This window comes from Rugosimonospora africana, from assembly GCF_016862975.1.
GTDB lineage: Bacteria > Actinomycetota > Actinomycetes > Mycobacteriales > Micromonosporaceae > Rugosimonospora > Rugosimonospora africana.
In genome coordinates this window covers 1-57671 of record NZ_BONZ01000015.1, presented here as the reverse complement: position 1 = coordinate 57671, position 57671 = coordinate 1, and the positions used below count along the sequence as shown (strand labels likewise).

51 protein-coding genes and 1 pseudogene (1 of these 52 running past the window's edge) are annotated in these 57671 nt (G+C 71.5%); 13 read left to right on the top strand and 39 right to left on the bottom strand.

Features of this window, described 5'->3' with window-relative positions; genetic code table 11:
* The 10 genes from Raf01_RS08460 to Raf01_RS08415 form a co-directional block, all read right to left on the bottom strand.
* On the bottom strand, positions 1–2233 hold the 5' portion of the coding sequence (locus Raf01_RS08460; protein WP_203917191.1) for an ABC transporter permease. Its footprint begins 815 nt before the window's first position; the window shows 2233 of its 3048 coding nt (coding positions 1–2233); it begins with the start codon at positions 2231–2233; the stop codon falls past the left edge of the window.
* Positions 2230–5316 (bottom strand): FtsX-like permease family protein, encoded by a 3087-nt coding sequence (locus Raf01_RS08455; RefSeq protein ID WP_203917190.1) that lies wholly within the window; start codon positions 5314–5316, stop codon positions 2230–2232. Before Raf01_RS08455 ends, Raf01_RS08460 begins: the two co-directional genes overlap by 4 nt.
* Positions 5313–8342 (bottom strand): FtsX-like permease family protein, encoded by a 3030-nt coding sequence (locus tag Raf01_RS08450; protein ID WP_203917189.1) that lies wholly within the window; start codon positions 8340–8342, stop codon positions 5313–5315. Before Raf01_RS08450 ends, Raf01_RS08455 begins: the two co-directional genes overlap by 4 nt.
* Positions 8339–11497: an FtsX-like permease family protein gene (locus Raf01_RS08445; protein ID WP_203917188.1), complete on the bottom strand. Its 3159-nt coding sequence runs from the start codon at positions 11495–11497 to the stop codon at positions 8339–8341. Before Raf01_RS08445 ends, Raf01_RS08450 begins: the two co-directional genes overlap by 4 nt.
* A gap of 102 nt (positions 11498–11599) precedes the next feature.
* A complete protein-coding gene (gene icmA / locus Raf01_RS08440; RefSeq protein WP_203917187.1) occupies positions 11600–13273 on the bottom strand; it encodes a coenzyme B12-dependent isobutyryl-CoA mutase large subunit in 1674 nt (557 codons plus the stop codon).
* Between the two features lie 160 nt (positions 13274–13433).
* On the bottom strand, positions 13434–14168 hold the full coding sequence (locus Raf01_RS08435; protein WP_203917186.1) for an Asp23/Gls24 family envelope stress response protein: 735 nt from the start codon (positions 14166–14168) through the stop codon (positions 13434–13436).
* 120 nt (positions 14169–14288) lie between these two features.
* On the bottom strand, positions 14289–14966 hold the full coding sequence (locus tag Raf01_RS08430; RefSeq protein ID WP_203917185.1) for an ABC transporter ATP-binding protein: 678 nt from the start codon (positions 14964–14966) through the stop codon (positions 14289–14291).
* Positions 14963–15967 carry a methylmalonyl Co-A mutase-associated GTPase MeaB gene (gene meaB, locus Raf01_RS08425; protein ID WP_373319493.1) on the bottom strand — a complete coding sequence of 335 codons (1005 nt, stop codon included), beginning with the start codon at positions 15965–15967 and terminating at the stop codon, positions 14963–14965. Before meaB ends, Raf01_RS08430 begins: the two co-directional genes overlap by 4 nt.
* The gene (locus tag Raf01_RS08420) at positions 15948–16328 is read right to left on the bottom strand and encodes an Imm10 family immunity protein (protein ID WP_203917183.1); all 381 of its coding nucleotides are present in this window, start codon (positions 16326–16328) and stop codon (positions 15948–15950) included. The genes meaB and Raf01_RS08420 overlap by 20 nt, the downstream gene beginning before the upstream one ends.
* A gap of 27 nt (positions 16329–16355) precedes the next feature.
* Entirely contained in the window at positions 16356–17540 is a 1185-nt protein-coding gene (locus Raf01_RS08415; protein ID WP_203917182.1) for an acetyl-CoA C-acetyltransferase, read from the bottom strand.
* Positions 17541–17601: 61 nt separating this feature from the next.
* Here Raf01_RS08415 and mce point away from each other — a divergent pair, with 61 nt between their 5' ends.
* The 3 genes from mce to Raf01_RS08400 all read left to right on the top strand — a co-directional run bounded on the left by mce (position 17602) and on the right by Raf01_RS08400 (position 21529).
* Complete coding sequence (mce, locus tag Raf01_RS08410) at positions 17602–18078, top strand: methylmalonyl-CoA epimerase (RefSeq protein ID WP_203917181.1); 477 nt, start codon at positions 17602–17604, stop codon at positions 18076–18078.
* A 290-nt stretch (positions 18079–18368) separates the two neighbouring features.
* Positions 18369–19607 (top strand): coiled-coil domain-containing protein, encoded by a 1239-nt coding sequence (locus tag Raf01_RS08405; RefSeq protein WP_203917180.1) that lies wholly within the window; start codon positions 18369–18371, stop codon positions 19605–19607.
* Between the two features lie 104 nt (positions 19608–19711).
* Positions 19712–21529, top strand: a complete 1818-nt coding sequence (locus tag Raf01_RS08400; RefSeq protein WP_203917179.1) for a hypothetical protein — start codon at positions 19712–19714, stop codon at positions 21527–21529.
* 48 nt (positions 21530–21577) lie between these two features.
* Here the strand turns inward: Raf01_RS08400 and Raf01_RS08395 are convergent, their stop codons facing one another.
* The 3 genes from Raf01_RS08395 to Raf01_RS08385 are packed head-to-tail and all read right to left on the bottom strand — an operon-like array spanning position 21578 to position 24661.
* Positions 21578–22396, bottom strand: coding sequence for an alpha/beta hydrolase (locus Raf01_RS08395; RefSeq protein ID WP_203917178.1), 819 nt, complete (start codon positions 22394–22396; stop codon positions 21578–21580).
* 49 nt (positions 22397–22445) lie between these two features.
* Positions 22446–22772, bottom strand: a complete 327-nt coding sequence (locus tag Raf01_RS08390) for an Rv1322 family protein (RefSeq protein ID WP_203917177.1) — start codon at positions 22770–22772, stop codon at positions 22446–22448.
* A 56-nt stretch (positions 22773–22828) separates the two neighbouring features.
* Positions 22829–24661, bottom strand: a complete 1833-nt coding sequence (locus Raf01_RS08385; protein ID WP_203917176.1) for a 3-hydroxyacyl-CoA dehydrogenase family protein — start codon at positions 24659–24661, stop codon at positions 22829–22831.
* Between the two features lie 99 nt (positions 24662–24760).
* Here Raf01_RS08385 and Raf01_RS08380 point away from each other — a divergent pair, with 99 nt between their 5' ends.
* A complete protein-coding gene (locus Raf01_RS08380; RefSeq protein ID WP_203917175.1) occupies positions 24761–26266 on the top strand; it encodes an aldehyde dehydrogenase family protein in 1506 nt (501 codons plus the stop codon).
* Positions 26267–26314: 48 nt separating this feature from the next.
* Here Raf01_RS08380 and Raf01_RS08375 read toward each other — a convergent pair whose 3' ends face one another.
* From Raf01_RS08375 to Raf01_RS08365, 3 genes are all read right to left on the bottom strand, one after another.
* Entirely contained in the window at positions 26315–27172 is an 858-nt protein-coding gene (locus tag Raf01_RS08375; protein ID WP_308442640.1) for an SGNH/GDSL hydrolase family protein, read from the bottom strand.
* Positions 27173–27177: 5 nt separating this feature from the next.
* On the bottom strand, positions 27178–28659 hold the full coding sequence (locus Raf01_RS08370) for a S53 family peptidase (RefSeq protein ID WP_239133480.1): 1482 nt from the start codon (positions 28657–28659) through the stop codon (positions 27178–27180).
* A gap of 63 nt (positions 28660–28722) precedes the next feature.
* Positions 28723–29457 (bottom strand): G1 family glutamic endopeptidase, encoded by a 735-nt coding sequence (locus tag Raf01_RS08365; RefSeq protein WP_203917173.1) that lies wholly within the window; start codon positions 29455–29457, stop codon positions 28723–28725.
* 220 nt (positions 29458–29677) lie between these two features.
* On the opposite strand from Raf01_RS08365, the gene Raf01_RS08360 reads away from it, so the two are divergent.
* Positions 29678–31192 (top strand): GuaB1 family IMP dehydrogenase-related protein, encoded by a 1515-nt coding sequence (locus Raf01_RS08360; RefSeq protein WP_203917172.1) that lies wholly within the window; start codon positions 29678–29680, stop codon positions 31190–31192.
* Between the two features lie 18 nt (positions 31193–31210).
* Here Raf01_RS08360 and Raf01_RS08355 read toward each other — a convergent pair whose 3' ends face one another.
* Positions 31211–32518 (bottom strand): MATE family efflux transporter, encoded by a 1308-nt coding sequence (locus Raf01_RS08355; RefSeq protein WP_203917171.1) that lies wholly within the window; start codon positions 32516–32518, stop codon positions 31211–31213.
* A gap of 267 nt (positions 32519–32785) precedes the next feature.
* On the bottom strand, positions 32786–33445 hold the full coding sequence (nucS, locus tag Raf01_RS08350) for an endonuclease NucS (protein WP_203917170.1): 660 nt from the start codon (positions 33443–33445) through the stop codon (positions 32786–32788).
* A 144-nt stretch (positions 33446–33589) separates the two neighbouring features.
* Here nucS and Raf01_RS08345 point away from each other — a divergent pair, with 144 nt between their 5' ends.
* Positions 33590–34255 carry a DUF4126 domain-containing protein gene (locus tag Raf01_RS08345; protein WP_203917169.1) on the top strand — a complete coding sequence of 222 codons (666 nt, stop codon included), beginning with the start codon at positions 33590–33592 and terminating at the stop codon, positions 34253–34255.
* Between the two features lie 11 nt (positions 34256–34266).
* On the opposite strand, the gene Raf01_RS08340 is transcribed toward Raf01_RS08345, so the two are convergent.
* Together Raf01_RS08340 and Raf01_RS08335 are read right to left on the bottom strand one after the other, a co-directional pair.
* Positions 34267–35685 carry a DUF6297 family protein gene (locus Raf01_RS08340; RefSeq protein ID WP_203917168.1) on the bottom strand — a complete coding sequence of 473 codons (1419 nt, stop codon included), beginning with the start codon at positions 35683–35685 and terminating at the stop codon, positions 34267–34269.
* Positions 35682–36302 carry an ABC transporter ATP-binding protein gene (locus tag Raf01_RS08335; protein WP_203917167.1) on the bottom strand — a complete coding sequence of 207 codons (621 nt, stop codon included), beginning with the start codon at positions 36300–36302 and terminating at the stop codon, positions 35682–35684. The genes Raf01_RS08340 and Raf01_RS08335 overlap by 4 nt, the downstream gene beginning before the upstream one ends.
* 140 nt (positions 36303–36442) lie before the next feature.
* Here Raf01_RS08335 and Raf01_RS08330 point away from each other — a divergent pair, with 140 nt between their 5' ends.
* Positions 36443–37300, top strand: a complete 858-nt coding sequence (locus tag Raf01_RS08330) for an ABC transporter ATP-binding protein (RefSeq protein ID WP_203917166.1) — start codon at positions 36443–36445, stop codon at positions 37298–37300.
* A complete protein-coding gene (locus Raf01_RS08325) occupies positions 37300–38127 on the top strand; it encodes an ABC transporter permease (protein ID WP_203917165.1) in 828 nt (275 codons plus the stop codon). Before Raf01_RS08330 ends, Raf01_RS08325 begins: the two co-directional genes overlap by 1 nt.
* A 69-nt stretch (positions 38128–38196) precedes the next feature.
* Here the strand turns inward: Raf01_RS08325 and Raf01_RS08320 are convergent, their stop codons facing one another.
* Entirely contained in the window at positions 38197–39045 is an 849-nt protein-coding gene (locus Raf01_RS08320; RefSeq protein ID WP_203917164.1) for a 3-hydroxyacyl-CoA dehydrogenase family protein, read from the bottom strand.
* A gap of 122 nt (positions 39046–39167) precedes the next feature.
* On the opposite strand from Raf01_RS08320, the gene Raf01_RS08315 reads away from it, so the two are divergent.
* Positions 39168–39485: a hypothetical protein gene (locus Raf01_RS08315; RefSeq protein WP_203917163.1), complete on the top strand. Its 318-nt coding sequence runs from the start codon at positions 39168–39170 to the stop codon at positions 39483–39485.
* Positions 39486–39656: 171 nt separating this feature from the next.
* On the opposite strand, the gene murA is transcribed toward Raf01_RS08315, so the two are convergent.
* Positions 39657–40931, bottom strand: coding sequence for a UDP-N-acetylglucosamine 1-carboxyvinyltransferase (gene murA, locus Raf01_RS08310; RefSeq protein ID WP_239133479.1), 1275 nt, complete (start codon positions 40929–40931; stop codon positions 39657–39659).
* A gap of 109 nt (positions 40932–41040) precedes the next feature.
* Between murA and Raf01_RS08305 the strand changes: the two genes are divergently transcribed.
* From Raf01_RS08305 to Raf01_RS08295, 3 genes are read left to right on the top strand one after another with little or no spacing between them, the layout of a single operon-like run.
* Positions 41041–41613 carry a cob(I)yrinic acid a,c-diamide adenosyltransferase gene (locus Raf01_RS08305; RefSeq protein ID WP_203917161.1) on the top strand — a complete coding sequence of 191 codons (573 nt, stop codon included), beginning with the start codon at positions 41041–41043 and terminating at the stop codon, positions 41611–41613.
* The gene (locus Raf01_RS08300; RefSeq protein ID WP_203917160.1) at positions 41589–42023 is read left to right on the top strand and encodes a VOC family protein; all 435 of its coding nucleotides are present in this window, start codon (positions 41589–41591) and stop codon (positions 42021–42023) included. The genes Raf01_RS08305 and Raf01_RS08300 overlap by 25 nt, the downstream gene beginning before the upstream one ends.
* Positions 41986–43254: a hypothetical protein gene (locus Raf01_RS08295; RefSeq protein WP_203917159.1), complete on the top strand. Its 1269-nt coding sequence runs from the start codon at positions 41986–41988 to the stop codon at positions 43252–43254. The genes Raf01_RS08300 and Raf01_RS08295 overlap by 38 nt, the downstream gene beginning before the upstream one ends.
* A 16-nt stretch (positions 43255–43270) precedes the next feature.
* On the opposite strand, the gene Raf01_RS08290 is transcribed toward Raf01_RS08295, so the two are convergent.
* From Raf01_RS08290 to prmC, 14 genes are all read right to left on the bottom strand, one after another.
* A complete protein-coding gene (locus Raf01_RS08290; protein WP_203917158.1) occupies positions 43271–43711 on the bottom strand; it encodes a DUF2550 domain-containing protein in 441 nt (146 codons plus the stop codon).
* A gap of 12 nt (positions 43712–43723) precedes the next feature.
* Positions 43724–44005, bottom strand: coding sequence for a F0F1 ATP synthase subunit epsilon (locus Raf01_RS08285; protein WP_203917157.1), 282 nt, complete (start codon positions 44003–44005; stop codon positions 43724–43726).
* Positions 44006–44158: 153 nt separating this feature from the next.
* On the bottom strand, positions 44159–45607 hold the full coding sequence (gene atpD, locus Raf01_RS08280; protein ID WP_203917156.1) for a F0F1 ATP synthase subunit beta: 1449 nt from the start codon (positions 45605–45607) through the stop codon (positions 44159–44161).
* On the bottom strand, positions 45607–46527 hold the full coding sequence (locus Raf01_RS08275) for a F0F1 ATP synthase subunit gamma (protein WP_203917155.1): 921 nt from the start codon (positions 46525–46527) through the stop codon (positions 45607–45609). Before Raf01_RS08275 ends, atpD begins: the two co-directional genes overlap by 1 nt.
* Before the next feature lie 3 nt (positions 46528–46530).
* Complete coding sequence (atpA, locus tag Raf01_RS08270; RefSeq protein ID WP_203917154.1) at positions 46531–48177, bottom strand: F0F1 ATP synthase subunit alpha; 1647 nt, start codon at positions 48175–48177, stop codon at positions 46531–46533.
* A 146-nt stretch (positions 48178–48323) separates the two neighbouring features.
* Positions 48324–49145 (bottom strand): F0F1 ATP synthase subunit delta, encoded by an 822-nt coding sequence (locus tag Raf01_RS08265; RefSeq protein WP_203917153.1) that lies wholly within the window; start codon positions 49143–49145, stop codon positions 48324–48326.
* Positions 49145–49666 (bottom strand): F0F1 ATP synthase subunit B, encoded by a 522-nt coding sequence (locus Raf01_RS08260; protein WP_203917152.1) that lies wholly within the window; start codon positions 49664–49666, stop codon positions 49145–49147. The genes Raf01_RS08265 and Raf01_RS08260 overlap by 1 nt, the downstream gene beginning before the upstream one ends.
* Before the next feature lie 97 nt (positions 49667–49763).
* Positions 49764–50003: an ATP synthase F0 subunit C gene (gene atpE / locus Raf01_RS08255; RefSeq protein ID WP_203917151.1), complete on the bottom strand. Its 240-nt coding sequence runs from the start codon at positions 50001–50003 to the stop codon at positions 49764–49766.
* Positions 50004–50073: 70 nt separating this feature from the next.
* Positions 50074–50856: a F0F1 ATP synthase subunit A gene (gene atpB / locus Raf01_RS08250; protein ID WP_203917150.1), complete on the bottom strand. Its 783-nt coding sequence runs from the start codon at positions 50854–50856 to the stop codon at positions 50074–50076.
* An 18-nt stretch (positions 50857–50874) separates the two neighbouring features.
* A complete protein-coding gene (locus Raf01_RS08245; RefSeq protein WP_203917149.1) occupies positions 50875–51096 on the bottom strand; it encodes an AtpZ/AtpI family protein in 222 nt (73 codons plus the stop codon).
* A gap of 229 nt (positions 51097–51325) precedes the next feature.
* Entirely contained in the window at positions 51326–51715 is a 390-nt protein-coding gene (locus Raf01_RS08240; protein ID WP_203917148.1) for a Cg1360 family ATP-synthase-associated protein, read from the bottom strand.
* Positions 51716–51736: 21 nt separating this feature from the next.
* The gene (locus Raf01_RS08235) at positions 51737–52333 is read right to left on the bottom strand and encodes an arsenate reductase/protein-tyrosine-phosphatase family protein (RefSeq protein ID WP_203917383.1); all 597 of its coding nucleotides are present in this window, start codon (positions 52331–52333) and stop codon (positions 51737–51739) included.
* A 5-nt stretch (positions 52334–52338) separates the two neighbouring features.
* Positions 52339–52986: an L-threonylcarbamoyladenylate synthase gene (locus Raf01_RS08230; RefSeq protein ID WP_203917382.1), complete on the bottom strand. Its 648-nt coding sequence runs from the start codon at positions 52984–52986 to the stop codon at positions 52339–52341.
* Complete coding sequence (prmC, locus tag Raf01_RS08225) at positions 52986–53912, bottom strand: peptide chain release factor N(5)-glutamine methyltransferase (RefSeq protein ID WP_239133461.1); 927 nt, start codon at positions 53910–53912, stop codon at positions 52986–52988. The genes Raf01_RS08230 and prmC overlap by 1 nt, the downstream gene beginning before the upstream one ends.
* 177 nt (positions 53913–54089) lie before the next feature.
* Here prmC and Raf01_RS08220 point away from each other — a divergent pair, with 177 nt between their 5' ends.
* Positions 54090–55568, top strand: coding sequence for a GGDEF domain-containing protein (locus Raf01_RS08220; protein ID WP_239133460.1), 1479 nt, complete (start codon positions 54090–54092; stop codon positions 55566–55568).
* Positions 55569–55589: 21 nt separating this feature from the next.
* Here the strand turns inward: Raf01_RS08220 and prfA are convergent, their stop codons facing one another.
* The 3 genes and pseudogenes from prfA to Raf01_RS08205 all read right to left on the bottom strand — a co-directional run.
* Positions 55590–56717: a peptide chain release factor 1 gene (gene prfA, locus Raf01_RS08215; RefSeq protein ID WP_203917147.1), complete on the bottom strand. Its 1128-nt coding sequence runs from the start codon at positions 56715–56717 to the stop codon at positions 55590–55592.
* A gap of 64 nt (positions 56718–56781) precedes the next feature.
* Positions 56782–57006, bottom strand: a complete 225-nt coding sequence (gene rpmE / locus Raf01_RS08210; RefSeq protein WP_203917146.1) for a 50S ribosomal protein L31 — start codon at positions 57004–57006, stop codon at positions 56782–56784.
* A 338-nt stretch (positions 57007–57344) separates the two neighbouring features.
* Positions 57345–57671 (bottom strand): annotated as a pseudogene (locus Raf01_RS08205) (transcription termination factor Rho); the annotation flags it as partial.

Here is a 57671-nt window from a genome sequence, read left to right as displayed (position 1 = left end):
CGCCGGCGCCACGGGACAGGGTGATGCCGGCCGGAACCTGCGGCCGCCACGAGGACGGATCGGCGAGCGCCGCGGCGGGCATGAGCAGCCCGGCCGGCCCGCCGGTACGGATCTGGCGCAGGGTCACCCGCAGCCCGAAGCCGCCGGAGCCCGAGTTCACCGCGCCGAAGCCGACCAGCCGGCACCCGTCCGCGCAGTCGTCCACCTGAGTGACCATCCGCTGGTCGCCGGGGAACAGCCGCCCCAGATCCTCGGTCAGCGGTGAGCCGCCGGACAGCGGCGCCAGGACCACCACCAGGTGCACGTCGACGAGCTTGGCCAGGTTGTCGTTGGTGACGTCCAGCTCGATCGCGCGTGCCCGGAGCACGGTCGGGTCGGGCAGACCGGGCCGCAGCAGGGCGGCCAGCTGCCGGGGCCCCGGGCCGCCGTAGCCCGGCTGCCAGAGCGCCGCCGTGGCCAGCCGGGTGGTGTCGACCGCGAGCTGCGGCGGATCGCCCGGCGCACCGGGTTGACCGTTGACCACCGCCATCGCGTACCGGCCGGCCGGATCGGCCGCCCGGGTCGCGTTCAACAGCTTGAGCCGGGTCACCGGCCTGATCGTCAGGACCCGGGTGGCGCCGGAGGTGACCCGGGCCTGCGCCGCCCGCGCCTGCGCGGCTACCTGGGACGCGGTGGTGGCGAAGCCGAGCAGCGCGACCGCGAAGACCAGCAGCACGAACAGCCGATGCGCCCCGGGCCGGCGACCGAGCTGGAACGCCGCGAGAGCGCCTCCCATCCGGCCCCGGCGCAGCGCCCGGGCACCGTACCGGCTGGCGAGCGGGACCACGGCCCGCGCGCCCAGCAGCGCGACGGCCAGGATGACCAGGGCCGGCACCAGGATCCCGATCCCGGTCAGCTGCCCGTTCGCGACGCGCAACTGGACCGCGGCCACCACGGCGAGCAGCACCACGACCGCCTCGACGGCCAGCGAGCGCCAGCCCCGACCGCCGCCGGTCACCCGGCGCAGCAGGTCGGCCACCGGGGTGAACAACTCCCGGCGCTGGGCCAGCAACGCGGCGAGTACCGCGCCCACGCCGGCCACCAGCGCGTACGGCAGCGCGCCGGAGGTCGACCCGGGGCCGTCGAGCCGGACCGAGGCGAGCGCGCCCATCGCGGCCAGCCCCACCGGGTACCCGACGATCGCCCCGATCACGATCGCGATCAGGTACTCGCCGGATGCCAGCAGCCAGCGAGTGGGCCGGCTGGCTCCGCGCAGCGCCACCAGTCCCAGTTCGAAGCGGCGGTCCCCGGTCCCGTACCCGACGGCCAGGAAGATGACGAACCAGGCCAGCGCCACGAGTGGTACGCCGGCCACGGGTACCAGCTGGTGGGCGAGCTTCCGTTCGCGGTCGATCCGGTCCAGCAGGTTCGGGATCCCGGTGGTGACCGAGATCTGGCTCGTACCCAGCCCTCCGACGCGCTGGTTGACCTCCGCCAGCTCAGCGCGCAGCGCCTCGAGGTGATCCGGCGCGAACGCGGCCGGGTCGCCTTGCACGTCGACGATGTCGACCTCGCCAGCGTGGTCGAGGGTTTCGATGGCGGCCCGGTTGGTGAACACCGGTTCGCTGGGGGCGCCGGACGCGTCCAGGTCGAAGTAGGCGTGTGTGCCCCAGTACGGCGCGTCCGGGTCGGACACCCGGTAGACGCCGACCACGGTCAGCGTGTACGGCGCGCCGGCGGGGACGAACACCTGAGTTCTCGGGTCGAGCTGGGCGAACCGCACGGTGACGGTGGCGCCCGACCGGATGCCCAGTCGATCGGCGGTACGTTGCCCGATCACCACCTCGGAGCCGCCGATGAGGCACCGGCCCCGCACCATCACCAGGTGGGCGCACGTGTCCTGCCGGAAGGCGAACCGGCTCGGCGCGGTCGGCGATGTCTCCACGCCCAGTACCGTCACGTCGACCGAGAACACCGGGGTGAAGTCGGGCATCCCGATGAGCGCGGCGCCGACCTGCGAGAAGTCCGGGCCGCCGCCATTGTCGTCGGACTGCTGGGACATCGAGTCGGCGACGCTCATGCTGCGTTCGTCCGGGGTGGCGTCGTGCACCTCGTGCTCGGCGACCGCCCGATCGATCGCGCCCAGGTATGCCGGGCCGGCGACCGCCGCGGCGGTCGCCACCAGGGCCAGTACCGCGAGGGTGAGCGCCTGCGCCCACCGGTTGCGCAGCATCAACCAGATCAACCGGCTCATCGGGCGGTACCTCCGGCACGCATCACCCGGTTGAGCTGGTAGCCGGCCACCACGGCGGCGCCGGCCAGCAGCACCGCGGCGCCGGCCGCCGACAGCAGCAGGGACAACGGGCGCAACCCGGTTGGCGCCGGTATCACCGCCCACAGGTCGGCGAACACCGGAAGCCCGGATCCGGCCAGGAACCGGGCCAGTACGGCACCGGCCACCCCGGACAGCACCGCGAGCCCGACCGGGGTCGCGTAGCCGCCGTACCCGATCGCCCGCGCCGCCCGGCCGGTCAGCCCCTGGGTACGCAGCGCGGACAGCTCCGCCGCCCGCGGTTCCCGCTCGACCGCCCCCGCCACGGTCACCGCAGCGGCGCCGAGCAGCACCCCGACGATCGCGGTGAGCAACGCGAACCGCTGCGCCGCGGTGAGCCCGGCGGTGCCGAGCCGGGTCAGGTCCGCGCCGATCGAGTCGGTGCGCAGGATGGTCAGCCCGCTCGCGTGCAGCTTGTCGACGATGCTGGAGGGCGCACCCGGGGCGAGCCAGACCTGTTGGAGGTCGCCGACCGACGCCTCGGTCACCGCGCGGTCCGCGCCGTCGAGGTCGATCAGCAGGCCGGTGCCGCCGAGTACCGGCAGAGCGGGCGCGGTGCCGACCACGCGGACCGGTACCACGTCCACGCCGAACGGCGCCAGCGTCGACTCGCCGGCCTGCCAGATTCCCGGTACCCCGCCGGCCAGCACGCCGGGGAGCGGGAGCGGCGCATCGACCGGGAAGATCCGGTCGATCAGCACGGAACCGGCCGTCCCCGGCACCGGAGGCGGGGTTGTCACGGTCAGCCCATCGTCCGTCGCCGCCAGGATCGGGCCGGACGGGTGCGCGATCAGCGGACCGTGCCAGCGCCGCACGTCGTCCAGGACGGCCGGGCCGGCGACGACCGAGTCGGGGCCCTGCTGCCCGATCGCGTACAGGGTGACCGTGGTGTCCGGGGCGGCGGGCGCGTAGTCACCGCTCTTGAGGAGCGGACCGGACAGCGCGAACGAGGCCAGCCTGCAGCCGCCCGCACAGTCCGCGGCGGCCGCCTGGTAGCTGTGCCGGCCCGGCGCGAGCGGGCCGAACTCCAGGCGCACCGGAGCGCCGGTGGACACCCTGACCAGGTCGACCAGGATGCGCGTGTCCGCCGGCCCGGCGATCATCGCGGCGTCTAGCGTCACGCCGGTACCGGCGAACGTCAGCGGGGCGGGTGCCGGTGGGCGCAGCCGCGCCGCGAGGGCGGCCGGGCTGGTCCCGTAGCCGGGCTGCCAGGAGACCACGCTGGCAAGGCGGGAGGCGTCCACCGCGAGTACCGGCGGCGTTCCCTGCACGCTGGACGAGTTGGACACCACGGCCATCGCGTACCGGCCGCTCGGATCCGCCGCCCGTACCGCGCTGAGCAACTGCTGGCGGCTTGCCGCCCGTACCGTCAGCTGCCGGTCGGCGCCCAGCTCGACCATCGCCCGGCTGTGCCGTGCCTGGCTCGACGTCTGCCAGCCCATGGCCGCCGTACCCAGCACCGCGACCGCGACCGCGAGCAGGGCGAAGACCCGTTCGGTACCGGGCCGCCGAGCCACCTGCAGCGCGCCCAGTCCGAGCCGGAGCCGGCCGGTACGCAGCGCCACGACGCCGAACCGGCCGGCCAGGTAGGAAAGCGCGCGGGCGAGCAGCAGCGCGACCGCGAGCGCGACCAGTCCGGGTGCGAGCAGCGCCAGCCCGGGAGCCGAGCCGTCCACTCCGCCCTGCGCGCGGACCTGGTACGCGCCGGCGACCGCGAGCACGATCACCGCGAGGTCGACCACGCCGGCACGCCGCAGCTCACGTCCCGTACCCGCGCCCCGCGACCCGCTCCGGGACGGCACCTGGCGCAGCAGGTCGGCGACCGGGGCACGGAGGATCCGCCACTCCGAGGCGATGATGGCCAGCAACGCCCCGGCGACCGCGAGCACGACAGCACCGGCCGACAGCTCCCAGGCCAGCGTGGTGCGCCCCGGCCCGGTTACCTCTCCGGCGCTCAGCCGGGCGAGCAGGTACCCGAGCCCGACGCCGAGCACCGTCCCGGCCAGGATGGGCGCCGCGCTCTGGCCGGCCGCCAGGCGCAGCAGCCGACCGAACGTGGCCCCGCGCAGCTTGAGCAGGGCCACGTCGCGGCGCCGGTCCTGACTGGTGAACCGGCCGGCCAGGAACAACGCGAACCAGCTCAGGGCGAGCAGCTGCACCGCGCCGACCAGCACGCCGACGCCGATGAGCTGCTGGTCCTCGGTGATCCGGTTGAGGACCTGACTGCTGCCGAGCGCCACCTGCATGCCGTGCTGGCTCAGCTGGAACTGCGCGTAATCGATCCGGTCACCCAGGTCGGGGTTGCGGAACGCGTCCAGCGGCAGGGTGACGTCCTCGAGGATCTGCGGGGCATCGAGGCCCCCGGGAGCGAACGTGGCGAGCGGGACGAACACCGGATCGGTACGGGCGGCGGCCGCGGCCGAGTCGCTGGGCGGGTCGTAGACCGGGTCCGACCAGTACGCCCCGGACGGGTCGACCGGGTCGTAGATCCCGACCACGTGCAGGGTGGCCCCCGGCTTGCTGTCGTCCGGCCGTACCGGCATGGTGTCGCCGACGTGTACCCGCGCCAGGTCCGCGCTGCGCCGGGTCAGCATCGCGTCGCCGGGAGCGCTCGGACAGCGGCCGGTCAGCACCACGTGGTCGCAGACCTTCTCCCGGTAGTTCACCGGTATCGCGACGCTCACCGACCCCTGCTGGTACCGGGCGATCTGGGACAGGCCGAGATAGGTGTCCACCCCGGGGATGTCGAACGCCGACGCGACATCGGCGTGGTACGCGGCGAGCAACTCGGCGGGGTCGCGGTCCAGGTCCTGGGTGCGCGACGTGCTGACCACGCGCTGGGTGGCCGGCGCGGTGAGCACGTCGTTGACCAGGGCGGTGTTGTCGGCGGCCAGCACATACCACGGGGCGGCGGTGGCCGCCGTGGCCGCGAGTACCGCCAGGACGAGCACCGTCACCGTCTGCGCGCGCCGCGCCCGGAGCGCTCCCAGGATCAGCCGGATCATCCGTGCTCCCCCCGTCGGCCTTCCAGTCCGGCCGAGAGTAGTCGCGACGAGACCAGCGCGATGCCCATCAACAGCAGCCCGGCGATCGCGAGCGCGATGACCAGCGGCGGCCAGTGCGGCACCAGTGGTGGCGGCAACAGGGCGACACCGTCGGCGAACAGCGGGATCGAGCGCCCGGTCAACGCCCAGGCGGCACCGGCCGCGATCGGGCCCAGCACCAGCGCGGCCAGGACCAGCCCCGCGTACCCGTACCGGTTGGCCGACGCCACGACGGCACGCGGTACGCCCTGCACGCGCAGGGCCCTCAGTTGCCCGGCGGCCCGCCGGTCGACCGTCGCGATCAGGACCAGCCCGCCCACTGCCAGCAGCACCGCCAGCACACCGGCGAGCAGGTGGAACCGCATCCCGGCGGCCGGCCCCTGCCGATCCAGGTAGCGCAGCCGGGCCTCGTCGCTCTCGGTCTCGACCACCGTCAGTCCGTTGCCACGCAACCGGTCGAGGATGCTCGCGGGTGCGTCGGCGGCGAGCCACACCTGCGGGTTGACGGCGACGCCGGTGTCCCGGGCGTCCCGCTCGGCGTACTCGAAGTCGACCATGGTCCCGTGGTCGCCGAGCCGGGGAAGGACCGGCACGGTACCCGCGGCGACCACCGGCTGCGGGATGTCGTCGAGGCCGCCCACCGTGTCGCGCCCCAGCCTGCCGGTGAGCACGACGGGCAGCGGGTACGGCGCGTCCACCGGCAGGATCCACGCGTCGACGCCGACCCCGCTGTCGGTGAGGTTCACGCTCAACCCGTCCGGCCCGGGCGTGACGGTCGGTACCGTGGCCGGCCCGACGTGGCCCGGTGCCCGCCACCGCCCCTTCTCGGTCAGCCCGACGTTCATCGGGGTGGCCGGGTCGCCCTGGTACAGGCCGTGCACCACCGCGTTCAGGTTGAAGCCGGCGCCGGTGGGCTGGGACACCTCGAACCCGATCAGGCGGCAGCCGTGGGCGCAGCCCGGAAGCGTGGCGGTGTAGGTGTGCCGGCCCGACCTGAGCTGACCGACGTTGACCACCTGTGCCGGGTCGCCGTTCACCGGTGCCAGGTGCACCACCAGGTCCAGGATCTGCGCCGGCTGCAGGGCGCCGACCGAGAGGTCCATCCTCATCGTCTCGTTGTGGAACGTCACCGGATCGGGTTCGGCGGGGCGCAGCGCCGCCGCGGCCCGGGCCGCGGACAGGCCGCCCTCGGCCCGCCAGTTCGCCACCGCGGCGAGCCGGGTGGAGTCCACGGCCAGCGTGGGCGCGTCCGTGCTGACGATCGACGGCACGGTGGCCACGGCCATCGCGTACCTGCCGGTGGGGTCGGCGGCCCGTACCGCGTCCAGCAACGCACCCCGGTTGACCGGCAGCACGTCGAGTACCTGCGGCGCGCCCTGCTCCACGGTCACCCGCTCGGCACCGGCCCGGGACGCGACACCCGCGGCGGTGAACGCGAATCCCAGCTGTGCCACCGCGACCACGAGCAGTGCCAGCAGGCGTGCCGCGCCGGGCCGGCGGGCCAGCCGCAGCGCGCCGAGCCCCAGACCGAGCCGGCCGGAACGCAGCGCCCGGCGGCCGATCCAGCCGGCCAGCGGACCGACCACCCGCGCCGCCAAGAGGGCCACGGCGAGCACCACGAGGCCCGGGGCCAGCAGCATGATGCCGGTCAGCTTGTCGTGGTCGGCGTGCAGCTCGACCACTGCCGCGACGGTGAGCGGGTAGAGCATGGCCTCCAGGGCCAGCCCGCGCCAGCCGGCGCCTCTCGGCGGAACCTGGCGCAGCAGCTCGGCCACTGGCGCGGCGAACGGGCGTCGCTGTGCCAGTACGGTCGCGACCAGCGTGCCGAGCACCGCGGCGCCGGCCCAGCGCAGCGCCGCCCAGGACGGCGTGACCGCGCCGGCGCCGGGCAGCAGCAGGTGCGCGGCGACGGCCACCACGGCGTACCCGACCAGGTACCCGAGCGCTCCGCCGATCAGGATGGCCACCACGCTCTCGCCCAGTACCAGCCACCAGCGCGCGATCAGCGAGGTACCGCGCAGCTTGAACAGGCCGACCTCGGCGCGGCGGGCTTCGGTCGCGTACCCGGCGGCCAGCAGCATCACCAACCAGGCGAGGATCACCAGCGGTACCGAGGCCAGCGGTACCACCTCGCGCAGCGTGGACCGGTCGGTGTCGATGCGCTTCAGCAGCGCGGGGATCTGGGTACCCGCCGAGATCGCGCTGGCGGCCGCCCGGTGCTGCGCACCCTCCGCGCTCGCCCGCACCGTGGCCAGGTTCGCCGGGGTCAGCGCGGCCGGGTCGAGCAGCGAGTCGACGGTCTGCGTCTCTTTGGTGTGCCGCAACACTTCCAGTGTTCCCCGGCTGGTGAACACCGGCTCGCCGGTGGCGGCCTGGCCGTCGCTGCCCGGGGACACGTCGAAGTAGTGCTGGTCGGCCCAGTACCGGTCGGTGCGGTCGGGTACCTCGTACACGCCGACCACGGTGAGGTCGGCCGTCGGGCCGGTGGCAGTCGGTCCGTCCTGGGTCTGGACGCTCTCCCGCTCCGCGACCACCTGTCCACTGGCCAGACCGAGCCGGTCCGCGGTGGCCCGGCCGAGGACGACCTCGTTGGTACCGATCGGGCAGCGTCCCCGCACCATCCGCAGGTGTGCGCACAGCCCCTGCCGGAAGACCAGCCGGGCCGCGCCGCCGTCGGCGGGGCCGGTGAAGAACGCGTCGAACTCGGCCGCGAATATCGGCGTGAGACCGGGCCCGGTCAGCAGTCCTACGGCGCCTGTCTCGAACGTCCGGTCGCGGACCTGCGACAGGTCGACGGTTCCGCTCGCCTCCACCATCATCTCCAGCGGCGTGGCCCGGGACAGCTCGTCGGCGATCACCGAACGGTCGGCGGCCGCCATGAACGCCGGGCCGGCCACCGCCGCCGCGACCGCGACGACCGCCAGCAGCAGTGCGGTCAACGCCCGGCCGAGCCGGGCCCGCAGCATCGCCAGGATCAGCCCGATCATCGGTACACCCGCCGCATCAGCGCTCGGCCCACGACGGCCGCGGTCGCGCCGAGTACGGCGATGGTCGCCGCCGCCGCGATGAGCAGCCCACCGGGTCGTAACAGGGCCGGTGGCGGCAGTACCGCCCAACTGTCCACGAACAGCGGTACGGTCGCGCCGGTGACCAGCCGGTCCACCGGCGCGACGAGCAGGCCGGTCAGCAACGCCGCGCCGGCCAGCCACCCGTACCCGCCGAACGCCACCGCCCGCGCGGCGGGCACCGGCAGCCCCTGCCCGCGCAGGGCGGTCAGCTCCTCCGACCGTGGCCCGCGCTCCACGGCGGCGAGCTGCACCAGGCCGGCTGCCGCCAGTACCACTGCCAACACCGCGCCGAGCAACTGGAAGCGCAACGCCGCCCCCGGCCCGGAGTCGCTGTACCCGTCCTGCCGGCGACCGATGGTGTCGTCGCTGACCACGTACAGCCCCGCCGCTCCGAGCTTGTCCACAATGGACGATGGCGCGCCGGCGGCCAGCCACACCTGCGCGGTGACCGCGCCCCCACCGTCGTCGACCAGCCGGTCGGCGTAGTCCAGGTCGACCAGGGCGCCGGCCGAACCGAGCCGGGGCAGGGCGGACACCTGGGCGGCCACCCGGATCGGCACCACCTCCGACCCGAACAGGTCCACGCCCGGGTTGCCGGCCAGGCCGGCCTCTCTCAACTGGCCGGCGAGCAGCACCGGTACCGGGGTCGGAGCGTCGACGAGGTAGACCTGCCCGTCCGGTTTCGTGCTCTGGTTGATCGCGTCGCCGGGCGGCAGGGCGACCCGCAGCCCGTCCGGTCCGCTGGAGAGCACCGGACCGGCGGCGGCCGGGTCGGTGGTCGGCCGCCAGCGGCTCGGCTGCCGGAACCCGGCCAGGTCGGCGCTCCCGCCGTCACCCGCCGTGCCGCCGCCATCGCCGCCGCTCGTGCCGTCGCCGGCGGTCCCGGCCCCGTCCCCGTCGCCGTCGCCGCCCGCGGTGCCGGTCAGCGCGGTCAGCGTCAGGTCCAGCCCCGGCCCCGGCCGGGTCAGCGGCTGGCCCGCAGGGTTGAATCCGCTGGTCACACCGAACCCGTCCAGCCGGCACCCGGGAGCCCGGACGCACGCCGGGCTGGCCGCGTCGTACCGGTGCGCGCCCAGGCTCACCGGCCCGTACCGCAGGAGGATCCGCCGCCCGTCCGGCGCGGTGAGGTTCGCGACCAGGTACACCGGCCCGCCGCTGGTCGCGCGCACCGTAACGTCGAGCGCGAGCCCGCCGGCCACCATCCGGACCGGGGCCGGTGCCGGCGGGTGCAGCATCGGCACCAGGGCGGCGGGGGCCGGACCGTAGTGGGGATTCCAGGTGGCCACCGCGGCGAGCCGGGAGGTGTCCACCGCCAGTACCGCCGGTACCCCCGAGCGGGTGTGCGCCTGCACCGCGGCCATCGCGTACCGGCCCGACGGATCGGCCGAGCGGACGGCGGCGAGCAGCCGGCTGCCGGGTACCGGCCCGAGCGTGAGCACCCGGTCGGCGCCCAGTTCCTGGGCGGCCCGGTCGTGCTGCGCCGCCGCCGAGGTGTCCCAGGCCAGCGCGGCGTACCCGAGCACCGCCACGGCAATGGTCAGCAGCGCGAACAGCCGCTCCAACCCGGGTCGCCGGGCCAGGTACGTCGCGGTGAGCGTGCCGCGCAGCCGGCCGGCCCGCAGCGCACGGGACGCCGACCGGGACGCCACCGGTACCAGCAACCGGGCGACCAGCAGGCCGGCGGCGAACGCGACCAGCCCGGGTGCGATCACGACCAGCCCAGCGTCCTCGCCGGCGGCCGAGGCGTGCACCTGGTACACGCCGGCCAGCGCCAGGGCGGCGAGAGCGAAGTCGATCAGCTCCGGCCGCAGGATGCGGCGCAGCCGCCCGGCCCGCCGTCGGGACGGCGTACGGCGGAGCAGTTCCACGACGTCGGCGCGGACCGTACGACGCTCCGCGACCAGCGCGGCGAGCAGGCCGCCGAGTACCGCGACCGCCGCCGCGGCCACCGCCAGCAGCACAGCCAGGCGCAGTTGCCCGGCCTCGCCGATGCCGCCGGCCAGGATCCGGGCCAGCAACCAGCCGAGCAGCGCACCGGGCGGCACACCGAGCAGCACCGGCAGCGCGCTCTGCTGGACCGCCAACCCCCAGACCCGCCGGGACGGCAGGCCACGCAGCTTGAGCAGGCCGAGGTCGGCGCGGCGCGCGGTGGCGCCGGTGGTCACCGCGAGAAACAGCGCGAACCAGCCGAACAGCACCAGCTCCCCGGCCCCCAGCGGTACGCCGAGCACGATCACCCGCTGGTCGGCCTGGATGCGGGAGATCAGGTCGGGCAGGCTCGTGTCCACCTGGTACTCGTCGGACTTCAGCCGCCCGAGCTGGTCGTTCACGGCCTGCGCCAGGCCGGGCAGGCGGTCGACGGTCAGCGCGGCCGGAGTGGAGATGGCGTCGACCGTGACGGTGGCCTGCTGCGACCGGGTCGCGACGAGGGTGTCCTCGCTGACGAACACGGCGTCCGGCGGCCCGGACGGCAGGGTCGAGTCCTGGGCGGCGGCCGGGGCCTCGGCCAACAGCCCGCCCGCGCCCCAGTACAGGCTGCCCGCGTCGCGCGGCAGGTACACCCCGCTGACCCGCAGCTGTACCAGCCTGCTGATCGCGGGCGCCCGGAACGTGACCGGGTCGCCGACCCGTACGCCGAGCGCGCTCGCCGTACGGCTGGAGAGCATCGCGTCGCCGGTGGCGCTCGGGCAGCCGCCCTGTACCTTCACCTGCCCGCACACCCCGTCACGGATGGCCAGCGACGACGCCGCCCCACCGGCCGGACCGAGCACCGAGCCGGTCACGGTGACGCCGCCGACCTGATCGAACCGGGGCAGCGACAGATCCTTGCCGATCTGGTCGCGGGTCTGCTGGATGGCCGCGGCGCCGCCGTCGAGGCTCAGGTCCTGCCGCGCCGTGACCAGCCGCTGCGCGACCGGCGCCACGGACACGTCCCGGGCCGCGACCGTGCCGGTCGCGGCCAGCACGAAGAACGGCGCGGCCACCGCGGCGGCGGTCACCAGGACCGCGATGACCAGCAGCGCGGCGGCCTGAGTGCTCCTGGCTCGGATCGCACCTAGAGCTACGGCGAGCATCACGGGTCCCCCATGGCCGTCCCGCCGGGCGTGACGACCCGGGTCACGGTCATCGATGACCGTGACCTAGAGGGGACTCACGAGCCCCCGTTTAGGTTGCATCTAAAATCGCGCGGGTTCCCGGTAGCTCCCCCACTCGCCCCGCAGCGCGTCACAGATCTCGCCCAGGGTCGCCTCCGCGCGGGCCGCGTCGAGCATGCTCGGGATCAGGTTCTCCGAACCGCGGGCGGCCTGCACCATCTTGTCCAGCGCGACGCGTACGGCGCCGGAGTCCCGGGCCGCCTTGCGGCTGGCCAGGGCGTCCCGCTGCGCCAGCTCGACCTCGTGCGGGATGCGCAGGATCTCCAGGTCCTTGGCCACCGTGCCGGTGTGCACGTTGACCCCGACGACACGCTTGTCGCCCTTCTCCAGAGCCTGCTGGTAGACGAACGCCGACTCGGCGATCTGCGAGGTGAACCAGCCGTCCTCGATGCCGCGCAGGATGCCCGAGGTGATCGTGCCGTCGGTACCCATGTCCCGGATCTTCGTGAAGATGGCCTCGGCCTCGGCCTCGATCCGGTCGGTCAACTCCTCCAGATACCACGAGCCGCCGAGCGGGTCGGCCACGTTGGCCACCCCGGTCTCCTCCATCAGCACCTGCTGGGTGCGCAGCGCGATCTCCGCCGACTCGTCGGTGGGCAGTGCCAGGGTCTCGTCCAGCGCGTTGGTGTGCAGGGAGTTCGTCCCGCCGAGGACGGCGGCCAGCGCCTCGACCGCGGTACGCACGACGTTGTTCACCGGCTGCTGGGCGGTCAGCGACACCCCGGCGGTCTGCGTGTGGAACCGCAGCCACATCGCCTTCTCACTGGTCGCGCCGTACACGTCGCGCAGCCAGCGGGCCCAGATCCGGCGGGCCGCGCGGAACTTCGCGATCTCCTCGAAGAAGTCCACGTGCGCGTCGAAGAAGAACGACAGCCCAGGCGCGAACGTGTTGACATCCAGCCCGCGGCTGAGCCCCAGCTCCACGTACCCGAACCCGTCGGCGAGCGTGTACGCCAACTCCTGCGCGGCGGTCGAGCCGGCCTCACGGATGTGGTACCCGGACACGGACAGCGGCTTGTAGCGCGGGATGCTGGTCGCGCAGTATTCCATCAGGTCACCGATGAGGCGCAGGTGCGGCTCCGGCGCGAACAGCCACTCCTTCTGCGCGATGTACTCCTTGAAGATGTCGGTCTGCAACGTGCCGTCCAGCGTGGACAGATCGGCACCCTGCCGCTCGGCGGCCACCAGGTACATGCAGAAGACCGGGACAGCGGGGCCGCTGATCGTCATCGAGGTGGTGACCGCGGCCAGGTCGATGCCGTCGAACAGCACCTGCATGTCGGCGGCCGAGTCGATGGCCACCCCGCAGTGCCCGACCTCGCCGAGCGACTGCGGCTCGTCGGAGTCGCGGCCCATGAGCGTGGGCATGTCGAACGCCACGGACAGCCCGCCCCCGCCGGCGCCCAGGATCAGCTTGTACCGCTCGTTGGTCTGCCGGGCGTTCCCGAAACCGGCGAACTGCCGGATCGTCCAGGTGCGCCCGCGGTACCCGGTCGGGTACAGCCCCCGGGTGTACGGGTACTCGCCCGGCCAGCCGATGCGCTCGAACCCGGGGTGTTCCACCCCCGGGGGCGGCCCGTACACCGGCTCCACCGGTGCCCCGGACAGCGTGCTGAAGTCCGCGTCCCGCTTGGTCGCCGCGTCGTACCGCGCCTGCCAGCGCGCCCGCCCCTCGGCGATGTCCCGTGCGTCCATCCCCGCAGTCTAGTGCAGGCCTGAACGATCGCTAAGGCGACTCGATGTGCCCTGTCCCACTGAGGGAACCGAGCGGGTCCCAAACGCGACGTCGCCGGCCGGGCGGCGTCGGGGCGACACCGCCGCGACCGGCGACGGACGCGGTGGACCAGGTGTGGGGTCAGCTCTCGGCCGGCGCGCCGACGACGATCGCCTTGGTCTCCGGGCTGTATCCGACGGCCCGCTCCGCATCGTTGCCCGGAGCGGCGTCGTCGTCGATGTGCACGTCGTCGACGATCACGTTGACGGCGGTGATGTCCAGGCCGAGCAGGTTCTCCACCGAGCTGATCACCTTCTCGCGGACCTTCTCGGTGACCGAGTAGACCTGGAAGCCGAACTCGATGACGATGACGACCTCGATCTCGGCTTCCTTGCCCTCCAGCTTGACCGAGACGCCCTGGTCGGCGCTCTCCTCGCCCAGGTGCAGCCGCTCCTTGACGGCGGAGAACATCCGCGCGACGTCGCCGCCCAGGTCGTAGACGCCGGGAACCTCGCGGGCCGCGATGCCGGCGATCTTCTCGACGACCTCGTTCGCGATGGTGGTGTGGCCACGGCTGGCCGGAAGGGTGGCGTTGTTACGGATCCGGACGGCCGCCCGCTGCGCGGCCTCGCGGGTGGCGTCCACCGCGCCGCTTGCCGCCTCGCCCGCCTTGTCGATGGCGTCGCTGGCCCGGTCGGCGATGTCGGACGCGACCGCGCTGGCCCGCTCCCGGATGGTCCCCGGCTCGGCCGCCTGCTCGGCGGGCGCCCCGGTGGTCGATTGTGCCTCGGCCGGCTGACCTGCTTCCGCCGTCTGGGCAGTGCCGGCGGCGGGCTCGTTGGTCTGCGCGGGTACCTCGGCAGCGACATCAGTCATTGTTTAGTCTCCCCTGGTCCTGCGAGTTGATCGTCGCGGTCGAGCGCGAGCGTACCCGCGCCGGGCCAGTCGTGGGAGTCCGCGCCGGGACGTCGGCAAACGTTCACGGCGCGGCCGGAATCAGGCGTGTACCGGCAGCTCCGAGTAGCCGCGTACCAGCTCCGCGCGGCCGTCCACGAGGTGCAGTTCGGCGTCGCAGGCGGCGGCCGCCTCGGGATCGTGCGTCGCGAACACGACTGCCGCGCCCCGGGCCGCCTCCTCGTGCAGCAGGTCCAGGACCTTCTGCCGGTTCTGCGCGTCCAGCTCACTGGTCACCTCGTCGGCGAGCAGCACGTCGCCGGCCAGCGCGAGACCGCGGGCGATCGCGGTGCGCTGCTGCTGGCCGCCGGACAACTCCTCGACCAGCTGGTCGGCCTGGCCGGACAGGCCCAGCCGGTCCATCGCCTCGACCATGCGCCGGCGCGCGTCGGCCGGGCTAGCGCCCTGCGCGATCAGGGCCACCTGCACGTTTTCCGCCGCGGTGAGGATCGCGGCCAGTCCGTTGTCCTGCGGCACGAGCACCACCCGCTGGGCCACCGCGTGGTCCCGGTCGCGCAGTTGCGTGCCGTCCACGCTCACCGTGCCCTGCCTCGGTCGCAGCAGCCCGGCCATGGTGAACAGCAGGGTCGTCTTGCCGGCACCGGACGGGCCGGTGACGGCCAGTGTGCGGCCGGGCTCGACCCGTACCGACACGTCCCGCAGCACCGGTTCGTCCTTGCCGTACGCGACGCTGACCGCGTCCACCACCAGAGTCGTCACGTTCCCTGGACCTCCAGACCGTCGAGCAGGTTGCGTGCGGCCGTGTACGGATCGAGTTCACCACCAGCCACGGCGGAAGCCAGCTTCGGCAACGCCGTGCCGTCGCGCAGTGAGCTGATCCGGCTGCGCAGGGTGGCCAGTGCGATGCCCTCGATCTCGGCCGCGGCGCGTGCCTCGCGCCGCCGTGCCAGCTCACCGTGCTCGACCAGCCAGTCGTGGTGCTTATCGATCGCGGCCAGTATGTCATCGACGCCCTCGGCACGGGAGGCGACGGACCGCAGCACCGTCGGCCGCCAGTCGCCCGGCTGCCGCTCGCCCAGCGCGATCGAACCCTGGATGTCGCGGTAGGTGGCGTCCGCGCCGTCCCGGTCGGCCTTGTTCACCACGAAGATGTCGGCGATCTCGAGGATGCCGGCCTTGACCGCCTGGATCGCGTCACCCATCCCGGGCGCGAGCAGGACGAGAGTGGTGTCCGCGAGCGAGGCCACCTCGACCTCGGCCTGCCCGACCCCGACGGTCTCCACCAGCACCACGTCGCACCCGGCGCCCTCCAGCACCCGGACCGCCTGCGGGGTCGCGGCGGCCAGCCCGCCGAGGTGCCCCCGGCTGGACATCGACCGGATGTAGACGCCGGCGTCGGTGGCGTGGTCCTGCATGCGTACCCGGTCGCCGAGGATCGCGCCGCCGGTGAACGGGCTGGACGGGTCCACCGCCAGGACGCCCACCCGGCGGCCCCGGGCGCGCAGCGCGCGGACCAGTTCGTTGGTTGTCGTGGACTTCCCCACACCGGGCGAGCCGGTCAGGCCGATCACCTGCGCGGTGCCGGCGTGATCGGTCAGCGCGGCGGCCACCTCGGGCAGCGCCGGGTCGGCGTCCTCGACCAGCGAGATCAGCCGGGCGACGGCGCGCGGATCACCGTCGCGGGCGGCCCGCACCAGCGCCGCGACGTCCCGGCCGCGCCTCACCTGACCGCTTCCCGGCTCACGTGACGACCCCGACACCCAGAGTCCGGATGAGCCCCCAGCGCACGGCGTCCGTGTGCTGGGCCGGGAACGTGATGCGGAACTGGCGCGGAGTGCCCAGCTCGGCCGCGTTGAGCGTGGTCAGCTCAAAGGTGACCCCGCCATCGTCGACCACGGCCCGCTCGACGCCGCCGTACGTGGTGCCTTCCTGCTCACCCCAGACCAGGCAGTATGGCTCCTCCTCGGGACGGGGATCGTCCGCCCGCTGGACCAGTAGACAGCCCTCGGAGCCGTCTTCCCTGGCCGCGAGGCCGAACACATAGCCGACGAACCCGTCGTCCTGCTCGGTCGTCGGCGAACCGCCCACCACCGTGGCGGCGAACTCAAGCGGAGCACTCACCGGCACACCTTAACGGGGCGCGCCCGCTCATACGGTGGGCACCCGTACCAGCAGTGCGTCGCCCTGCCCGCCCCCGCCGCACAGCGCCGCGGCGCCCAGCCCGCCACCCCGCCGGCGCAGTTCCAGGGCCAGGGTGAGGACGAGCCGGGCGCCCGACATGCCGATCGGGTGCCCCAGCGCGATCGCCCCGCCGTTGACATTGACGATCTCCGGGCTGACACCCAGTTCCTTGGTGGACTGGATGCCGACCGCCGCGAACGCCTCGTTGATCTCGATCAGGTCGAGGTCGCCAGCGGTCAGCCCGGCCTTGCGCAGCGCGTGCGCGATGGCGTTGGCCGGCTGGGCGTGCAGCGAGTTGTCCGGGCCGGCCACGTTGCCGTGCGCGCCGATCTCGGCCAGCCAGGACAGGCCCAGCTCCTCGGCCTTGGCCTTGCTCATCACGACCACCGCGGCAGCACCGTCGGAGATCGGCGACGAGGTGCCCGCGGTGATCGTGCCGTCCGCGCCGAACGCCGGGCGCAGCTTCGCCAGCGTCTCCGGGGTGGTGTCCGGCCGGATGCCCTCGTCCTCGCTGACCACGATCGGGTCGCCACGCCGCTGCGGCACCTCGACCGGGACGATCTCCTCGGCGAACACGCCGTTCTTCTGCGCGGTGGCCGCCTTGCGGTGGCTGGCCGCGCCGAACGCGTCCTGCTCCTCACGGGTGATGCCGTACCGGCGGCTGTGCCGGTCGGTGGACTCGCCCATGGACACGTTGTCGTACGCGTCGGTCAGGCCGTCGAGCGCCATGTGGTCCTTGAGTACCACGTCGCCGTACTTGTAGCCCTGGCGCTGACCGACGAGCAGGTGCGGCGCGTTGGTCATCGACTCCATGCCGCCGGCCACCACGATGTCGAACTCGCCCGCCCGGATCAGCTGGTCGGCCAGCGCGATCGCGTCGAGTCCGGACAGGCACACCTTGTTGACGGTCAGCGCCGGTACGGACATCGGAATGCCGGCCTCGACCGCGGCCTGCCGCGCCGGGATCTGCCCCGCGCCGGCCGTCAGAACCTGGCCCATGATCACGTACTGCACCTGGTCGGGTGCCACCCCGGCGCGCTCCAGCGCCGCCCGGATGGCGACCGCGCCCAGCCGGGTAGCCGGGAATTCCCTAAGGTTGCCCAGCAGTCGCCCCATGGGGGTACGGGCACCGCTTACGATCACCGATGTCATTTCGACTCCCCGACCCGGATCCGGATACTGAACGATGGTTAGGTCAGTCAGACTAGCTCCCATGGACGCGACTCCCCATCCTGAGCCCGGTGCGGCTTCGGTCACAGGTATCGGCCTGCTCCGGATCGATCATGTCGGCATCGCGGTGCCCGACCTCGATGACGCCATTGACTTCTACCGGCGGGTCTTCGGCATGCGCTGCGTGCACCAGGAGGCCAACGAGGAGCAGGGGGTACGCGAGGCGATGCTGGCGGTCGGCCCGGGCGACGGCGACACCTGCCTGCAGTTGCTCGCGCCGCTGTCGCCGTCCTCGACGATCGCCAAGTTCCTGGACCGCAGCGGCCCCGGCATCCAGCAGCTCGCCTACACCGTGGCGGACATCGACACCGCCTGCGCCGTACTGCGCGAGCGGGGCATGCGCCTGCTGTACGACACCCCGCGCACCGGCACGGCCGGCTCCCGGGTCAACTTCGTGCACCCGAAGAGCGCCGGGGGCGTACTGGTCGAACTCGTCGAGCCCGCTGCCGGCGCCGACTAGTTACCGGAGGGGTCCGGTCGGGGGCGGCCGGAATCCTCTTTGCGCTCCGGCCATTGACACGTCAGCAATCGACCTGCGCCGGCAATCGACATCCGCCGGCATCGACACGCGTCAGTAATCGGCCGTCGACCCAGCGTCGCGATCCAGGTGGCCGGCGGTGTCCGTCGTCGTTCGTACCGTGCCGTCATTCGCCGCCCCTTCGGACGAACGTGAGTTGACCTTATGCCTTCTTCATGACTTGGCACGGTCGGTCTTGCGGAGGGGCGGGGGGGATCTGCCAGTATGTGCCAATGCCCCAGCAGCAGCAGTCCTCTTCCCTTGCGTTTTTCGACGATGCGAACGCGAGCACCGAGTTCAGCGTCGTTCTCCGTGGTTACGACCGTCAGCAGGTGGATGGCTACATTCAGCGCCTGAATGCCGCCATCGCGCAGACCGAGCAGGCTCGTGGCGAGGCCGAGCAGCGGATGAACGACGCACAGCGTCGGCTGCGCCAGGCAGAACAGCGGATCAACTCGGTGGAGCAGAAGCTCACCGACACCAACAAACAGCTTGAGGAAAACAGCCGGCCGACTCTGTCTGGGCTGGGCACCCGGGTCGAGCAGATCCTGCGCCTCGCCGAGGAGCAGGCGAACGACCACCGCGGGGAGTCCAAGCGCGAGGCCGAGGGCATCGTCTCCGCGGCCCGGCTGGAGGCCCGGGAGATCACGGACAAGGCGCGTGCCGAAGCGGCCGCGATGAAGGCGAGCGCCGAGCGCGAAGCGAGCAACCTGCGCACCGCCGCCGAGCGGGAGGCCGCCGAGGTCCGGGTCCAGGCCCGGCGGGAGGCGGACACGCTGCGCTCGGACGCCGAGCGGGAGACCAAGCAGCTGCGCGCCGCGACGGCGCACGAGGTCGCCGAGCTGAAGGCGACCGTGGAGCGGGAAGTCTCCACGCTGCGGGCCACCGCCGAGCGGGAGATCACTCAGCTGCGGGCAAAGGCGGCGCGCGACGCCGAGGAGAAGCGCGCCGAGGCGACCAAGCTGCTGGCCGACGCACGGGACAAGCGCGACAAGGACCTCCAGGCGCTCCAGTTGGAGCTGGCCGAGCGCCGCGAGGCGTCCGAGCGCGAAGAGAGCCAGCGGCACGCCGCTGCCGTGGCCAACACCCAGAAGCTGGTCAGTGAGGCCGAGCAGCGGGCGCGCAACGCGGAGGAGCGGGCCAAGGAGATCGAGCAGCGGGCCGAGGCCCGCCGGGTCGAGTCCGAGCGCAATGCCGAGGACACGATCGAGAAGGCCAAGTCACTGGCCGACAAGACCGTGAACGAGGCGCGGAGCGAGGCGCACCGGATGGTCACCGAGGCCCGGACCGAGGCCGAGCAGACCACTACCACGGCCCGCCGCGAGGTCGAGGAACTCACCCGTCAAAAAGACGCCGTTACCGCACAGTTGGGTCAGATGCTCTCCGGGCTGGCTGGTATTGTGCCGAATATCGCACCGGCGGACAAGAGCGACAACGCGTCCGACAGGGACGACAAGGTCTCGGCAAGCTGAGCGCAGCAAAGCGCGCACGTCCCGTCATGCCGGTCTGAATGCCTGCATGACGGGATGTTGCGTGTGAGGATGGAGCTATGTCGCAAGGCGGAGACCTGAATGCAGTGAGCGGGGGCCTTGCCTCCGAACCCAACTTCGACACCGCTGTCCGCGGATACAAGCGGGATCAGGTCGACTCCTTCATCCATAACCTGGAGACGGAAAACGCGGCGCTCGGCGCCGAGCGCGACGAGGCATACGCTCAGTTGCACGCGCTGGCGGCGCAGGTCCACCAGCAGCAGCTGGAGATCGCCGAGCAGCGCCGCGCGGGTGCCCACACCGTTCCGGTGGGCCAGATCTCGTTCCGCCACCTGGGTCCGCGCGTCGAGCAGATCCTGACCATGGCGGAGGAGCAGGCCGAGGCGATCAAGGCCGACGCCCTCGCCGCCTGCCAGCGCCAGCGCGAGGAGGCCGAACGCGTCCTCATCGATGCCCGCGAACAGCACAACAAGGCGGTACGCGACTTCGAGGCCGCCCTCGCCGCCCGCCGGGCCGACGAGGATCGCGCCGCGGCCCAGCGCCGGGCGGAGCTGAACGCCGAGTTGACCAAGGGTCAGGAATACTCGACCCGGCTACGCAGCGAGGCCGAGCACCTGCACCGGACGACGCAGGAGGAGGCGCAGCGGCTCCTCGAGGAGAGCACGGCCCGGGCCGAGCGGCTGCGGATCGACACCAATGCGTATGCCGAAGAGCAGCGCGCCAAGATCAAGCAGGAAGCTCAGCGGGCCGCCGAGGAGAGCGCGGCGCACGCACGCCAGATCCGGGCCGATGCCGACGCCTACGCCGAGCAGCGGGCCACCCAGATCAAGCAGGAGGCCAAGCGGGTCGGCGAGGAGAATGCCGAGCGGGTCCGCCAGCTCCGGGCCGACGCCGACACGTATGTGGCGCACCAGCGTGGTCTCGTCGAACGGGAGGCGCAGCAGCGCCGGTCCGGCATCGACGCCGAGCTGGCGGCACTGCGCGGCCAGGCCGAGCAGTACGCCGGCCACGCCAAGACCCAGGCCGACCAGTATGTGGTCCAGACCCGCGGCCGGGCCGACGACGCGGCACGGCGGGTGGTCGAGAGCGCCCGCGCCGAGGCCGAGAAGGTCCTCAACGCGGCCCGGGCACAGGCCGAGCGGCTGGTCGTCGAGTCGCAGCGGCAGTCCAGCGACGCCCAGCAGGTGCGCGCGGACGCGGTGCGGGAGGCCGAGGCGAGCCGCCAGGTCGTCGAGCAGGCCCAGGAGCAGATCGCCTTCGCCCAGGAGCAGCTGGCCAACGCGGAGCAGAAGGCGACCCAGGCCGAGCAGCAACTGGCCTCGGCTCAGCAGCAGGCGTCCGCCGCACACCAGCACGCGGTCAGCGCCCACCAGCAGGCCGAGGCGGCGCGCATGGCCGAGTCCGACGCCAAGCGGAAAGCCGGCGAGTACCGGACCGAGGCCGCCCGGCAGATGGAAGAGCTCCGGAAGGCGGACGAGGCACGGCAGGCGATGGAAGCCCGGGTGGCCGAGGAGCGGCACCAGCTCGAGACGCTGGTCCGCGAGCGGTCCGAGGCCGAGCAGACCCGTGAGGGGCAGGCCGCCGGGCCGGAAAAGGTGCAGGGCGACATGGTTCTCGCCGACGGCGGCATGCTCGTGGAGGGCCCGCACCCCGACGGAGGCCACCCTGACGGCGGCCGGCCCGACGGAGGACGCCCCGAGACCGCCGTCGCGGAGCCGTCCGGGACGGCGGCCCAGGACGGGGCTCTCCCAGACGGGGCTCTCCAGGACGGTGAGCCGGCGGACCAGGCCGGGGACCCGGCACAGGCCGAGAAGGCTCACGCGAACAAGTCCAAGAACCAGCCGAAGGACAAGCCCGAGCCGCAGACGCCGAACGGCAAGAAGGTCAGCGCCGAAGCCAAGTAGCCGTTCGCGGCACCGACCGGCCAGAGCCCTCGTTCGACGCTCTGGCCGTTACTGCGGCCGGGGTACGTCCGCGAACGCGGCCACCGTACGGTCGGCGTACGCGCTGGCGTCGCCGTACTCCATCGGGCCGTCCCAGGTCTGCGGGAGCGGGTACGACTCCGGAGCCACCCGCTTGACGATCTCGTCGAGTACGGTCTCGGCGTCGCCTACCCACAGGTGCTTCGCCCCCGGTACCCCGACGACCTCCGCTTGGCCCATCGCGGCGAACCGCTGCCGGGCCTCGTCCGGGCGTAGGTAGTCGTCGAACTCGGGGACCAGCGCGGTGACCGGCTTCCCGGACGCCGCCCAACCGCTCAGGTCCTCGGGCGTGGAGAACCGCAGCGGCGGGGAGAGCAGGATCGCCCCCACCACCGAGGGCTCGTTGCCGTACCGCAGAGCCAGGTCGGTACCGAAGGACCAGCCCACCACCCAGATCGACGGCAGCTCCTCGAACTCCGCGTACTCGATCGCGGCGGCCACGTCGTACCGCTCGTCGGCGCCCCCGCCGAACTCGCCCCCGCTGGTTCCCCGCACGCTGGACGTGCCCCGGGTGTTGAACCGCAGCACGGCCAGCCCGGCCAGTGCGGGCAGCCGCCAGGCGGCCTTGCGGAACACGTGGCTGTCCATCATGCCGCCGTGCGTGGGCAGCGGGTGCAGGCAGACCAGGGTGGCGACCGGATCGCGGTCGGCCGGCCGGGCCAGCTCGCCCACCAGGGTGAGCCCGTCCGCGGTGTGCAGCTCGATGTCCCGCCGGTCGGCGGGGAGGATCGAGTTGGCGCGGATCGGCTGGCTCGCGGAATCGCCGGAAGACGGCGTCGGGGTGCTCACGGATCAACGTTAACCAAGCGCGGGCCGGGCGCGGCTGGCGGCCGGGCGGTCAGCCGTACCGGGGTGCGCTGCGGGAGCGCTGGATGATCGGGGCGCGCCGGTCCCGGGCCCGCCAGCAGCTGCTGTGCCAGTGGCGACGGTCGCTCAGATCACCCCGGCCGTCGGCCGGCCACGCCACCAGGTGCGCGACGCCGGGCGGGATCTCCTGGTCACAACCCGGACAGCGGTACGCCTTCGGGCTCGAACCGCCCGGGATCACCCGTACCGCCCACTCCCCGTCCTTCGCCACCTGGATCCGCTCGACCCCGCGACGAGCCTGGTCCTGGTCGATCCGCGGCTCGGCGTCGCGCCGGCGGGAGTTGCGACGGGGGCTCATAATCCCAGGTTACGTGGCTCGAAGGCGGATCACCCGGGACAGCCGGAGCCGGCGGATCAACCGTGGTGCCGGAAGCCGCGGCCGGTCTTCCGGCCCAGATGCCCGGCGATCACCAGCTGTTCGAGCAGCGGGGCTGGGGCGAGGCCCGGCTCCCGCGACTGCCGGTACAGCTCCCGCTGGATGGCCAGTGCCACGTCCAGCCCGACGGCGTCGAGCAGCTCAATCGGCCCGACCGGGTACCCGCAGCCGAGCTTCATGGCCGCGTCGATGTCGTCGGCCGTGGAGTACCCGGTTTCGAGCAGCCGTACCGCGTCGTTCAGGTACGGGAACAGCAGGCTGTTCACCACGAACCCGGCCCGGTCCCCGCAGACCACCCCGGTCCTGCCCAGCGCGGTCAGCACCGCCCGGGCCGTCACCACCGCATCCGGCGAGGTACGGACGGTCTGCACGACCTCGACCAGCGCCTTCGCCGGAGCCGGGTTGAAGAAGTGCAGCCCCAGTACGTCCGCCGGGCGGCCGGTGGCCATCGCGATCTCGATGACCGGCAGGCTGGAGGTCGTCGTGGCGAGCAGCACGCCGGGCTTGCAGATCTCGTCCAGGCTGGCGAACAGTGCCTTCTTGACCGCCAGGTCTTCGGCCACGGCCTCTACAACCAGGTCGACGTCGGCCAGGTGGTCCAGGCTGGCGGACCAGGTGACCCGGTCCAGGGCGGCGTCCCGGTCGCCTTCCGTGATCTTGCCGCTCCCCATCTCCCAGGTCAGCGAGGCCCGTACCGTCTCCCGCAGCACCGTGGGCGACTGGTCTGGGTCGTTGCGCGGCGACAGACGCGCCGAGCCAGACTGGTCGGACGACTCCTCGCTCCGGCTGACCGAGATCACCTCGTACCCCTGCCGGGCGAACACCTCGACGAGGCCGGCGGCCATCGTGCCCGATCCGACCACACCCACCTTGGCGACCGGCCGCGCCTGGTCGGCCGAGGTGGCGGGCGGTGGGGTCAGCTCGTCGTCGACGACCACCGGCGAGCCCGGCTTCTCATACGTGTAGAAGCCCCGGCCGGTCTTCCGGCCCAGCAGCCCGGCGGTGACCAGCTGCTTGAGCACCGGCGCGGGTGCGTGCCGCCGGTCGCGGCCGCCCCGCCGGTACATCGTCTCCAGGATCTCGTACGAGGTGTCCAGCCCGATCAGGTCCATCAGCGCCAGCGGACCCATCGGCAGGCCGCCGCCCAGCTTCATCGCCGCGTCCAGGTCCTCCCGGCTGGCGTACCGGGACTCGAACAGCGCGGCGGCGTGGTTCAGATACCCGAAGAGCAACCAGTTGGCGATGAACCCGGCCCGGTCCCCGATGGTCACGCCGACCTTGCCCAGGCGCGCACACAGGGCCTCGACGTCGGCCACCACGTCACCCGCGGTGACCACGGTCCGGACGACCTCGACCAGCTTCATCACCGGCGCCGGGTTGAAGAAGTGCATGCCGATGACCTGGGCGGGCCGCGTGGTGGCGACCGACACCTCGGTGACGGCGAGCGAGCTGGTGTTCGACGCGAGGATCGCGTCCGGCCGGCACACCCGGTCGAGTTCGGCGAAGATCTGTCGCTTGATGTCGAGCCGCTCGGGTACTGCCTCGACGACCAGGTCGGCGTCGCGCAGGTTGTCTAGCCCGACAGCGAACCGGACCCGGGCCAGCAGCGCGTCGCGGTCCGCCTCGGCGAGCTTGCCGCGGGCGACCGCCCGGTCGGTCGAGGCGGTCAGCGTGGACCGGCCGCGCTCCAGCGCGGCCTCATTGATCTCGGTCGCGATCACGTCGATGCCGTTGCGGGCGAACACCTCGACGATGCCGGCACCCATCGTGCCCAACCCCACCACGCCTACCGTGCCGAACTGCCGGGTCACGACCGCCTCCTTCGTCCCGAGCGAACCTGGGTCGCAGTCTGTCATGTCCCCAGTTACCGCAGGCTACCGGTCAGTAGGTTACGGACTTACACTGCTGTGGTGACCGCCACCCACACCCCCGGGGTCCCCGTCATCGACGACGGGCGCCTGGTCTCCACGAATCCCGCCACCGGTGAGGAAATCGGCCGGTTCCCGGCCGCCACCCCGGCCGACGTCGCCGCGGCCGTGCGGCGCGCGCGACAGGCCGCCGCCTGGTGGTCCGCGCTCGGCTTCGCCGGCCGCCGGGAGCGGCTGCTGCGCTGGCGGGCCGCGCTGGCCAACCGGCTCGACGAACTGACCGACCTGATCCACCGGGAGGGCGGCAAGCCGGTCGCCGAGGCGGTCGTCGAGTCCGCCGGCGCGATCGACCACATCGCGTGGGCCGCCAAACACGCCCGCTCCGTGCTCGGGCCCCGGCGGGTGCGCAGTTCGCTGATGCAGCTCGAGTACTCGTCCCGGCTGGAATACCTGCCGTTCGGCGTCGTCGGGGTGATCGGCCCGTGGAACTACCCGGTGCTGACCCCGGTCGGATCGATCGGATATGCCCTGGCCGCCGGCAACACCGTGGTGTTCAAGCCCAGCGAGTACACGCCGGCGATCGGCCAGTGGATCGTGGAGCGGTTCGCCGAGGTGGTGCCGGAGCATCCGGTGCTCTCGGCGGTCTACGGCATCGGCGAGACGGGCGCGGCGCTGTGCCGGTCGGGCGTGGACAAGCTCGCGTTCACCGGGTCGACGGCCACCGGCAAGAAGGTGATGGCCGCCTGCGCCGAGACGCTGACCCCGGTCCTCGCCGAGTGCGGCGGCAAGGACGCGATGATCGTTGACGCCGACGCGGACCTCGACGGCGCGGTCGCCGCCGCGGTCTGGGGCGGCATGACCAACGCCGGCCAGACCTGCGTGGGCATCGAGCGGGTCTACGTCGCCGACCGGGTGTACGACGCCTTCCTCCAGCGGCTCGTGGAGCGGGCGGCCCGACTCCGGGTCGGCATGGAAGACGACGCGGACTTCGGCCCGATCACCATGCCCGGGCAGATCGACACGATCCGGCGGCACATCGCCGACGCACTCGACCGGGGCGGCAAGGCGGCGCTGGGCGGGCTGGACGCGGTCCAGCCGCCGTACGTGCGCCCGACGATCCTGGTGGACGTGCCGGAGGACGCCGCCGCCGTGGTCGAGGAGACGTTCGGGCCGACCCTGACGGTGACCCGGGTACCCGACGCCGACGAGGCGGTACGGCTGGCCAACGCGTCCCGGTACGGGCTGGGCGGCGCGGTGTTCTCCCGTACCCGAGGGGTCGCCCTCGCCCGGCAACTGCGCTCCGGCATGACGTCGGTGAACTCGGCCATCTCGTTCGCGGGCATGCCCACGCTGCCGTTCGGTGGGGTCGGCGACTCCGGCTTCGGGCGCATCCACGGCGCCGACGGGCTGCGCGAGTTCGCCCGCCCCAAGGCGATCACCAAGCGCCGGATGCGCTCGCTGTTGCCGGCGCTGTCGTTCGACCGCACGCCGAAGCAGGTGGCCCAGATCGCGAAGGCGGTCAAGCTCCTGCACGGCCGCCCGCGCTGACGGATCCCACGCGCGGCCGGTGCCGGTTCGCGCCGCCGCGGGAAGCCGTCACCAGGTGAAGCTGCTCGGGAAGGTCACCTCGGCGATCTCGTTCTGGCCGTCCGCGTTCGGGTGGAAGAAGTCCAGCGCGGACAGCTGGCTGAGGTTGAACGTGGCGTCGTGCACCGCGCCGCCGTCCCACCTGCACAGGTGCCCGTACCGCGTGCACGCCTTGGCCAGTAGCCCGTCGTAGGCGTCGATCCGCTCCCGGAACGCCTGCCTCCTGGCCACGTCCGCGGCCGCCGTCGACGTCGGGTTGGCCAGCAGCGACGGGCAGACCCCCAGCGACCACACCGACCGGGCCAGCCGGCTGGTGTGCCCGACCTCCCAGACCCGGTACACGTTCGGGATGCTCACCATGAGGATCCGGGTCTGCGGGCTGGCCGTCTTCACCGCGCGCAGTGCCGTGTCGATCTGGGAGGCGAACGTCGAGGTGGCGGTCATCGTGCTCCGGCACGCGTCGTTCGCGCCGATCATGACGGTCAGGTACGCCGGGTGGGTCGCCGCCGCCTTGGTGGCCTGAGAGGCCAGGCCGGCCGCGGTGGCACCGGACGCGGCGAAGTTCTTCGCGTGCCCCTTGATCGCCGGGTTGCCGTCGAGGATCCGCCGGTAGTGGCTGTCGACCAGGCTGCCGTCGCCGGTGGCCCAGGAGTTGCGCGGGCAGTTGGTGAGGGTGAAGCAGCTGCCGTACCCGGCCGTGATCGAGTCACCGATCGCGGCCATCGACGAGGGCAGGCCCGCCACCACCCGGGTACGCGTCGGGTCGGGCTCGGGCGAGGTCCCGCCGGCGCCCTCCTGTCCCTTGCAGGCCAGCGCCGTCGCCGCCAGCAGCGCGAACGCGACCGCCCACCATCGACGCGCGATCACCGCAGCTAACCTCCCAGGATCTGGACGATCTGCTCTCCACGCGGGCTGCCGAGGCCGGTGCACGCGTCCCAGCCCGGCCCGGCGCTGTACCCGCCGTTGTCGCCGCTGGTGATGTCCACGAACGCGGCCGGGTGCGCGTACAGCCGCTCGTGCGGCTCACCTGCCCGCGTACCGCCGCGCTGGTTGGCCAGCGCCGTCAGCGCGGCCCACAGCGGCGCCACGGCGCTGGTGCCGCCGATCACCGCGTCGCGGCCGTCGATCCGCACCTGGTACCCGGTCAGCGGGTCGGCGTCACCGGCTACGTCCGGCACCCCGCGCCCGGCCGTCCGTCGCGGGCTGGACGGCACCGCGGCCTCCGCCTGGTACGGCGGTAGTCCGAAGTGGACACTCACGCCGCCGCCGGTCGCGCCGTTGCCGGTGGCGCTGTCGTTCCAGACCACCTCACCGGTCGGTGCCAGCGTGGTGCCGCCGCAGCCCACGACGTGCGGGCTGGAAGCCGGGAAGTCGACGTTGTCACCGGTGCCGTTGTCCCGGGAGCCGTCGTCGCCGGCCGCCGCGTAGATGGTCACGCCGAGCGGGCCGGCGTCGGCGAACAGCTCGTCGTAGGAGTCCATCGCCTGCGGAGTCCAGCCGGCCTCGGCCTCGCCCCAGCTGATCGACACGATCGACGGCTTGCGCCGGGTGTCGTGCAGCGCGGCGGCGATGGCGTCGTAGAAGCCGCTGGTGGTGTTGGGCGCGAAGTAGACCGCGATGTGCGCGCCGGGCGCGATCGCGCCGATCACCTCGATGTCGAGCGCCACCTCGCCGTCGGCGTCGCCGCCGGGTGTGTTCTTCGCGCCGTCGACCGAGACCGCGCTGACCGTCGGTCTCTTGACGCCCTGCTTCTCGAAGTATTCGGTGAGGTCGGCGGTGCGGTACCCACCGCCCAGCTCGATCACGGCCACTGTCTGCCCGGTGCCGTCCAGGTCGGTCGGGAAGCCGTACCGCCGGGCCACCTCGCGGGGCGGGTACCCGCTGGTCGCGGCGCGTGGCGCCACCCCTTCGACGCGGGCGCCGCGCGGGTCGTGGGCGACTCGGAAGTGCGCCCGCGCCTGTGGCCGGTCGTCCAACCCGAGTACGGCGACCACTACGTCGGCCAGCTCGCGCGGCACGTGGACGTCGCCTTCCCGCCCCCGGTAGGTCTGCCCGTCGGTGCTGTACCTGCCCAGGCTCACGCCGAACGCGGCGTTCATCTGCGCGACGCTGCCCAACAGGCCGATCGAACGGGCAGCCGGGGACGTGGCGGTGACGGACAGGCCATGGTCCCGCGCGAATCGCTCGACCAGCACCAGTTCGTCGGCATCTGCCGGCGCACCCGAGCGGGGTGCGGCACGGCGCAGGACGACGGTCACCCGGACCGTCTCGGCGGGATCGGCGTCGCCGACCCGGCGCGCGCCGGGCAGTGCCTCCCGGCGGCTACCCGGTACGACGTGCTCGGAAGGGCCCATGGTCACTGCTTGAGAGTACGTCGTGACAGGGCGGAATGGCCGCCCTGCCACGACGGGTTTCGGTCACTCGTGCTGGTACGTGATGGAGAAGTTTCCGCCGCTCAGCGCGCCGGTGTGTGCCTCGTACACGCCGTTGGACGGGTCCAGCGCGACCGGGTTGAACGAGGACAGGCTGCTGCCGTTGACGGTCGAGCCGGTGAAGCTGATGGTGCCGAAGTTCGGGTACCGGCCGGGAGGCGACTCGATGATGACTTCGGCACTGGAGCGCCGGGCACCGCTCAGCGACTTGGTCGTGGTGTACGTCCAGCCGCGGCTCTGGTTCGTCAGGGTCAGCGTGAAGCTGCTGCCACCCGCGTACGTCACCGAGGCGTGGATGACGTTACCCGCGGCCACCGGGTACGAGCTGGTCGACAGGTACACCGGGGCGGCCGGGTACATCTCGTACCAGGGTTCGTTGACCGCCCGGCCGCTGGAGCAGTCGGTCGCCACGCCGGTCTGCTCCACGCTGGACGATCCGTAGCCGTCCAGGCCGACCCACGGCGCGTACAGGTCGCTGCGCGAGTTGCAGGTGGCCGACGGGGTGGTCCAGGTGGCCGACACCGAGGTGAACCCGCTGCCGGTGGCGGCGTACCCGCCCCAGTTGTACCCGTTGATGTTGTACCCGACGCCGTGGCCGGCGAGGGCGTGGTGAGCCGGGCCGAACCCGGCGACGTCAAGGTTGACGGACGCGGCCGTGGGGGCGGCCAGCACGGTGACGCCGGCGAGCACTGTCGCCAGGCGGACGAGCAGATGGCGCATGCGGGCTCCTTCGTGAGGTGCCGTACCTGGGGCGACTTGGTCCGGCTCGACGCCTCTGCCGCGCGACGACCCAGACCAGCCGTCGGTTGCGCAAAGCCGATCACATATATCAGTAGATTTCAATAGATGAAAACTCTTCTTAACAGTCCAGGGGGTACGTCGCGGGGAGTGTCGAGGGTTACCCGGCGGGGCCGGCTACCGGCCACGGATACTGGCGGTTATGCGTCTCATCCATCCAGCGCCCGCGCACGACCTGACTTACGACGACGTGTTCATGCTGCCCAGCCGGTCGACGGTCGGCTCCCGCATGGCGGTCGACCTGTCCACCCACGACGGCAGCGGCACCACCATTCCGGTGGTGGCCGCGAACATGACCGCCGTGGCCGGGCGGCGGATGGCCGAGACGCTGGCCCGGCGCGGCGGGTTGGTGGTGATCCCGCAGGACATCCCGGTGGACGTGGTGGCCGAGGTGGTTTCCTGGATCAAGCAGCGCCACGTCGTGTACGACACCCCGATCACGCTCCGCCCGACCGACACCGTCTCGGACGCCCTCGCGCTGCTGCCCAAGCGCGCCCACGGCGCCGTCGTCGTGGTGGAGGGCGACCGGCCGATCGGCGTGGTCACCGAGGGCGACTGCGCCGAGGTCGACCGGTTCACCCAGCTGTCGGCGATCATGTCGGCACCGATCGAGTCCCTGCCGGTCGGCATCTCGCCCAGCGACGCGTTCGCCCGGCTCGCGCCCGGCCGTCACCGGCTCGCCCCGGTCGTGGACGCTAACGGCGCGCTGGTCGGCATCCTGACCCGCAAGGCCGCCCTGCGGGCCACGCTCTACCAGCCCGCGGTCGACGGGCAGGGACGGCTGCGGGTGGCCGCCGCGCTGGGCATCGCCGGCTCGGCGGGCGGCTCGGCCCGCAACACGGTCACCGGCGAGGCCGCCGCCGGTGCGGGCGCCGGCGGCCGGGGCAACCCGGTCAACGACCCGGCCGGTCGGGCCGACAAGCTGCTCGCCGCCGGGGTGGACGTGCTGGTGGTGGACACCGCGCACGGGCACCAGGAACGGATGATCGACGCGCTGCGCGCGGTGCGTGCGCTGGACCCGCAGGTACCGGTGGTGGCCGGCAACGTGGTGACCGCCGACGGCGTACGGGACCTGGTCGCGGCCGGTGCCGACATCGTCAAGGTCGGTGTCGGGCCGGGTGCCATGTGCACCACCCGGATGATGACCGGGGTCGGCCGGCCGCAGTTCTCCGCCGTACTGGAGTGTTCCGCGACGGCTCGCCAGCTCGGCGCGCATGTGTGGGCCGACGGCGGCGTGCGCCATCCGCGCGACGTCGCCCTGGCACTGGCCGCCGGAGCCTCGAACGTGATGATCGGTTCATGGTTCGCCGGCACCAACGAGTCGCCCGGCGACGTGCAGCGCGATCAGGACGGCCGGCTGTACAAAGAGAACTTCGGGATGGCGTCCAAGCGCGCGGTCACCCGGCGCACCGCCGACGAGTCGGCGTACGACCGGGCCCGCAAGGCGCTGTTCGAGGAGGGCGTGAGCACCGCCCGGATGTACCTGGATTCGGCCCGCCCGGGGATCGAGGACATCCTCGACCAGATCGTCACCGGGGTGCGTTCGGCGTGCACCTACGCGGGGGCGGGCAACCTCGAGGAGTTGCACGAGCGGGCCGTGGTCGGCGTGCAGAGCGCGGCCGGCTTCGCCGAGGGCAAGCCGCTGTCCAGCTGGTGAGCCGCCGGCCGTGGGAGGTCAGGCGGCGACGCTGGGTACCGGTTCGACCTCCGGCCGCTCCGGCGTCCCGCGTACCAGTTGGTGCAGCGCGTACCGGTAGAACGAGACCATCGTGATCAGGCTGACCGCCGCCCCCGCGGTCAGCCCCCACACGGCACCGTGCAGCCCGTCCGTGTCCCCGCCGGCGACCAGGCCGGCCAGGCTGGCGGTGGTGTAGATGGCGTACCGGATGAACAGCAGCCGGGCCCTGTGCATGCCGCGCAGCGCCGCCGCGAACGGAAGCTCGATCAGGTAGATGGCCGCCTGTACGCACAGTGGGAGGGCCAGCGGCGCGATGTCGGCGAACTTGCTCAGCCGGGCGAGCACGAACTCCGACAGCGGAACCACGGTCGCCACCATGACGACCGCCAGCCCGGCGAACGCGATCGCGAGCAGCTTGGTCTGCCGGGCCAGCCGGTACGCCGCGGAATGGCTCTCCCGCTCCCCGCGCCCGCCCGCGTCACCGGCGAGCCGGGACAACCTCGGCACGATCAGGCTCTGTACCGCCACGATGAAGTTCTGTACCGGCTGGATCAACGCGGTCTGCCCGCCGCGCAGGCCGGACAGGTCGCGCTGGGACAGCCGGCCGCTGACCAGGAAGCCGATCGCCTGAACCTGGATCTGGCCAATGATCTGGGTCGCGGTGAACCACCCGGACAGGTGCCTGGTCTCGCTGATCCACTGGCGCGGATTGCCCCGCCACGGCCACTGCCGGGTACGCAGCAGGAACACGGCCGCCCCGGCCAGCGCGCCCACTCCCCAGCTCACGAAGATCATGCTCGCCGAACGGTGCCCGGCAAGAAGGAAGCCGGTCATCACGACGGCCTGGGTCGACACCCACACCAGGTCGATGAACAGGCAGCTGCCCTGTGCCCGGAGCGCGAGGTACCCGCTGCGGCCGGTGTCGTGCAGCAGGATCACCGGCAGGAACGGCGCCACCCAGATCAGGTCCTGAAGATCGATCTTGCCGGTACGGGGACGGAGCGCCCAGATCACGGTCAGCACCACGATCGCGGCCACCCCGAACGCGACCGCCATCGCCAGCCCGTTGCGTAACAGCCGGGCCCGGCGCTGGGCGTCCAGCCGGGCCGCCAGCACGATCAGAACGTCGCCGACAAACGCCCGGTTCAGGGTCAGTACCAGGTAGGCGAGGCCGAGCGAGAGCACCATGGCACCGGCGCGCTCACGGGTCAGCAGGGCCAGCGCGATGACGGTGTTCGCGGCGTTGGCACACGCCATGACGGCCTGGTCGACCAGCCCGGCGACCACTCGGCGCGCGCCCTGCACGTCACTGCCCACCCAGTGCGGCCCGCGCCAAAGCCTGGATGCACGGGGTGGAGCGATACGTACGGGTCACAATACGGAGGGTAGTTGCCGGATAGGCTAGTCCGGCGCAAAACGGCCGAATTGCCCCCGGCCCTGGTGCGGGGAGTCATCATGCGGGCCGGTTCTCAAGCCCGCTGCCAGCTGGGCGGGTCAGGCCGACCGACTCGCTGTCGGCCGGCGAGTCAGGCCGCCAGCTCGCTGCCGGCCGGGCGCGTCAGGCCGGCCGGCTCAGAAGAGCGTCAGCTCGTCCCGCTCGATCCCGCGCAGCGCGTCGTAGTCGATCACCACGCACCGGATGCCCCGGTCCTCGGCGAGCGTGCGCGCCTGCGGCGCGATGGTCTGCGCCGCCAGCACGCCGGCCACCGGCGCCAGCAACGGATCCCGGTTGAGCAGCTCCAGGTACCGGGTCAGCTGCTCCACGGCGTCGATGGTGGCGCGGCGCTTCACCTCGACCGCCACGCTGGCGCCCTCGACATCGCGGCAGAACAGGTCGACCGGCCCGATCGGAGTGGGGAACTCCCGCCGAACCAGCGTGTATCCCTCCTGCAGAGTGCTCGGCGTCGCGGCCAGCAACTCCTGAAGGTGCGCCTCGACGCCGTCCTTCTGCAGACCGGGATCGACACCCAGCTCGTGCGAGGAGTCGTGGAGCACTTCCTCGATGGTGATCCGCAGTTCCTCGCCGCCCTTGTTGACCACCCGCCAGACGCCCGGCGCCTCTTCGATCCGGCACGGCGGGCTCATCCAGTTGAGTGGCTTGTACGCCCGGTCGTCGGCGTGGATCGACACCGACCCGTCGGCCTTCACCATCAACAGCCGAGTGGCCGGCGGCAGATGAGCCGTGAGCCGACCGATGTAGTCCACCGAGCACCGGGCAATGACCAACCGCACCGTGCGAGGGTAGCCGACGCCGGCACCGGCGACGGCGTCCGACCCGATTCTGAGCAGCCTGGCTCGGCGCGTCTGTCGCCGCATGACGACCCAGACCAGTCGGCCCGACTGGCGTAGTGGCGCATCGATGCCATGCTGGACGTCGTGTTGGAAGCACTGACCGGGTTGGGCCTGTCCGCGTCGGCCGGACTCAACGCGTACATCCCGCTGCTCGCGCTCGGCCTGCTCGACCGGTACACCGGGCTGGTCGACCTGCCGGCGAGCTGGCAGTGGCTGAGCAACGGTTGGGTACTGGCGATCCTGTTGGTACTGCTGGCCATCGAGGTGGTCGCCGACAAGGTGCCGGTCATGGATCACGTCAACGACGTGGTGCACACGGTCATCCGGCCGACCGCGGGCGGCCTGTCGTTCGGCGCCGCGTCCGGCGCGAAGACCGAGATGGTGACGGATCCGGGCAGCTTCTTCAGCAGTCACCAGTGGGTACCGGTCGCGGTCGGCGCGCTGGTGGCGCTGTGCGTACACGGGGTCAAGGCGACCGCGCGACCGGTCATCAACGTGTCCACGCTCGGGTTCGGCGCGCCTGTGGCGAGCACGATCGAGGATGTGTTCAGCACCGCGATGTCGCTGGTCGCGATCGTGCTGCCGGTGCTGATCGTGGTGTTCGTGGCGGCGATCGTCGCGTTCTTCGTCTGGGTAAGGCGGCGCCGCCGCCGGCGCAAGCTGGAGAAGGCGGCGCGGCGCGCGGCGGCTGCCGGGCCGGCGGACACGCTGCGGCTGCCGGCGGATCCGGGTACCGGCCTGCGCCGCTGAGCCCGGCCGGTTCAGGCCGGGAGGAACAGCTCGATGAAGACCAGCACCGCGACCACGTCCAGGCCACGCAGCACCTGGCGGAGCAGGTCGACGGGTACCAGGCCGAACGGTGTGTCCACCATGGGGCCGCCGTAGGCCCGGGACGGGGCGGTGGCGTTGCGGTACACCGCGAACACCAGCCCGATGACGAACACCAGCTGGTTGGGGTCCGGGGCGGACACACCGCTGCCGGCCAGCCACCAGAGCAGCGCACCGGCGGCGGGTACCACCAGGTGCACCCGGTACAGCCGCTGATCGGTGTCGCCGAGGCTGCGGCGCAGAGCCGGCGAGCGGCAGACCGCACGGAGGCCGGCGGCCAGCCGGCCCACGGCCAGGTACCCGGCCACCACCCGCCCCGCGCCGGCCGCCTCCGGCGCGATGAGCACCAGCGCGTACGGCACCAGGATCAGCGCGGCCCAGATCGCGAGCGCTCCGGGCCGGCGGGGCAGCCGGCGCACTTCGGCCCTCAGGAGGACCGCCCAGCGGGGGCCGGGCCGCAGCCGGCGCAGGCCGGACCGCACCCGGCCGGCACGGCGCCAGCGGCGCGCCTCCACCACGCCGGAGAACAGCGTGGCGTCCATGAAGATCGCGGCGGACGCCGCCGCCCCGGCCAGCGGGGCGCCGGCCGCCAACGCGGCCCGGTCGATCCGGCCCAGGCGGCCGAGCGCCGCGACGGCGCCGGCGACCGCGACGACCGCCACGGCCAGGGCCGACCACCGGACCGGCGCCGCCGGCGTCGCCGGTACCACGTGCGCGTACCGCAGCCCGATCACCGCCACCGCGCCGGCCAGGCCGACCAGCACCGGTACCCGTTCCGCCGGATGCCACCGCCGGGTCTGCACACCGGTGGCGGCCCCGGCCATGGCCACCCCGGTGCCGGCGCCGACCACCGCGGCTCCGCCGACGGTCGCCGCACCGCTCGCGGCCGCGCCGGCCAGCAGCGTGCCCAGCGCACCCGCCCCGGCGCCGACCAGCGCACCGCCGAGCAGCAGGTACCCCAGCGGCGTGATCAGCCAGCCACGGCGGGCCACCGGGCTGGCCACGCACCATGCCTGGGTCGAGGGCATGGCCAGCAACGGGCCGAAGGCGCGCAGCGCCTGCCAGGTCAGCCCGGCGGCGGCGACGGCCAGTGCGACCACCAACCACCAGCGGGTGGCCTCCGGGGCCGGCTGTTCCGCCGGATGCGTGAGGTACCGGTTCAGGTACCGCGGCCCGATCGCCCCGAACACAATAATGATCATGAGGACGAGGTAGATGTCTCCGCCCCGGCCGCTGCCGTGCTCCCGCCGTGCCGCGCGCAGCCGCCTGCGCAGCCGGCGGGCTGAGGGCACCGCGGGCGCGGGCGGCAGCGCCGAGGCCACGGCCGGTGTGGAACCGATCGCCGGGCTCAATCCTCCGGCCCCAGCTCTAGGTGGCTGTCGGCGACCGTGGCGACCAGGTCGGGGTCGTGCGAGGCGAGCAGCACCGCCGTGCCAGCCTCCCGTTCCCGCAGCAGCGCCCCGGCGAGCCACTCCCGGCCCTCGGCGTCCAAGCGCTGCTCGGGCTCGTCCAGCACTAGCAGCCGCCGCGGCCGGACGAAACAGGACGCCAGGGCGAGGCGTCGGCGCTGCCCGCTGGACAGCGTCGCGGGCAGTTGGTCGCGCGCGTCGCTCAGGCCCAGCTCGGCGATGATCTCCTCCACCACGTCCGGCTCGCGGCCACCGTGGGCGTAGGCCAGCAGGTCCAGGTGCTCGCCGACGGACAGGTCGGGAAAGAAGTCGATGTCGTCGAGAACACAGGCCACCGAGGCCCGGACCACCGGGTCGGTCTCGATCATCGGCCGGCCGTCCAGCCGGATCTGGCCGCCGTCCGCCCGATCGGCACCGACGACACACCGCAGCAGGGTCGTCTTGCCGGAACCGTTGGCCCCGATCACGGCGCACACCTCGCCGGCGGTGACTGTGAAGCTGATCTGGTCGAGCACGACCCGCTCACCGAACCGGCGGGTGAGGTTGGCCACGGACAGCATCACGGAAGCGTACCGGCGGGGGTTTCCGCCGGACTTCCCGCGGGCTCGCCGGGTGGACACGTGAACTAGGTCTCAGGGTGGCAGGCGATTCCACCCGGGGGGCGTACCGGCCCACCCGGGCGTTCGTGCACTCTGGGCGCATGACAGACGACGTCGCGATCCGGGTCCGCGGGTTGCAGAAGACATACGGCGATCACGTCGCCGTCGGGGGTCTGGACCTGGACGTGGCCCGGGGTGAGTGCTTCGCCCTCCTGGGACCGAACGGCGCCGGCAAGACCACGACGGTGGAGATCCTCGAGGGGTACCGGCCCAGGTCCGCTGGCGAGGTCACCGTGCTGGGCCTCGACCCCAGGCGCCCGACCCGGGACTGGCGTGCCCGGGTGGGCATCGTGCTCCAGTCCACCGGAGAGTTCGAGGCGCTGACCGTGCGCGAGGTGATCAACCACTTCGCCCTGTACTACCCGGCGCCGCGCGACCCGGCCGAACTGATCGAGGCGGTCGGCCTCGCCGAGAAGGCCACCGCCCGCGCCGGTACCCTCTCCGGCGGCCAGCGCCGCCGGCTGGACGTGGCGCTGGGCGTGATCGGGCGGCCGGAGTTGCTGTTCCTCGACGAACCGACGACCGGCTTCGACCCCGAGGCGCGGCAGGAGTTCTGGGACCTGATCCGCCAGCTGTCCGCCGAGGGCACGACGATCCTGCTCACCACGCATTACCTGTACGAGGCCGAGGCGCTGGCCAACCGGGTCGGGGTGATCAACAACGGCCGGATGATCGAGGTGGCCACCCCGGCGACGCTCGGCGGCCGGGCGACCGCGGCGACGGTGGTGAGCTGGGACGCGCGGGATGGCCGGCAATCGGTCTCCACGGACACCCCGACCGCGCAGGTGTCGAAGCTGTCGGCCGAGTTCGGCGGCGAGGTACCGGGGCTGACCGTGGCCCGGCCGACCCTGGAGGACATCTACCTATCCATGATCAACGCAGGCAAGGGAGAGCAGTGATGGCCACGACCACCGCAACCGTGGGGCGCGGCCCGGTGCACGCCGTCCGGCTCGGCTGGGAGCGCGGGAAGCTGGAGGTCAAGGAGTTCTTCCGGCAGCGCGAGTCGGTGGTGTTCACGCTCGCGTTCCCGGTGATCCTCTTGCTGATCTTCGGCTCGGTACTCAACTACAACATCCCCGGGAACATCAACTTCTCGCAGTACTTCGTGCCGGGAATCCTCGCCTCCGGGCTGTTCGGGGTGTGCTTCCAGACCCTGGCGATCCAGATCTCGATCGAACGGGACAAGGGCATCCTCAAGCGGCTGGAGGGCACACCGATGCCGCCGGCCGCGTACTTCCTCGGCAAAATCGTGATGGTCCTGACCATGGTGGTACTGGAGTCGATCGTGCTGCTGGCGATCGCCGCTGCTCTGGGCAAGGTGACGCTGCCCGACGACTGGCACCGGTGGGCCACGTTCATCTGGGTCACCGTCGCGGGTACCGCCGCCGGGTCGCTGCTGGGCATCGCGTTCTCGTCGGTACCGCGCAGCGGGAAGTCAGCCCCGGCGACGATCACCCCGATCGCGCTGGTGCTCCAGTTCCTGTCCGGCGTGTACTTCGTGTTCACCGACCTGCCGAGCTGGCTCCAGCACGTCGGCGCGCTGTTCCCGCTGAAATGGATCGCGCAGGGGTACCGGTCGGTGTTCCTGCCGGACTCGTTCGCTCAGCAGGAGGCGGCGCACAGCTGGGAGCACGGCCGGCTGGCCCTGGTCCTCGTCCTGTGGGCGATCGGCGGGCTGGTACTGGCGATCCGTACCTTCCGCTGGCGGGCCGGCAAGGACAGCTGAACCCGTTCCTGTGTCACGCGACGCCGCCCGGATCTCCAGATCCGGGCGGCGTCAGTACGCGTACGCGCGTCAGTACGAGTAGAAACCCTGGCCGGTCTTGCGGCCCAGGTCGCCCGCGGCAACCATGCGCTGCAGCAACTCCGGCGGGAAGAACTTCTCGTCGGCGGTGTCCGTGTAGATGTTCTTCGTCGCGTGCAGCAGGACGTCGACACCGGTGAGGTCGGTGGTGGCCAGCGGGCCCATCGGGTGCCCGAAGCCGAGCTTGCACGCGATGTCCAGATCCTCCGCCGACACGACGCCACTCTCCACGAGCTTCACCGCCTCGACCACCAGGGCGGATATCAGGCGGGTGGTGACGAACCCGGCGATGTCCCGGTTCACCACGATCGTGGTCTTGCCGATCTCCTCCGCGAACGTCTTCACGGTCGCCAGCGTCGCGTCCGACGTCTTGTACCCGCGCACCAGCTCGCAGAGCTTCATCAGCGGTACCGGCGAGAAGAAGTGCGTACCGACCACCGACTCCGGCCGCGAGGTGGCCACGGCGATCTGGGTGACCGGAATGGCGCTGGTGTTCGTGGCCAGTACGGCATCGTCCTTGCAGATGCCGTCCAGCGCCCGGAACACCTCCTGCTTCACGTCCAGCTGCTCGAATACGGCTTCGACCACGATGTCCGCATCGGCGGCCGCGTCCAGCTCGGTGGTCGTGGTGATCCGGCCGAGCGTCGCGGCGACATCATCGGCGGCGATGACACCCTTGCTGGCGAACTTCTCCAGCGACTTCTCGATGCCGGCCAGCCCTCGACCGGTGGCCTGGGTGGTCAGGTCGCGCAGCACGACCGACCAGCCGGCCTGCGCGGCGACCTGTGCGATTCCGGACCCCATCAGTCCGGCCCCGATGACCGCGAGGCGACCCGCCATGTCCGTCCTCCCCTGCTCCGTGGCAACCTTGGCAAGCACCCTAACCGGGCCGCCTGAACGGGCGATCAGCCGGCCCAACTCAACCGGCTGCGCTCCGGATCGTCGAGTGGGACACTGAGCACGTGCCCCTCGCCAGCATGTACGTCGCCGGACCACTGGTCGCCTTCGGGGTGATCGGCATCCTCGCGGGGATCCTGCGCTGGGCGTCCAGCAGTGAGTTCAAGGCAGACATCCCGGACCAGACCGCGACGAACGACTTCGGCCTGCTGCGGCCGGTCGCGACCGTCGAAGACCAGTCCGTCGCCCGCGCACTGCGCCAACTGCTGAAACGTGCGGGGATCCGGGCGACGGTCGCGCCGGCCGGCGACGGTTGGGTGCACGTGCTGGTCTTCGAGTCAGAGTTGGACCGGGCGCGCAGGCTGACCGACGGCGCCATCTGAGCCGGCGCTATCCGACCCGAGCCCGCTGCGCCAGCGCCGTCTGGGCCGACGTCATCTCGGCCGGCGCCATCCGAGCCGACAGCGATCTGAGCCGACCAGCGATCTGAGCCGACCAGCGATCTGAGCCGACCAGCGCTTCGCCGCCTGAAGCCGGCGACCCGCCCAGACGGTTCAGAAGTCGAACGAAGGCTCTTCCGGAGCTACCAGGCGCTCCACCGCCACACCCAGTCCCTGCAGGTCGTCGATGAAGTTCGGGTACCCGCGGTCGATGTGGTGCACGTTGCTCACCTCGGTGACACCGTCGGCGCACAGGCCCGCCATGACCAGCCCGGCGCCCGCCCGGATGTCGGTCGCCCGTACCGGTGCCGACGACAGCCGGTCCCGGCCCCGTACCGCCGCGTGGTGGCCGTCGGTGCGGATGTCCGCACCCAGCCGGGCCATCTCGTTGATGAACATGAACCGGCCGTCGAAGATGTTCTCGGTGATCAGGGAGGTGCCCTCGCTGACCGAGGCCAGCCCGACCGCCATCGGAAGCAGGTCGGTGGCGAACCCCGGGTACGGCAGGGTGGACACATCCACCGCCCGGGGCCGGCGATCCATGGTGACCCGGAACGCGTTCGGCTCGGTCATCACCTCGCCCCCGGCACTGATCACCTTGTCGAGCGCTATCTCCAGGAACGTCGGGTTGACACCCCGTACGGTGACCGAACCCCGGGTCATCGCGGCCGCGAACGCCCAGGTACCGGCGACGATCCGGTCCCCCACCGTCTGGTGCGCCACCGGGTGCAGTTCCGGCACGCCCTCGATCTGCAGCTTGGAGGTACCCGCGCCGGAGATGTGCGCGCCCATGCCCACGAGCATCTGGCAGATGTCAACGATCTCCGGCTCGCGGGCCGCGTTGTCGATCTCCGTGACGCCGTCCGCCAGGACCGCCGCCATCAGCAGGTTCTCGGTGGCACCGACGCTGGGGAAGTCCAGCCAGATGGTCGCGCCGTGCAGCCCCGAGGGCGCCGAGGCGATCACGAAGCCGTGCTCGCTGGCGATGTCCGCACCCATCCGGGTCAGGCCCGCTATGTGCATGTCCAGCCCGCGCGACCCGATCGCGTCGCCCCCCGGATGGGCCACCCGCACGTACCCGCACCGGGCCAGCAGCGGGCCGAGTACGCAGATCGACGCGCGCAGCCGCCGCACCAGGTCATAATCGGCCTCGGTACCCGGTTTGTCCGGAGCGTCGACCGAGATCACGCCGTCGGTGAAGGTCACATCGCAGCCCAGCCGGCGCAGCACCTCCGCCATGATCAGAATGTCTGTGATCTTGGGTACCTGCGAGATCTCCGATCGGCCGGTGGCGAGCAGCGCCGCCGCCATCAGCTTGAGCGCGGAGTTCTTCGCCCCGCCCACCATCACTTCGCCCGACAAGCGAGCGCCGCCGACCACCCGGATCATGTCCACGCCGGCAATCGTAGGGGTATCCGCCACGAGAAGCTTTTCCCCCGGGCCGCTTGACCTGCCCGCCCACACCCCGGGCGGGCCTGGCGACCCTAGACTTCGCTTCATGGCCGTACACCTCACCCGCATCTACACCAAGACCGGCGACGCCGGCACGACCGGACTCGGCGACGGTTCGCGGGTCCGCAAGACCGACACGCGCCTCGCCGCCTACGCCGACACTGACGAGTGCAACGCCGCGATCGGCGTCGCACTGGCGATGGGTCAGCTTCCCGGCGAGGTACGGGGCGTTCTCACGGTGGTGCAGAACGACCTGTTCGACGTGGGCGCCGACCTGTCCAACCCGATCGTGGCGGAACCGAAGTCCCCACCGCTGCGAATCACGGAAGATTACGTCACCAGGTTGGAGGGCTGGTGCGACGAGTTCAACGCGCAACTGGCCAATCTGGACTCGTTCATCCTGCCTGGCGGGACGCCCGGCGGCGCGTTGCTGCACGCCGCGCGTACTGTGGCCCGGCGCGCCGAGCGCTCGGCCTGGGCACTGTACGAACAGGACGAGGAGCGCACCAACCCGCTCGCCATCACATACCTCAACCGGCTGTCTGACCTGCTGTTCATCCTGTCCCGGGTGGCAAACCCGGACGGCGACGTGAAGTGGGTGCCGGGCGGCGGCCGGTGAGCATCCGGGCAGCCGGGACGCTCGGACTGCACCACGTCGAACTCTGGGTACCCGACCTGAGCGCCGCCGAGACGTGCTGGGGCTGGCTGCTCGGCGCGATGGGTTGGGAACCGTACCAGAACTGGCCGGACGGGCGTTCCTGGCGCCTCGGCGACACGTACCTGGTGGTCGAGCAGTCGCCGGCGCTGACCGGGAAGGTGCACGACCGGTGCGCCCCGGGCCTCAACCACCTCGCGTTCCACGCCGGTACCCGCGACCGCGTGGATGAGCTGGTCGCCAGCGCGGTGGAGCACGGCTGGACGCTGATGTTCGCGGATCGTCATCCGCACGCGGGCGGCCCCGATCACTACGCCGGGTTCCTGGAGGACGGCCATGGGTACGAGGTTGAGCTGGTGGCGGATCCCGCTTAGCCTGGCGATCCTGCTCACCGCCGGGTGCACCGGCCAGGAGCGGGCCACGGGCGGGCACACCGGCACCGGTCCGGCCGTCCCGGCCTGGCGGGCGGTGACCCTGCCGGCCACCGGTTCCGGACGGGTCGAGGTACGGGACGTGGCGGCCTGTCCCGGCCACTGGTACGCGGCCGGCGGGTACCTGCTGCCCGACGGCTCCACCCGCCCGGCGCTGTGGACCAGCAGCGACGCGGAGCGCTGGACGGCCGTTCCTGTGCGGCCCACCTCGGTGTACGGCCCCGCGCAGCTGCTGTCCGCGGTCGCCTGCCGGGGCGCCGAGGTGGCCGCCGTGGGCTCGACGGCCGGCGGGGTGCACGCCAATCCGCGCATCAGCACCTGGATCTCCACCGGCGGCGGCCGGCTGGACGAGGTACCGGCGGCATTCGAGCTGTACGGCGGCCCGGACGCGATCGGCGTCGGCAGGATCGCGGCCGGCCCGACCGGCTGGCTCATCACCGGTACCTGGCGGGACGCCAACGGGCAGGCCGGCGCGGCAGTCTGGTTCACACCGGACGGCCGGGACTTCCGGCGCGTCGACGCCGATCCCGCCCTGGAGTCCGACGCCCGCGGGCAGACCGCCGTGCTGGACGCGGTCGGCGGCGTCCTCGGGCAGGATTCCGGTCCGGCCGGGACCGGGTCTGGCTTCCCCGGCGCCGCCGCGACAGGGCCGGGGTTCACCGCCGTCGGGAACGTCATCACGCCCGGGTCCCGGACGGCCGCCAGGGACCCGGTCGTGTGGACCTCACCGGACGGTTTGTCCTGGCGTCGCGAGACGATCCCGGCCGGCGCCGAGGATGAGGCGCTGGAGCGTGCCGCCCGGTACGGCGACGGTGTGCTCGCCGTCGGCGAGCGGGGCCACGGCTTCGGCGCCTGGCTGGGTACCTCGGGCGGATGGCGGGCCGCCGGCCGGTTCGGCACGTTCGCCGGTACCGACCTGCCGATCGTCACCGGGCTGGCCGTCGTCACCGGACTCGCCGCAGGGTCCGCTCAGCGCGCCTATGCGCTCGCCGGGGACGGCACCCGGTACCGGCTGTGGGCCAGCACGGATCTGGCGTCCTGGACAGAGCTGACGCTGCCGGCCACGGTACCGGCCGGCGATCAGCGACTGGTCAGCCTCACCGGTACCGGTGACCGGCTGTTGCTGGCCGCCGAGGACGGCCAGGCGACCCGACTCTGGACGGCCGCCGGCTAGAGCGACAGGCCCGCGCTCAGCGGGCGGCCAGCCGGATGCTCGCGCCACCGGGCGGCGCGGCCTCGATCCAGGACAGGAACCCGGTGAGCGTGGCCTCCGCCATGGCGATCTCCACCGGCGCGTGGTTGCTGGTGCACCGCACGATCACCCAGTCGTCGGGCAAGACCAGCAGCTCCGGGGAGTCTGGCACCCGGCGGCTCTCCACGGCGAGATGGCGCCGGGACAGTATCCGGCGCGGCCGCAGGGCGAAGCTGAAGACCCGGTACCACCGCAGTTCGTCGCCGACGAACCGGGCGATGCCCGGAGACCAGCCGCGGCCGGCGATCAGCGTGGACAGCCGGAAGCTCAGCTCGATGGTGCCGCGACCGCGGGCGATGATCTCACGCCGGACGAACAGCACGCCCAGCGCGCAGAGCAAGATGAGAACGCCGATTCCGATCCATTCGATGATCCGCATCGGCGTCTGGGCTCAGTGGGCCGTGTCGGCGGATGCCGGCTGGCAGCTCTCCGCGAGGACCGTGGCTCCGTTGGCGTCGACCGACAGGAAGCCACCGGCCACGTCGTAGGCCAGATCGCCCTCCGGGCGTTTGATCCTTATCTGAGCGGGCTCGGCGAGCTGTCCCAACAGTGGCGCGTGGCCGTGCAATATGCCAAGCTCACCCTCGGTGGTGCGGGCGACCAGCATGTCGGCCTCACCGGACCAGACCTTCTCCTCGACGGATACGACGTCGACATGCAGTTGATTGGCCACGACCTACGGTCTCCTCATGGATAAGAGTGAGGGGTTGCCCGAGTCTAAACGACTGACTATTCCCCGCGACACCGGGGGCGGCCGACAACACTCCGCCCGGGTGACGCGAACGGCGGCCGTCCAACGGGCGGCCGCCGTCTCACGCGGTTTGCCTTACTGGTCGTTCTGCTTCATCAGGTCGTGCGCCTGGCGCTCCAGGTCCTCCAGGCCACCGCACATGAAGAACGCCTGCTCGGGGAAGTGGTCGAACTCGCCCTCGCTGATCTTCTTGAACGCCTCGACCGTCTCCTTGATCGGGACGAACGAGCCTTCGATGCCGGTGAACTGCTTGGCCACGAAGGTGTTCTGGGACAGGAAGCGCTCGATGCGCCGAGCCCGCTGGACCGTGACCTTGTCCTCCTCGGACAGCTCGTCGATGCCAAGGATCGCGATGATGTCCTGCAGGTCCTTGTACCGCTGGAGGATCCGCTTCACCTCGGACGCCACCGTGTAGTGGTCCTGGCCGACGTACTCGGCCGCGAGGATTCGGGAGCTGGAGGCCAGCGGGTCCACGGCCGGGTAGATGCCCTTGTCGGACACCGACCGCTCCAGGTTGGTGGTCGCGTCCAAGTGGGTGAACGTGGTCGACGGCGCCGGGTCGGTGTAGTCGTCGGCCGGCACGTAGATGGCCTGCATCGAGGTGATGGCCTGACCCCGGACCGAGGTGATCCGCTCCTGCAGCTCACCCATCTCGTCGGCGAGCGTGGGCTGGTATCCCACGGCCGAGGGCATCCGGCCCAGCAGGGTGGACACCTCGGACCCGGCCTGGGTGAACCGGAAGATGTTGTCGATGAACAGCAGCACTTCCTGCTTCTGCACGTCGCGGAAGTACTCCGCCATGGTCAGCGCGGACAGCGCGACCCGCAGCCGGGTGCCCGGCGGCTCGTCCATCTGCCCGAAGACCAGCGCGGTCTTGTCGATGACGCCGGTCTCGGTCATCTCCAGGATGAGGTCGTTGCCCTCACGGGTACGCTCACCCACCCCGCCGAACACGGACACGCCACCGAAGTTGTTGGCGACCCGGTAGATCATCTCCTGGATGAGTACCGTCTTGCCCACGCCCGCGCCGCCGAACAGGCCGATCTTGCCGCCCTTGACGTACGGGGCGAGCAGGTCGAGCACCTTGATGCCGGTCTCCAGCATCTCGGTCTTCGGCTCCAGGTCGGCGAAGGCGGGCGCGTGCCGGTGGATCGGCCAGCGGTCCTTGATCTCCAGCTTCGCCGGGTCGGCGTTGAGCACGTCCCCGATCGCGTTGAACACGTGGCCCTTGGTCACGTCGCCGACCGGTACCGAGATCGAGGCACCGGTGTCGGTGACCTCGGTGCCCCGGACCAGGCCGTCGGTCGGCTGCATCGAGATCGCCCGGATCATGTTGTCGCCCAGGTGCTGGGCCACTTCCAGGGTCAGCGTCCGCTTACCGCCGGACAGCTCGACGTCCACGTGCAGCGCGTTGTAGATGTCGGGCATCGCGTCGCGGGGGAACTCGGCGTCCACCACCGGGCCGATGACCCGGACAACCCGACCTACCGCGGTCTTGGTGTCAGTCTCTACAGAGGCAGTCATCACACTTCTCTTCCCGCCGCGGCGAGCGCGTTCGCGCCGCCGACAATTTCGCTGATCTCCTGGGTGATATCGGCCTGACGGGCCGAGTTCATCGCCCTTGTGTAGGTTGTGAGCAGATCGTCCGCGTTGTCGCTGGCCGCCTTCATGGCCCGCCGCCGTGACGCCGACTCGCTCGCCGCCGAGTCCAGCAACGCCGCGAAGATCCGGGTGTTGATGTACTTGGGCAGCAACGCGTCGAGCAGGGTTTCCGGGTCCGGCTCGAACTCGTACGCCGGGAGCAGCCCTTCCGCGTGCTCGGTCTGCATCGGAGCCAGGAAGTTGGCCGCGGGTGCCTGTGTCATCAGCGACCGGAACTGGGTGGAGACCACGTGCAGCTCATCAACCCCGTGTACCCCGTCGTGGCCCGGATCACCCAGATCGTCGTCCGCACCCGCGGTGAATGCCTTGATCAGCGTCTCGCCCACCTCGCGCGCGTTCTCGAACTGCGGCTGCTCGGAGAAGCCCGTCCAGCTCGCCTCGATCGGCCGGTTCCGGAACCGGTAGTACGCGACGCCCTTCCGGCCGATCACGTACAGCACGCATTCCTTGCCGTCCTCACGCAGCCGTGCCATGAGCTGTTCGGCGGTACGGATCGCGTTGATGTTGTACCCGCCGGCCAGCCCGCGGTCGCTGGTGATCAGCAGTACCCCGGCACGCCGGACCCGCTCCCGCGGGACCAGCAGCGGATGGTCGATCGCCGCCTTGGACGCCAGCGCGCTGAGCACCTGGGTGATCGCGTCGGCGTACGGCCGGGCAGCGCCCACACGCTCCTGCGCCCTCGCGATCCGGCTGGTGGCGACCAGCTCCTGCGCCTTGGTGATCTTTTTGATCGACTTGACCGTCCGGATCTTCCGGCGCATCGCCTGGAGTTGAGCGGGCATGGCTTACTGCCCCTGGCCCGAGGGCGGGGACACCTGCCGGACGGTCTCCCGGCTCTCCACACCGTCCTGCATTGCCTCGGCTGGCGCCTCGTTCACCTCGCGCTGCTGCTGCGAGGCCTGGAACTCGGACTTGAATTCCTGCACCGCGCTGTCGAGCTGGGCGACGATGTCGTCGTCCCAGTTACCGGCGGCGATGGATGCCAGCGTGTCCTTCTTGTTGTGGCGCAGGTACTGCAGCAGTTCGCCCTCGAACCGGCCGACATTGGAGAGGTCGATGTCGTCGAGCTTGCCGTTGGTACCGGCCCAGATCGAGACGACCTCCTCCTCCACCGGGTACGGGTGGTAGTTCGGCTGCTTCAGCAGCTCGACCAGGCGGCCACCGCGGTCCAGCTGGGCGCGGGAGGCGCGGTCCAGGTCCGACGCGAAGGCGGAGAACGCCTCCAGCTCACGGAACTGGGCCAGGTCGAGCCGGAGCCGGCCGGCCACCCGGCGCATCGGCTTGGTCTGCGCGCTACCACCGACCCGGGACACCGAGGTACCGACGTTGATCGCCGGCCGGACGCCCGAGTTGAACAGGTCGGTCTCAAGGAAGATCTGACCGTCGGTGATCGAGATGACGTTGGTCGGGATGTACGCCGAGATGTCGTTGCCCTTGGTCTCGATGATCGGCAGACCGGTCATCGAGCCCGCGCCAAGGTCGTCGGAGAGCTTCGCGCAGCGCTCCAGCAGCCGGGAGTGCAGGTAGAACACGTCGCCCGGGTACGCCTCGCGGCCCGGCGGGCGGCGCAGCAGCAGGGACACCGCGCGGTACGCCTCGGCCTGCTTGGTCAGGTCGTCGAAGACGATCAGCACGTGCTTGCCGGCGTACATCCAGTGCTGGCCGATGGCCGAACCGGTGTACGGCGCGAGGTACTTGAAGCCGGCCGGGTCGGAGGCCGGCGAGGAGACGATGGTCGTGTACTCCATCGCGCCGTGCTCTTCCAGCGTGCCCCTCACCGATGCGACGGTGGACGCCTTCTGCCCGATCGCGACGTAGATGCAGCGCACCTGGCGCTGCGGGTCGCCGGACTTCCAGTTGTCACGCTGGTTGAGGATCGTGTCGATGGCGATCGTGGTCTTGCCGGTCTTGCGGTCGCCGATGATCAGCTGGCGCTGGCCCCGACCGATCGCGGTCATCGCGTCGATGGCCTTGATCCCGGTCTGCAACGCCTCCTTGACCGGCTGGCGGGCCATCACGTTGGGAGCCTGGAGCTCCAGCTCGCGGTACCCCTCGTTCTCGATGTCGCCGAGCGCGTCCAGCGGGTTGCCCAGCGGGTCGACGACCCGGCCGAGGAACTTGTCACCGACCGGCACCGAGAGCACGCGGCCGGTCCGCTTGACACGCTGGCCCTCCTCGACGCCGGAGTAGTCGCCGAGGATCACGACGCCGATCTCGCGGACGTCGAGGTTCAGCGCCACGCCGAGCGTGCCGTTCTCGAACTCCAACAGCTCGTTGGTCATGGTCGAGGGCAGGCCCTCGATGTGGGCGATGCCGTCACCCGCGTCGGTAACGGTACCGACCTCCTCGCGGGAGATCTCCGGCTTGTACGACGTGACGTAGCGCTCCAGCGCGCCGCGGATCTCGTCGGAGGAGATGGTCAGCTCGGCCATCCGCTGCTACCCCTGTATCTCTAGCTTGTGAAAGTCGGTCTCTATCGGAGCGGGCCGGTCAAGCGGCCGGCATACCCACGCCCGCAGCCGGCCCTCAGGCCCGCCCGGCTTGTGGGTGGGCCGGTCGAGTGGCCGGTCGGTGCGCATCATTTGCCCAGTGCGCTGCGCGCCTCGGTGAGTCGGCGCAGCACGGTTCCGTCGTAGAGGTCGCTCCCGACCCGGACGGAGAGCCCGCCGATCACGGTGGGGTCGACACTCACCCGAACGGATACCCGTCGACCGTACATCTGTTCCAGTCGGTCACCCAACCGGCGTTCCTCGTCGTCGGACAGCACCGAGGCCGCCGTGACGTACGCCACCTGCCGGTCGCGCTTCGCGGCGGCCAGCTCGACCAGGCGAGTCAGCGACGCCGAGAATCCCCGGCCGCCGAAGCCGACCAGGGCCAGCTTGACCAGGCGTACCGTGACCTGCCGCGCCTTGCCGTCGAGCAGATCGTCCACGAGCCGGCCCCGCTGCTCGACCGGCACGGTCGAGTCGGAGAGCACGGCGGCCAACTGCGGCGAGCCGTCGGCGACGTGGTTGAACCGGAACAGCTCGTCCTCGACCTCGCCCAGCTCGTCCGACCGGTCCGCGGCGGCCAGTAGCACCGCTACGCCCAGCCGTTCGGCCGAGTCGAGCAGCCGACCCGGCGCCGACCAGCGTCCGGCGGCCAGGGTGGACGTGAGGTCCACAGCCTCGTCGCCGACCTTGCCGGCCAGCAGGCCGCGGAGCAGCTCGGACCGCTCCTGCCCGTCGCGGGCCGAATCGGCCAGCGCTCGGCGCAGTCGCGGCTCCCGGACCAGCAGGTTGGCGACCGCGAGCACCTCGTCGGCGATCTCGGTGAGCCGATCCGGAGTCGTGCCCGAGGCGAGCGACTCCAGCTTCTGCTCCGCCGCCCGGTAGGCGTCCCGGTCGGTACTGGTCTCCATCAGCTGGCCGTTTCCAGATCGCTCAGGAACCGGTCGACCGTCCCCCGGCGCCGGACCTCGTCGGTGAGCGCCTCGCCGACGATCTTGCTGGCCAGGTCGACCGCGAGGTCGCCGATCTCGGCCCGCAGTTCCCGAATGATCGTCGCCCGGTGCTGATCGAGCTGCTGCTGACCGGACTCGAGGATCCGGTCGCGCTCCTCGCGGACCTGAACCAGCATGTCCTCACGGATCTGGTTGGCGTCCGCGTGTGCCCGGTCACGGATCTTCGCTGCCTCGGTCCGGGCCTCGGCCAGCTGCTGCTTGTACTGCTCGAAAAGCGCGTTGGCCTCCGCCTGACGCTCCTCGGCCCGCTTGATCCCGCCCTCGATCGCGTCGACCCGGGCCTTGAAGGTGTCCTCCATCCGGGGGAAGACGTACTTGCGCAGCACGAAGTAGAGCACGCCGAACGCGATCAGGCCGAGAACCAGTTCCTGCCAGATCGGCAGGACTGGGTTCGGCGTTTCCGCCGCCAGTACGTGCATGGGAACCCCTCCCTGGGAGCCGTTGAGCGCAAAGCCGACTACGTGCCCGACTACCCGGTCGTCTCGCGACCACCCGGTCGTCGGACCGCTTATCTACTTACTTTCCGGCCTGCCACACGAAACCGAAGGCGATACCGAACAACGCCAGCGCCTCGACCAGAACGAAGCCGAGGAACAGGTAGGTCCGGGTGAGGCCGGCCGACTCGGGCTGGCGCGCGGTCGAGTTGATGTAGGCGGCGAAGATGAGGCCGATGCCGATCGCCGGGCCGATAGCGGCCAGGCCGTAGCCGACGGCGGCGAGACTGCCGGATACTCCGGATCCTGCGGCGAGAATCATTACGGGATTCCTCCTGATTGCCCACGTGACTCTCACGCGGGAGGTTTGGAACGACGAAATCTAGGGCCGGTCAGTGCTCTTCTGTCAGCGAGGTCTGCAGGTAGACCGCGTTCAGGATGGCGAAGACGTATGCCTGCAGCAGCGCGACCAGCAGCTCGAGGAAGGTCAGGACGATGTCCATCGCCCAGGACAGCACGCCGATCGGCTTGTAGAGGATCGTGCCCGACTGGAACAGCACGAACCCGCCGAGGGTGAAGACCAGCAGGATGAAGTGCCCGGCGAACAGGTTCGCGAACAACCGGACCGACAGGGTGAACGGCCGGACGATGAAGTTCGACAGGAACTCCAGCGGGATCAGCAGCGGCATCAGCCACAGCGGCGCACCCGCCGGCATCGTCATGTTCCGGAAGTAGCGCCCCGCACCGTGCTTGCGGATGCCCACGTAGATGTAGAGGACCCAGCTGATCAGGGCGAGCGCGGCCGGGAACGCGATGTGCGCGGTCGGCGCGATCTGGAAGAACGGCACGATGGACATCAGGTTCATCACGCCGATGAATGACAGCAGCGTCACAACGTACGGCGCGAACCGGATGCCCTCCGGCCCGATCACGTCGCCGGCGATGCCGTTACGGCCGAAACCGTAGACAGACTCCGCTAACCACTGGGTCTTCGTCGGAACAAGCTTCGGCTTCCGGTACGAGACCAGGAAAAAGATCAAAATGATCGCTACCGCGATCCACACCATGACGGTGAATTTGGTGATCCATGGATAGAAATAACCGGGCAGATAGAAGTCGTCGACGCTGGGTGGCCATGGAACACCACCAGCGAGAACGCTTGACTGTCCGTTCACCGCTCCCCTTCCAACCCGTCAGGCTCCAAGCCGGCGCATGGTCAGGTAGATTCCCGCCCCTGCGCCGAGGATGCAACCGACGCCGATTGCGATCCCGTCCGTCCTGAGCCAGTGGTCCGCCAGCCACCCGACGAATCCCCAGAATCCAATCCCGGCGATCAGGTAGCTCAGCGCCGTCCAACCGAGATGGGCATCGGACATTGAATTCCGATGCTCGTTCGGAGGCTGGTCACCGGCCATGACGGGCGAACCATATCAGTCGCTGAAAGGGTGATGTGCACCGACCCCCGCGGCCTACCGCTAGCGGGGGTGTCCGACATCGAGGGCCGGTATCTCCGGTGCGCGTCACACCCTACTACTCCGGCGCGAGTTGACGAGCCCATCTCGCCAACGAACTCAGACTTCGGACACCAGACCGTTATCTGCTGTTCATCGCTCCCAGGTAACGCCCAGACTTCGCGGATCCGGCTCACAGCTCCACGTACGCGATGCGGGCGTGCCAGGTCCACCATGCCTGCGCGACGATCCAGCCGAGCACGCTGCCCAGCACCGCGACACCCATCGGCTTGAGGCCGGCCCAGCCGCTGGCCGCGATGGTGCTCATGACGAGGCCGATGATCGTGAACTTGAGCGCGTACGTGGTCAGGCCCACCGGCAGGATCAGCCTCGGGTCGACCGAGTCGGCCCACGCGATGACCAGGCTGCCGATCGTGTAGCTCGCGGCGACCAGGCCGATGCCGGCGGCCACCCCGGCGATTCCCGCACCACCGCGCAACAACCCGCCGACGAGCACCCCGACCACCAGCAGGGCGGCCGAGGCGGCCAGGCCGGACGGGAGGTGGCGCAGTCGCTTTCGCACGCTTCGAGGGTACGCGGGGTTTCAGCCGGCCAGGAGAGCGGCCACCAGGGGACGGACCGTGGCGTCGATCTCGTCGGCCACCCGGGAGAAGAAGGCGTCCCCGCGTCCCCACGGGTCGTCAAGATCGTCCTCGGCTTCCGGAGGCTGCCCGCCCCGCACCCGGTCGACCGCCTCGACCAGCGCGACGCCCCGCGCGTACACCGGATCCGGCTCCGGCGCGTACGGCGGCAGCGTCCCCTGATCGATCTTGCCGAGGAGCCGGCCGAACTCGCCCAGCACGAACGTCCGCCCGGCCGAGTCCGCCCGTAGCCCGAGGATGTAGTCGACCTGCTCGGCGGTCGACGCGAGCACCAGATCGGCGGTGTCCAGGTGCTCGCCGAGCAGCTTGCGCGCGGCGAACCCGACGTCGTGCCCGCCTCGGCGGCGTACTTCCCGGGCGGCGGGCGGGTTCATCTCCTCGCCCGCGTGCCAGCCGCCGGTACCCCCGCTGGAGACGTAGATCAGCTCGTCGACCTTGTCGCCGACCCGTTCCCGGGCCGCCATCATCGTCAGCCGCTCGGCCATCGGCGAGCGGCAGATGTTGCCCATGCACACGTGCAGGACCGAGAACGGCGGCATCATGGTCACTCTCCGGGGCCCTCGATGTCCGGCACGACCTCGCGAAGTTTCTCCAGCGGGATGGCCCCGGCGCGGAGCAGCTTCGGTACCGACCCGGTCACGTCCACGATCGAGGAGGACATGGCGTCGGGGGCGGCGCTGCCGGCTTCCAGGTACACGCTGACCGAGAAGCCGAACTGCTCCCGGGCGTCGGTGGCGTTCGCGGCCGGCGGCTGACCGGTCTTGTTCGCGCTGGAGACCGCCATCGGGCCGGTCTCCGCGAGCACCTCCAGGGCCACCGGGTGCAGCGGCATGCGCAGGCCGACCGTGCCGCCGGTCTCCCCGATGTCCCAGTCCAGGCTCGGGGCGTGCTCGACGATGATCGTCAGGCCACCGGGCCAGAACGCCTCGGCGAGGTCCGCGGCCGCCGGTGGGAGGGTGAACACCAGGCCGTCGAGGGTCTGCCGGGAGCCGACCAGGACCGGCGAGGGCGTGTTGCGGTCGCGCCCCTTGGCAGTGAGCATGGCGGACACCGCCCAGCTCTTGAACGCGTCCGCCCCGATGCCGTACACCGTGTCGGTCGGCATCACCACAAGATCGCCCCGCTTGACCGCCTCGACGGCGGCCTCGATACCCCGGTCGCGCTCGGCGGTGGTGCGGCAGTCGTAGAGCATCACTGCGACAGATCCTCCCGGTGAGGTCCGGGCCCGCTTGACCGCGGTACCGCTGGCGCGGCGCCGCTGGCGGGCCCACTGCAGTCTGCCAAACGCCTGGCGGTTGCGAATCGGGGGCGCCCCGCGAGGTCCCGGTGATCTTCTATCTCCTCGTACCGGCCGTCCGCCCGCAGCAGGGCTGGTACCGCTTCGCCCTGCGAGTCGTCGTGCTCGATCCCGAGGTAGCCGCCCGGGCGCAGCAGCCCGGCCGAGCGCGCGATCACCGGCCCGATAACGGTCAGCCCGTCCGGCCCGCCGAAGATCGCCTCCCGGGGTTCGTACCCGGACACCTCCGGCGCCACCGGGTTCGCGTCCGGCACGTACGGCGGGTTGCACAACACCAGGTCGACCCGGCCGTCCAACTCCGTCAGCAGGGCCGGGTCCGTCACGTCCGCCGCCACGATCCGCGCCCCGGTACCGGCGGCGTTACGCCGCAACCAGTCCAGCGCCGAGGTCGAGCGCTCGACCGCGTACACGGTCGCCCCGTGGCACTCGGTGGCGACCGCCAGCGCGATCGCGCCGCTACCACTGGCAAGATCGACGACGATCGGCTCCTCGATTCCGGCCAGCCGCGCCAGCCCCCAGTCGACGAGCAACTCGGTCTCCGGTCGGGGGATGAAGGCGCCCGGCCCGACGGCCAACTCCAGGTACCGGAACGGGGCGAGCCCGGTCAGGTACTGCACCGGTACCCGGGTTGCCCGGGCCGCCACCAGGCGGCGCAGCAGGTCGAGGCGTTCCGGCGGCGGATCGGCGGCGATCGGAAGCCGGTTTCGGGGCACCCCGAGCGCGAACTCAGCGAGCAGCTCGGCGTCCACCCGTGCCGAATCAATTCCCACATCGGCGAGTTTCTGGGTGGCCTCCGCTATCGCTTCATGTACCTGTGACACCGCATAATCATGAGGCTGCGAAGTGTTGACCGTCACTGAGGGGGTCACGGCGTGGGTAGCGCCCCTGATCAACGCCACCCTGTCGTCGAGCCGGCCCGGGTGCCGGTCCCGGAACAACGTCGGCCTTCCGACCCCGTAGCCACGAGCGGGTCGGCGGCCGTCCCAGCCCGGGAGGAGTTGCCGCGCCTGCGGGTGCTGTTTCAGCACGGCCGGTCCGCCGAGGCGGTGGTCCTGGCCGATCGCCTGTTGGCCCACACCACCGATCCGGTGGTGCGCTCGGAGGCGCTGCTGTCCCGGATGGCCGCCCTGATCAATCTCGGCCGCCGGGCGGAGTTCACCGACGCCCTGGACGCCGCCGCCGAGGCGATCGACGCCGATCCGTCGCCCCGGCTCTACGGGCGGCTGCACTCGCTGGCCGCCATCGTGGCTCACCTGGACGACTCGCTCGAGCGCTGCGTCACCCATCTGGTACAGAGTTCCCGGGCGCTCAATCGGGTGGTCGAGGTCGACGAGGAGACCGCCTGCGCCTGGCATGACCTGGCCATGGCCTACTCGTACATCGGATTCCACGGGCACGCGCTGGCCGCCATGGACCGGTCACGGAAGATCGCCGTGGCCGCCGGCATCTCGGAATCGGACTACGTCACCCCGGCCATCAGGGTCCGGCTGGCCGTCTGGCACGACCACAACGGCGACACCGACGCGTGCGTACGGGTGCTGCGCGACGTGATCGACGACCTGACCTGGCACCGCCAGGCCACGAAGGGCGGGGCGGACGAGATCCGCCCGATCAGCCTCGGGGCCTATGGATACGCCATCGCCCGCTTGGCCGCGCTCGGCGAGGTCAGCGACGTGCCGGCCCGGCCGCTGCTGGACGGCGCCGGCCAGTCCCTGCGGGCCCGCGACCTGCGCCTCCTCGGTGAGGTCTGCCTGGCCATCGCCGACCGGAAGACCAGCACCGCGCTGGCCCTGCTCGACCAGTCCAACGTCGCCGCCTCCACGATGGGCGGCGCGGAGCCCTACCGGCTGCGCGCGCTGGCTCATCTCTCCGCCGGACAGCCGGCCGAGGCATACCTGGCCGATCGCCGGGCATACCGGGTCGCCGGGGCGCAGACCGAGCAGCTGCGCAACCTGTTCGTCGACGGCATGGCGGCCCGGATGGACCACGAGAGCATGCAGCGCACCGTCGCCCGTTACGCGGGCGAGGCGCTGACCGACCCGCTGACCGGGCTGCCGAACCGCCGCTTTCTGGAGCAGCACGTGGCCAAGCTGGTCGGCGAGGGCCACCAGGTGATCATCGGGGTCTGCGACCTGGACGGGTTCAAGCTGGTCAACACGGTGCACGGGCACCTGTCCGGCGACCTGGTCCTGCAGCGGATCGCCGGGGTACTGGCCCGGGTCATGCGCCGGGGCGACTTCGTGGCCCGCTACGGCGGCGACGAGTTCGTGGTCGTACTGCCGGACACCAACGCCGACCGGGCGCGGGAGATCGCACACCGGATCGTCGGCGCGGTCGACGGCGAGGACTGGTCGGCCCTCGTGCCCGGCACCCCGGTCGGGGTCACCATCGGTTGGTCCGAGGTGACCGCCCGGGGCCGGATCGCCGAGGCGTTCGCCGCGGCCGACCGGGCGATGCTGGAGATGAAGGCGAGTTAGACAGCCGGGCGGATCGCCGGCTCAGCGCCGGCTCAAATGATCCTCACCGGCCAGCCGGGCCTGCCGGTCCGCCTCGGTCAGCGCGTCCAGCACGCCGTCCAGGTCGCCGGCCATGACCAGCTCGAGGTTGTACCCGGTGTACCCGATCCGGTGATCCGAGATCCGGTTCTGCGGGAAGTTGTACGTGCGGATGCGCTCCGACCGGTCGACGGTGCGTACCTGCGCCTTCCGCGCGTCCGACGCGGCCGCCGCGGCCTGCTCCTGAGCCAGCTGAGCGAGCTTCGCCCGCAGCATCCGCATGGCGCGGTCCTTGTTCTGCAGCTGGGAGCGCTCGTTCTGGCAGGAGACCACGATGCCGGAGGGCAGGTGGGTGATGCGTACCGCCGAGTCGGTGGTGTTGACGCTCTGGCCTCCCGGTCCGCTGGACCGGAACACGTCCACCCGCAGGTCGCCGGGGTCGATCGAGACCTCGGCCTCCTCCGCCTCCGGGGTCACCAGTACCCCGGCCGCGGACGTGTGGATGCGGCCCTGCGACTCGGTCGCCGGTACCCGCTGTACCCGGTGGACGCCGCCCTCCCACTTGAGCCTCGACCAGACCCCGTACCCGCCGTCGGGTACCCGCTTGGTCTTGATCGCGACCGCGACGTCCTTGACGCCTCCGAGGTCGGATTCCTGGTCGTCGAGCACCTCGGTGACCCAGCCGCGCCGCTCCGCGTACCTCAGGTACATGCGCAGCAGGTCCCCGGCGAACAGCGCCGACTCCTCGCCGCCCTCACCCGCCTTGATCTCCAGGATGACGTCCTTGCCGTCGTCCGGGTCACGCGGGATGAGCAGCTCGGCGAGGCGCTCCTCCAGGCCGGGCAGGGTGTGCTCCAGCGCGGTCACCTCGGCCCCGAACCCGGCGTCCTCGACGGCCAGCTCGCGGGCCGCCACCAGATCCTCCTGGACCTGCGACAGCTCCTCGGCGGCCTTGTAGATCGGCGTCAGTTCGGCGAACCGGCGGCCGACCCGGCGCGCGGCGGCCTGGTCGGCGTGGATCGTCGGGTCGGCGAGACGCCGCTCCAGCTCGGCGTACTCGTCGAGAAGAGAGGCCAGTCGATCACGACCGTCGGCGGTGCCGGCGGAGGAGGCACGTTGATCTGCGGTCATCGATCCCTCACATGCGAACGGCGCCCGCCCCCGAGGCAGTCGGGAGCGGGCGCCGTGAACGTCGCTACTTGGCCTTCTTGGCGGCGGCCTTCGCGTACTTCTGCTGGAACTTGGCAACCCGGCCGGCGGTGTCGAGCACACGCTGCTTGCCGGTGTAGAACGGGTGGCACTCGCTGCAGGTCTCGGCGTGGATCTGGCCGTTCTTCGCCGTGCTGCGCGTGGTGAACGTGTGTCCGCAGGAACAGGTGACCACGGTGGTCCCGTACTGCGGGTGAATGTCGGGCTTCATGCCGTTTGTGTCCTTTCGTCCCTGGTCGCCGGGTCGCCTCGCGTTTTCTTGAGACGTGAACCGGAACCGCAAGCGGCAACTAGTGTGCCATGGCGTCGGTGTAACACGCCCCACCGGGTGCCTATTCCAGGTGAAGGGCGCTCCGGGTGCGGTTCGCAGGGGCCGGTGGGTGGGTGCCGGTTCGCGTAGCCTCGGGCGATACGCCAATCGGAGATGGAGCGATGCCCCCGCTGACGCCCGCCGATTTCGCTCCCTGAGCCTTGACGACTCTCGCTCCCTGAGCCTTGACGACGGAGGAGCCCCGGCCGAGATGGCCGGGGCTCCTTCCGTTTCCGCCGCTACTCGCCCGGTGTCGACTGGGCGATCTGCATGAGGAACTCGATGTTCGTGCGGCTCTTCTTCAACTGGGTCAACAGCAGGTCGATCGCCTGCTGGGAGTCCAGCGCGTGCAGCACCTTGCGCAGCTTGAGAACGATCGCCAACTCCTCGTGCGCGAGCAGGATCTCCTCCTTGCGCGTACCGGACGGGTCGATGTCGATCGCCGGGAAGACCCGCTTGTCGGCGATCTTCCGGTCGAGCTTGAGCTCGGCGTTGCCGGTGCCCTTGAACTCCTCGAAGATGACCGTGTCACCGGTGGAGCCGGTCTCGACGAGGGCGGTGGCGAT

What these genes read in the sequence shown, in the direction of transcription:
- mce (WP_203917181.1), top strand. Translation starts at nt 17,602, where the DNA reads ATGGACGCGACTCCCCATCCTGAGCCCGGTGCGGCTTCGGTCACAGGT.
- atpA (WP_203917154.1), bottom strand. Translation starts at nt 48,177, where the DNA reads ATGGCCGAGCTGACCATCTCCTCCGACGAGATCCGCGGCGCGCTGGAG.
- prfA (WP_203917147.1), bottom strand. Translation starts at nt 56,717, where the DNA reads ATGACCGCAGATCAACGTGCCTCCTCCGCCGGCACCGCCGACGGTCGT.
- Raf01_RS08230 (WP_203917382.1), bottom strand. Translation starts at nt 52,986, where the DNA reads ATGCTCTACGACTGCCGCACCACCGCCGAGCGCGACCGGGGTATCGAG.
- atpE (WP_203917151.1), bottom strand. Translation starts at nt 50,003, where the DNA reads ATGATTCTCGCCGCAGGATCCGGAGTATCCGGCAGTCTCGCCGCCGTC.
- Raf01_RS08360 (WP_203917172.1), top strand. Translation starts at nt 29,678, where the DNA reads ATGCGTCTCATCCATCCAGCGCCCGCGCACGACCTGACTTACGACGAC.
- rpmE (WP_203917146.1), bottom strand. Translation starts at nt 57,006, where the DNA reads ATGAAGCCCGACATTCACCCGCAGTACGGGACCACCGTGGTCACCTGT.
- Raf01_RS08405 (WP_203917180.1), top strand. Translation starts at nt 18,369, where the DNA reads ATGCCCCAGCAGCAGCAGTCCTCTTCCCTTGCGTTTTTCGACGATGCG.
- Raf01_RS08390 (WP_203917177.1), bottom strand. Translation starts at nt 22,772, where the DNA reads ATGAGCCCCCGTCGCAACTCCCGCCGGCGCGACGCCGAGCCGCGGATC.
- Raf01_RS08275 (WP_203917155.1), bottom strand. Translation starts at nt 46,527, where the DNA reads ATGCCCGCTCAACTCCAGGCGATGCGCCGGAAGATCCGGACGGTCAAG.
- Raf01_RS08265 (WP_203917153.1), bottom strand. Translation starts at nt 49,145, where the DNA reads ATGGAGACCAGTACCGACCGGGACGCCTACCGGGCGGCGGAGCAGAAG.
- Raf01_RS08245 (WP_203917149.1), bottom strand. Translation starts at nt 51,096, where the DNA reads ATGGCCGGTGACCAGCCTCCGAACGAGCATCGGAATTCAATGTCCGAT.
- Raf01_RS08260 (WP_203917152.1), bottom strand. Translation starts at nt 49,666, where the DNA reads ATGCACGTACTGGCGGCGGAAACGCCGAACCCAGTCCTGCCGATCTGG.
- Raf01_RS08235 (WP_203917383.1), bottom strand. Translation starts at nt 52,333, where the DNA reads ATGCCGCCGTTCTCGGTCCTGCACGTGTGCATGGGCAACATCTGCCGC.
- Raf01_RS08320 (WP_203917164.1), bottom strand. Translation starts at nt 39,045, where the DNA reads ATGGCGGGTCGCCTCGCGGTCATCGGGGCCGGACTGATGGGGTCCGGA.
- Raf01_RS08295 (WP_203917159.1), top strand. Translation starts at nt 41,986, where the DNA reads ATGGGTACGAGGTTGAGCTGGTGGCGGATCCCGCTTAGCCTGGCGATC.
- Raf01_RS08365 (WP_203917173.1), bottom strand. Translation starts at nt 29,457, where the DNA reads ATGCGCCATCTGCTCGTCCGCCTGGCGACAGTGCTCGCCGGCGTCACC.
- Raf01_RS08305 (WP_203917161.1), top strand. Translation starts at nt 41,041, where the DNA reads ATGGCCGTACACCTCACCCGCATCTACACCAAGACCGGCGACGCCGGC.
- Raf01_RS08455 (WP_203917190.1), bottom strand. Translation starts at nt 5,316, where the DNA reads ATGATCCGGCTGATCCTGGGAGCGCTCCGGGCGCGGCGCGCGCAGACG.
- Raf01_RS08415 (WP_203917182.1), bottom strand. Translation starts at nt 17,540, where the DNA reads ATGACATCGGTGATCGTAAGCGGTGCCCGTACCCCCATGGGGCGACTG.
- Raf01_RS08445 (WP_203917188.1), bottom strand. Translation starts at nt 11,497, where the DNA reads ATGCTCGCCGTAGCTCTAGGTGCGATCCGAGCCAGGAGCACTCAGGCC.
- murA (WP_239133479.1), bottom strand. Translation starts at nt 40,931, where the DNA reads ATGATCCGGGTGGTCGGCGGCGCTCGCTTGTCGGGCGAAGTGATGGTG.
- icmA (WP_203917187.1), bottom strand. Translation starts at nt 13,273, where the DNA reads ATGGACGCACGGGACATCGCCGAGGGGCGGGCGCGCTGGCAGGCGCGG.
- Raf01_RS08325 (WP_203917165.1), top strand. Translation starts at nt 37,300, where the DNA reads ATGGCCACGACCACCGCAACCGTGGGGCGCGGCCCGGTGCACGCCGTC.
- Raf01_RS08435 (WP_203917186.1), bottom strand. Translation starts at nt 14,168, where the DNA reads ATGACTGATGTCGCTGCCGAGGTACCCGCGCAGACCAACGAGCCCGCC.
- Raf01_RS08370 (WP_239133480.1), bottom strand. Translation starts at nt 28,659, where the DNA reads ATGGGCCCTTCCGAGCACGTCGTACCGGGTAGCCGCCGGGAGGCACTG.
- Raf01_RS08290 (WP_203917158.1), bottom strand. Translation starts at nt 43,711, where the DNA reads ATGCGGATCATCGAATGGATCGGAATCGGCGTTCTCATCTTGCTCTGC.
- Raf01_RS08330 (WP_203917166.1), top strand. Translation starts at nt 36,443, where the DNA reads ATGACAGACGACGTCGCGATCCGGGTCCGCGGGTTGCAGAAGACATAC.
- atpD (WP_203917156.1), bottom strand. Translation starts at nt 45,607, where the DNA reads ATGACTGCCTCTGTAGAGACTGACACCAAGACCGCGGTAGGTCGGGTT.
- Raf01_RS08335 (WP_203917167.1), bottom strand. Translation starts at nt 36,302, where the DNA reads ATGCTGTCCGTGGCCAACCTCACCCGCCGGTTCGGTGAGCGGGTCGTG.
- Raf01_RS08450 (WP_203917189.1), bottom strand. Translation starts at nt 8,342, where the DNA reads ATGATCGGGCTGATCCTGGCGATGCTGCGGGCCCGGCTCGGCCGGGCG.